Annotated in this window: 55 protein-coding genes (1 of these 55 cut by a window edge); 18 read left to right on the plus strand and 37 right to left on the minus strand. The window is 67.1% G+C overall.

Annotation, left to right across the window (positions count from 1 at the left end):
* Positions 1-407, minus strand: partial view of a hypothetical protein gene (locus FBX97_RS06375; protein WP_141829628.1) — the 5' portion only. Its footprint begins 22 nt before the window's first position; only the first 407 of its 429 coding nucleotides appear in the window; the start codon lies at positions 405-407; its stop codon lies beyond the left edge, outside the window.
* Between the two features lie 107 nt (positions 408-514).
* Between FBX97_RS06375 and FBX97_RS06380 the strand changes: the two genes are divergently transcribed.
* From FBX97_RS06380 to FBX97_RS06390, 3 genes are all read left to right on the plus strand, one after another.
* Entirely contained in the window at positions 515-1,447 is a 933-nt protein-coding gene (locus FBX97_RS06380) for a LysR family transcriptional regulator (RefSeq protein ID WP_141829630.1), read from the plus strand.
* A gap of 64 nt (positions 1,448-1,511) precedes the next feature.
* Complete coding sequence (locus FBX97_RS06385) at positions 1,512-2,438, plus strand: bile acid:sodium symporter family protein (protein ID WP_141829632.1); 927 nt, start codon at positions 1,512-1,514, stop codon at positions 2,436-2,438.
* 105 nt (positions 2,439-2,543) lie between these two features.
* Complete coding sequence (locus tag FBX97_RS06390) at positions 2,544-5,003, plus strand: glycosyl hydrolase 115 family protein (protein WP_141829634.1); 2,460 nt, start codon at positions 2,544-2,546, stop codon at positions 5,001-5,003.
* A gap of 10 nt (positions 5,004-5,013) precedes the next feature.
* On the opposite strand, the gene FBX97_RS06395 is transcribed toward FBX97_RS06390, so the two are convergent.
* The 3 genes from FBX97_RS06395 to FBX97_RS06405 all read right to left on the minus strand — a co-directional run bounded on the left by FBX97_RS06395 (position 5,014) and on the right by FBX97_RS06405 (position 8,614).
* A complete protein-coding gene (locus FBX97_RS06395) occupies positions 5,014-6,144 on the minus strand; it encodes a DUF1624 domain-containing protein (RefSeq protein WP_141829636.1) in 1,131 nt (376 codons plus the stop codon).
* Positions 6,145-6,154: 10 nt separating this feature from the next.
* A complete protein-coding gene (locus FBX97_RS06400; RefSeq protein ID WP_141829637.1) occupies positions 6,155-8,248 on the minus strand; it encodes a TonB-dependent siderophore receptor in 2,094 nt (697 codons plus the stop codon).
* A gap of 105 nt (positions 8,249-8,353) precedes the next feature.
* On the minus strand, positions 8,354-8,614 hold the full coding sequence (locus FBX97_RS06405; RefSeq protein WP_185748491.1) for a hypothetical protein: 261 nt from the start codon (positions 8,612-8,614) through the stop codon (positions 8,354-8,356).
* Between the two features lie 271 nt (positions 8,615-8,885).
* On the opposite strand from FBX97_RS06405, the gene FBX97_RS06410 reads away from it, so the two are divergent.
* Complete coding sequence (locus FBX97_RS06410) at positions 8,886-9,074, plus strand: hypothetical protein (protein ID WP_141829641.1); 189 nt, start codon at positions 8,886-8,888, stop codon at positions 9,072-9,074.
* Here FBX97_RS06410 and FBX97_RS06415 read toward each other — a convergent pair.
* The 23 genes from FBX97_RS06415 to FBX97_RS06525 form a co-directional block, all read right to left on the minus strand.
* A complete protein-coding gene (locus FBX97_RS06415; RefSeq protein ID WP_141829642.1) occupies positions 9,067-10,179 on the minus strand; it encodes an ABC transporter substrate-binding protein in 1,113 nt (370 codons plus the stop codon). The two genes, FBX97_RS06410 and FBX97_RS06415, sit on opposite strands and share 8 nt — an antisense overlap.
* Positions 10,176-11,420 carry an MFS transporter gene (locus tag FBX97_RS06420; RefSeq protein WP_141829644.1) on the minus strand — a complete coding sequence of 415 codons (1,245 nt, stop codon included), beginning with the start codon at positions 11,418-11,420 and terminating at the stop codon, positions 10,176-10,178. Before FBX97_RS06420 ends, FBX97_RS06415 begins: the two co-directional genes overlap by 4 nt.
* A gap of 1 nt (position 11,421) precedes the next feature.
* A complete protein-coding gene (locus FBX97_RS06425) occupies positions 11,422-12,255 on the minus strand; it encodes an NADPH-dependent oxidoreductase (RefSeq protein ID WP_141829646.1) in 834 nt (277 codons plus the stop codon).
* Positions 12,256-12,277: 22 nt separating this feature from the next.
* Positions 12,278-13,096: an ABC transporter ATP-binding protein gene (locus tag FBX97_RS06430; protein ID WP_141829648.1), complete on the minus strand. Its 819-nt coding sequence runs from the start codon at positions 13,094-13,096 to the stop codon at positions 12,278-12,280.
* Positions 13,097-13,124: 28 nt separating this feature from the next.
* A complete protein-coding gene (locus FBX97_RS06435) occupies positions 13,125-13,916 on the minus strand; it encodes an ABC transporter permease (RefSeq protein WP_255517323.1) in 792 nt (263 codons plus the stop codon).
* A gap of 14 nt (positions 13,917-13,930) precedes the next feature.
* Complete coding sequence (locus FBX97_RS06440) at positions 13,931-14,773, minus strand: ABC transporter permease (protein WP_141829651.1); 843 nt, start codon at positions 14,771-14,773, stop codon at positions 13,931-13,933.
* A gap of 11 nt (positions 14,774-14,784) precedes the next feature.
* Positions 14,785-15,576 carry an ABC transporter permease gene (locus FBX97_RS06445; protein WP_141829653.1) on the minus strand — a complete coding sequence of 264 codons (792 nt, stop codon included), beginning with the start codon at positions 15,574-15,576 and terminating at the stop codon, positions 14,785-14,787.
* Positions 15,577-15,586: 10 nt separating this feature from the next.
* The gene (locus tag FBX97_RS06450; RefSeq protein ID WP_141829655.1) at positions 15,587-16,438 is read right to left on the minus strand and encodes an ABC transporter permease; all 852 of its coding nucleotides are present in this window, start codon (positions 16,436-16,438) and stop codon (positions 15,587-15,589) included.
* Positions 16,439-16,459: 21 nt separating this feature from the next.
* The gene (locus tag FBX97_RS06455; RefSeq protein ID WP_221631750.1) at positions 16,460-17,548 is read right to left on the minus strand and encodes an ABC transporter substrate-binding protein; all 1,089 of its coding nucleotides are present in this window, start codon (positions 17,546-17,548) and stop codon (positions 16,460-16,462) included.
* Positions 17,549-17,586: 38 nt separating this feature from the next.
* Positions 17,587-19,056: a DUF3138 domain-containing protein gene (locus FBX97_RS06460; RefSeq protein ID WP_141829656.1), complete on the minus strand. Its 1,470-nt coding sequence runs from the start codon at positions 19,054-19,056 to the stop codon at positions 17,587-17,589.
* Positions 19,057-19,217: 161 nt separating this feature from the next.
* Positions 19,218-20,573 carry an LLM class flavin-dependent oxidoreductase gene (locus tag FBX97_RS06465; RefSeq protein WP_141829658.1) on the minus strand — a complete coding sequence of 452 codons (1,356 nt, stop codon included), beginning with the start codon at positions 20,571-20,573 and terminating at the stop codon, positions 19,218-19,220.
* A gap of 31 nt (positions 20,574-20,604) precedes the next feature.
* Positions 20,605-22,134 carry an amidohydrolase family protein gene (locus FBX97_RS06470; protein ID WP_141829660.1) on the minus strand — a complete coding sequence of 510 codons (1,530 nt, stop codon included), beginning with the start codon at positions 22,132-22,134 and terminating at the stop codon, positions 20,605-20,607.
* A 211-nt stretch (positions 22,135-22,345) separates the two neighbouring features.
* Positions 22,346-22,678: an aldo/keto reductase gene (locus FBX97_RS06475; protein ID WP_141829662.1), complete on the minus strand. Its 333-nt coding sequence runs from the start codon at positions 22,676-22,678 to the stop codon at positions 22,346-22,348.
* Between the two features lie 16 nt (positions 22,679-22,694).
* Complete coding sequence (locus tag FBX97_RS06480; protein ID WP_141829664.1) at positions 22,695-23,636, minus strand: TauD/TfdA family dioxygenase; 942 nt, start codon at positions 23,634-23,636, stop codon at positions 22,695-22,697.
* A gap of 145 nt (positions 23,637-23,781) precedes the next feature.
* On the minus strand, positions 23,782-24,930 hold the full coding sequence (locus FBX97_RS06485) for a sigma-54-dependent Fis family transcriptional regulator (RefSeq protein ID WP_255517324.1): 1,149 nt from the start codon (positions 24,928-24,930) through the stop codon (positions 23,782-23,784).
* A gap of 33 nt (positions 24,931-24,963) precedes the next feature.
* Positions 24,964-25,179, minus strand: a complete 216-nt coding sequence (locus FBX97_RS06490) for a molybdopterin-binding protein (protein WP_141829666.1) — start codon at positions 25,177-25,179, stop codon at positions 24,964-24,966.
* A gap of 140 nt (positions 25,180-25,319) precedes the next feature.
* Entirely contained in the window at positions 25,320-25,817 is a 498-nt protein-coding gene (locus FBX97_RS06495) for a MarR family winged helix-turn-helix transcriptional regulator (protein WP_141829668.1), read from the minus strand.
* Positions 25,818-25,892: 75 nt separating this feature from the next.
* Positions 25,893-26,081, minus strand: coding sequence for a hypothetical protein (locus FBX97_RS06500; protein WP_141829669.1), 189 nt, complete (start codon positions 26,079-26,081; stop codon positions 25,893-25,895).
* 299 nt (positions 26,082-26,380) lie between these two features.
* Complete coding sequence (locus FBX97_RS06505; RefSeq protein WP_141829671.1) at positions 26,381-28,102, minus strand: tannase/feruloyl esterase family alpha/beta hydrolase; 1,722 nt, start codon at positions 28,100-28,102, stop codon at positions 26,381-26,383.
* Between the two features lie 119 nt (positions 28,103-28,221).
* The gene (locus FBX97_RS06510; protein WP_141829673.1) at positions 28,222-29,388 is read right to left on the minus strand and encodes an ABC transporter substrate-binding protein; all 1,167 of its coding nucleotides are present in this window, start codon (positions 29,386-29,388) and stop codon (positions 28,222-28,224) included.
* 40 nt (positions 29,389-29,428) lie between these two features.
* Positions 29,429-31,300, minus strand: coding sequence for a feruloyl-CoA synthase (locus FBX97_RS06515; RefSeq protein WP_141829675.1), 1,872 nt, complete (start codon positions 31,298-31,300; stop codon positions 29,429-29,431).
* A gap of 12 nt (positions 31,301-31,312) precedes the next feature.
* Positions 31,313-32,758 carry an aldehyde dehydrogenase gene (locus FBX97_RS06520; protein WP_141829677.1) on the minus strand — a complete coding sequence of 482 codons (1,446 nt, stop codon included), beginning with the start codon at positions 32,756-32,758 and terminating at the stop codon, positions 31,313-31,315.
* A 94-nt stretch (positions 32,759-32,852) separates the two neighbouring features.
* Positions 32,853-33,686: a p-hydroxycinnamoyl CoA hydratase/lyase gene (locus FBX97_RS06525; protein WP_141829679.1), complete on the minus strand. Its 834-nt coding sequence runs from the start codon at positions 33,684-33,686 to the stop codon at positions 32,853-32,855.
* Positions 33,687-33,775: 89 nt separating this feature from the next.
* Between FBX97_RS06525 and FBX97_RS06530 the strand changes: the two genes are divergently transcribed.
* Positions 33,776-34,243: a MarR family winged helix-turn-helix transcriptional regulator gene (locus tag FBX97_RS06530; RefSeq protein ID WP_141829680.1), complete on the plus strand. Its 468-nt coding sequence runs from the start codon at positions 33,776-33,778 to the stop codon at positions 34,241-34,243.
* A gap of 54 nt (positions 34,244-34,297) precedes the next feature.
* On the opposite strand, the gene FBX97_RS06535 is transcribed toward FBX97_RS06530, so the two are convergent.
* Positions 34,298-34,666, minus strand: coding sequence for a glyoxalase (locus FBX97_RS06535; protein ID WP_141829682.1), 369 nt, complete (start codon positions 34,664-34,666; stop codon positions 34,298-34,300).
* A 358-nt stretch (positions 34,667-35,024) separates the two neighbouring features.
* On the opposite strand from FBX97_RS06535, the gene FBX97_RS06540 reads away from it, so the two are divergent.
* Entirely contained in the window at positions 35,025-36,230 is a 1,206-nt protein-coding gene (locus FBX97_RS06540; protein ID WP_255517325.1) for a hypothetical protein, read from the plus strand.
* Here the strand turns inward: FBX97_RS06540 and FBX97_RS06545 are convergent, their stop codons facing one another.
* The 3 genes from FBX97_RS06545 to FBX97_RS06555 form a co-directional block, all read right to left on the minus strand.
* Positions 36,231-36,935 carry a hypothetical protein gene (locus FBX97_RS06545; RefSeq protein WP_141829683.1) on the minus strand — a complete coding sequence of 235 codons (705 nt, stop codon included), beginning with the start codon at positions 36,933-36,935 and terminating at the stop codon, positions 36,231-36,233.
* A gap of 188 nt (positions 36,936-37,123) precedes the next feature.
* Positions 37,124-37,531 carry a hypothetical protein gene (locus FBX97_RS06550; protein WP_141829685.1) on the minus strand — a complete coding sequence of 136 codons (408 nt, stop codon included), beginning with the start codon at positions 37,529-37,531 and terminating at the stop codon, positions 37,124-37,126.
* A 213-nt stretch (positions 37,532-37,744) separates the two neighbouring features.
* On the minus strand, positions 37,745-38,914 hold the full coding sequence (locus FBX97_RS06555) for an ABC transporter substrate-binding protein (protein ID WP_141829686.1): 1,170 nt from the start codon (positions 38,912-38,914) through the stop codon (positions 37,745-37,747).
* 162 nt (positions 38,915-39,076) lie between these two features.
* Here FBX97_RS06555 and FBX97_RS06560 point away from each other — a divergent pair, with 162 nt between their 5' ends.
* Positions 39,077-40,183 carry a porin gene (locus FBX97_RS06560; RefSeq protein WP_141829688.1) on the plus strand — a complete coding sequence of 369 codons (1,107 nt, stop codon included), beginning with the start codon at positions 39,077-39,079 and terminating at the stop codon, positions 40,181-40,183.
* A gap of 16 nt (positions 40,184-40,199) precedes the next feature.
* On the opposite strand, the gene FBX97_RS06565 is transcribed toward FBX97_RS06560, so the two are convergent.
* Positions 40,200-41,045, minus strand: coding sequence for an IclR family transcriptional regulator C-terminal domain-containing protein (locus FBX97_RS06565; protein ID WP_141829689.1), 846 nt, complete (start codon positions 41,043-41,045; stop codon positions 40,200-40,202).
* A 174-nt stretch (positions 41,046-41,219) separates the two neighbouring features.
* Here FBX97_RS06565 and FBX97_RS06570 point away from each other — a divergent pair, with 174 nt between their 5' ends.
* From FBX97_RS06570 to FBX97_RS06605, 8 genes are all read left to right on the plus strand, one after another.
* Positions 41,220-41,885, plus strand: coding sequence for a 3-oxoacid CoA-transferase subunit A (locus FBX97_RS06570; RefSeq protein WP_141829691.1), 666 nt, complete (start codon positions 41,220-41,222; stop codon positions 41,883-41,885).
* Positions 41,882-42,532: a CoA transferase subunit B gene (locus tag FBX97_RS06575; RefSeq protein ID WP_141829693.1), complete on the plus strand. Its 651-nt coding sequence runs from the start codon at positions 41,882-41,884 to the stop codon at positions 42,530-42,532. The genes FBX97_RS06570 and FBX97_RS06575 overlap by 4 nt, the downstream gene beginning before the upstream one ends.
* 9 nt (positions 42,533-42,541) lie before the next feature.
* A complete protein-coding gene (gene pcaF / locus FBX97_RS06580; protein ID WP_141829694.1) occupies positions 42,542-43,747 on the plus strand; it encodes a 3-oxoadipyl-CoA thiolase in 1,206 nt (401 codons plus the stop codon).
* Between the two features lie 85 nt (positions 43,748-43,832).
* Entirely contained in the window at positions 43,833-44,699 is an 867-nt protein-coding gene (locus FBX97_RS06585) for a branched-chain amino acid ABC transporter permease (protein ID WP_141829696.1), read from the plus strand.
* The gene (locus tag FBX97_RS06590) at positions 44,696-45,733 is read left to right on the plus strand and encodes a branched-chain amino acid ABC transporter permease (RefSeq protein WP_141829698.1); all 1,038 of its coding nucleotides are present in this window, start codon (positions 44,696-44,698) and stop codon (positions 45,731-45,733) included. The genes FBX97_RS06585 and FBX97_RS06590 overlap by 4 nt, the downstream gene beginning before the upstream one ends.
* Positions 45,730-46,491: an ABC transporter ATP-binding protein gene (locus tag FBX97_RS06595; RefSeq protein ID WP_141829700.1), complete on the plus strand. Its 762-nt coding sequence runs from the start codon at positions 45,730-45,732 to the stop codon at positions 46,489-46,491. The genes FBX97_RS06590 and FBX97_RS06595 overlap by 4 nt, the downstream gene beginning before the upstream one ends.
* Positions 46,484-47,185 carry an ABC transporter ATP-binding protein gene (locus FBX97_RS06600; protein ID WP_141829701.1) on the plus strand — a complete coding sequence of 234 codons (702 nt, stop codon included), beginning with the start codon at positions 46,484-46,486 and terminating at the stop codon, positions 47,183-47,185. Before FBX97_RS06595 ends, FBX97_RS06600 begins: the two co-directional genes overlap by 8 nt.
* Before the next feature lie 29 nt (positions 47,186-47,214).
* The gene (locus FBX97_RS06605; RefSeq protein ID WP_141829703.1) at positions 47,215-48,402 is read left to right on the plus strand and encodes an ABC transporter substrate-binding protein; all 1,188 of its coding nucleotides are present in this window, start codon (positions 47,215-47,217) and stop codon (positions 48,400-48,402) included.
* Positions 48,403-48,417: 15 nt separating this feature from the next.
* Here the strand turns inward: FBX97_RS06605 and FBX97_RS06610 are convergent, their stop codons facing one another.
* Positions 48,418-48,909: a MarR family winged helix-turn-helix transcriptional regulator gene (locus FBX97_RS06610; RefSeq protein WP_255517326.1), complete on the minus strand. Its 492-nt coding sequence runs from the start codon at positions 48,907-48,909 to the stop codon at positions 48,418-48,420.
* 137 nt (positions 48,910-49,046) lie between these two features.
* Between FBX97_RS06610 and FBX97_RS06615 the strand changes: the two genes are divergently transcribed.
* Positions 49,047-50,144 carry an aromatic ring-hydroxylating dioxygenase subunit alpha gene (locus FBX97_RS06615; protein ID WP_141829704.1) on the plus strand — a complete coding sequence of 366 codons (1,098 nt, stop codon included), beginning with the start codon at positions 49,047-49,049 and terminating at the stop codon, positions 50,142-50,144.
* On the plus strand, positions 50,141-51,097 hold the full coding sequence (locus FBX97_RS06620) for a PDR/VanB family oxidoreductase (protein WP_141829706.1): 957 nt from the start codon (positions 50,141-50,143) through the stop codon (positions 51,095-51,097). The genes FBX97_RS06615 and FBX97_RS06620 overlap by 4 nt, the downstream gene beginning before the upstream one ends.
* 71 nt (positions 51,098-51,168) lie before the next feature.
* Here the strand turns inward: FBX97_RS06620 and pcaD are convergent, their stop codons facing one another.
* The 4 genes from pcaD to pcaH are packed head-to-tail and all read right to left on the minus strand — an operon-like array spanning position 51,169 to position 55,089.
* On the minus strand, positions 51,169-52,431 hold the full coding sequence (gene pcaD, locus FBX97_RS06625; protein WP_141829708.1) for a 3-oxoadipate enol-lactonase: 1,263 nt from the start codon (positions 52,429-52,431) through the stop codon (positions 51,169-51,171).
* A gap of 8 nt (positions 52,432-52,439) precedes the next feature.
* Positions 52,440-53,834 carry a lyase family protein gene (locus FBX97_RS06630; RefSeq protein ID WP_141829710.1) on the minus strand — a complete coding sequence of 465 codons (1,395 nt, stop codon included), beginning with the start codon at positions 53,832-53,834 and terminating at the stop codon, positions 52,440-52,442.
* Between the two features lie 30 nt (positions 53,835-53,864).
* Complete coding sequence (locus FBX97_RS06635) at positions 53,865-54,383, minus strand: protocatechuate 3,4-dioxygenase (RefSeq protein ID WP_141829711.1); 519 nt, start codon at positions 54,381-54,383, stop codon at positions 53,865-53,867.
* 10 nt (positions 54,384-54,393) lie between these two features.
* On the minus strand, positions 54,394-55,089 hold the full coding sequence (gene pcaH, locus FBX97_RS06640; RefSeq protein WP_141829712.1) for a protocatechuate 3,4-dioxygenase subunit beta: 696 nt from the start codon (positions 55,087-55,089) through the stop codon (positions 54,394-54,396).
* Between the two features lie 144 nt (positions 55,090-55,233).
* On the opposite strand from pcaH, the gene FBX97_RS06645 reads away from it, so the two are divergent.
* Positions 55,234-56,010, plus strand: coding sequence for an IclR family transcriptional regulator C-terminal domain-containing protein (locus FBX97_RS06645; RefSeq protein ID WP_255517327.1), 777 nt, complete (start codon positions 55,234-55,236; stop codon positions 56,008-56,010).
* Positions 56,011-56,019 lie beyond the last annotated feature (9 nt).

Below are 56,019 nucleotides of genomic sequence, written 5' to 3' on the forward strand. Positions count from 1 at the left end.
ACGATGGTGCGGGTCTTGCGGCGGGTGACGCGCACCGCCTTGCGTTCGGCCTGCACGCCGATGCGGGCGGTGCGCGCGGCGGCGATCGCATGCGGCGAGGCGGTCACGGCCAGCGCGTCGTCGGGTGGCACGCCCATCTGGTCGAGCACGACGGAATAGGGGGACTTGGGGCCGCGGGTCTTGAAGTCGGCGCCGGTCAGCACCACGGAAAAGATATGGTGGGCGGTGTCGCCGAAGCGGCGGCGCAGCTGCTGCTCCGCCTGCGGATAGGGCAGTTCGGAGATCAGGGCGCAGGGCAGGCCGTGTTCGACCGCTTCGTCGAGCAGGCGCTCGGCATCCAGGCCGGCAGGCGCGGTATCCGTGCCGGGGAAAGCGGATAAGTCGAAGATAAGCGCTTGTGCCGTCATGATGAACTCCTTTTCTGAACTATTGACGCTGAATGGTGTTCACTATACGGCTGAGCAGGCTAAAATAAAAATAAATAATTTTCGAAATCTAATAAGTAAAAGCTTATATGTATCCAGCCAGCTTCAAACAACTGCAAGCCATCGTGCACGTGGCGCGCCACCAGAGCGTCTCGCGCGCGGCCGAGGCGATGCACGTGACCCAGCCTGCCGTCTCCCTGCACCTGAAACTCCTCGAGGAGGCGGCCGGCGTGCCGCTGACGCGGCGCCAGGGCCGCACCATCCAGCTGACCTCGGCCGGCGAACTGCTGGTGGGCTACGCCGAACGCATCCTCGGCCTGTGGGAAGAGGCGGGCGACGAGATCGCCGCGCTGAAGGGCGTCACCACCGGTACCCTGCGCATCGGCGCCGTGATGACCGCCGAACACCTGCTGCCGCCGATGCTGGTGCGCTTCACCACCGGCCGGCCGCACGTGCGCATCAAGCTGCAGGTCGGCTCGCGGCCCGAGGTGCTCGGCATGCTGAGCCGCGACGAGATCGACCTCGCCATCATGGGCACGCCGCCGCGCGAATTCCCGACCCACGCCAGCCGCTTCGCGCGCCATCCGATGGCGTTCTTCGTGGCGCCCGGGCATCCGCTGCTGGCCAAGGCCACGGTGACGCTGGCCGACATCGCCGACCACAACCTGCTGGTGCGCGAGCGCGGCTCGGGTACGCGCGCCGCCATCGACCGGGTGTACGAGGACGAGGGCGTGCCGCTGGCGATCGGGTCCGAGTTGTCGAGCAACGAGGCGATCAAGCAGATGACGGCCGCCGGGCTGGGCGTGGCGTTCCTGTCGGTGCACGCCTGTACGCTGGAAGTGCGCAACCGCCTGCTGAATGTGTTGAGCGTCCCCGGCGTTCACGTGCAGGGCGAGTGGCATGTGATGCACAAGGCGGCGCGGGCGATTCCGACTGTAGCGGCCTCGTTCGAGGAGTTCATGGTCGAGCATGGGCAGCAGGTCATTTCGGATGAGCTGGAAAACCTGGCGTGGGAGCGCTGACGCATCGGTCCAGCCCGATTCGATACAATGCCTGCCAGCCGCATGACCCAGGGAGAAACCGCGCGTGAACGCACTTGAAAAAACCAGCAACTTCGTAGCAAAAACCTTTCCGCTCTGGGTCGTCCTGTTCGCCTGCTGCGGCTTCTTCGCCCCGCAGCTGTTCGTCGGCTACAAGTCCTGGATCGCGCCGCTGCTCGGCATCGTCATGTTCGGCATGGGCCTGACGCTGTCGGCCGACGATTTCCGCGAAGTCTTCCGCCGTCCGCGCGACGTGGTGATCGGCGTGGTCGGCCACTACCTGATCATGCCCGGCATCGCCTACGTGCTGGCGATCGTGCTGCGCCTGCCGCCCGAGATTGCCGTCGGCGTGATCCTGGTCGGCTGCTGCCCGAGCGGCACCGCCTCCAACGTCATGACCTTCCTGGCCAGGGGCGACGTCGCGCTCGGCGTCTCGATCGCGCTGGTGTCGACGCTGATCGCGCCGCTGGCCACGCCGGCGCTGGTGTCGCTGCTGGCCGGCAAGTGGATGGCCATCAATACGCAGTCGCTGTTCCTGGACATCGTGCAGGTGGTCATCGTGCCGATCGCGCTCGGCCTGATCGTCAAGGCACTATTCCGCAAGGGCGCCGCGGCCAGCGTCAAGGCGCTGCCGCTGGTGTCCACGCTGACGATCGTCTTCATCATTGCCATCATCGTCGGCCTGAACCGCTCGAAGATCGCCTCGAACGGCTTGACGATCCTGACCGCCGTCATCCTGCACAACCTGCTCGGCTTCGCGCTCGGCTACGGCTTTGCGCGGCTGTTCGGCATGGACCTGGCGAAGCGCAAGGCCGTGATGCTGGAGACCGGCATGCAGAATTCCGGCCTCGGCGCGGCCCTGGCGGCGGCCCATTTCAGTCCGCTGGCGGCCGTGCCGAGCGCGCTGTTCAGCGTGTGGCACAACCTGTCCGGATCGGCGCTGGCGACCTGGTTTGCGCGCAAGCCGAATTAGCCGCTTCCGAATGGGACGGTACCAGTCAAGTTATTGATCGTTCATGGCGGCCGCGGCCCAAGCCACCCAACTGTCGATACACTGCGGCGAACAGTTGGAGACACGATGCTACGCTGGATCATTCTGCTTGCCGCGCTGCTCGCCAGCCCGGCCATATGGGCACAGGGCTGGGTGCAATCGGCCGGCACCGCCGCCGACTTCGCACTGGCTGGCCCGAAGGGCGCCGCCCGCATCGTGCTTGCGCCGACGGACGCGAAAGTCGTCGAGCACGCGGTGCGCGACCTGGCCGCCGACATCGCGCGTGTCAGCGGCCGCAAGCCGGAACTGGTCACCGCGAAGGAGGCCGCCGCCGGCGCATCCGCGGTGCTGGTCGGGACTCTCGGCAAAAGCCCGATCGCCGATGCGCTGGCCGCCAGCGGCAAGCTCGATCTGTCCTTTCTCCTCGGCAAGTGGGAAAGCTTCGTCATCGCCACGGTCGAGCAGCCGATGCCGGGCGTGCCACGCGCGCTGGTGATCATCGGCAGTGACCCGCGCGGCACTGCGTTCGGCATCTACGAGCTGTCGCAGGCGATCGGCGTGTCGCCCTGGACCTGGTGGGCCGACGTCGTCCCGGCGCGACGCGACGCCCTGTACGTGAAGGCCGGCCTGCGCCGTTTCGGACCGCCCTCGGTCAAGTACCGCGGCATCTTCATCAACGACGAGGACTGGGGCCTGCGCCAGTGGGCCGCGAGAACCTACGAGCCGGAACACGGGAACATTGGCCCCAGGACCTATACCCGCATCTTCGAACTGCTGCTGCGCCTGAAGGCAAACACGCTGTGGCCGGCCATGCATCCGGGGACCCGGCCGTTCAACAGCTTTCCTGAAAACGCCGCGCTGGCCAGCGAATACGGCATCGTGATGGGTTCGTCCCACGCCGAGCCGATGCTGCGCAATAACGTCGGCGAATGGACCGACGCGCCCGACAGGTACAACTACGCGACCAATGCCGGGGGCATGCGCACCTACTGGGAAGCGCGCGTGGCCGCCAACGGCCGCTACGAGAACATCTACACGATCGGCACGCGCGGCATCCACGACGGCGCCATGCAGGGGCCGAAGGCGGTGCCGGAGCGGGTCGCGCTGCTGCAGCAGATCTTCGCCGACCAGCGCGCGCTGCTGGCCAGGCACGTGAACCCGCAGGTCGACAAGGTGCCGCAGCTGTTCGTGCCCTACAAGGAAGTGCTGGCGCAGTACCAGGCCGGCATGCAGGTGCCGGACGACGTTACGCTGATGTGGACCGACGATAACTTCGGCTACGTGCGCAGTTTTACGACGCTGGCCGAGCGCAGGCGTGCGGGCGGCTTCGGCGTCTACTATCACGTCTCTTACCTGGGCGCGCCGCTGTCCTACCTGTGGCTGAACACGACACCGCCGGCGCTGATCTGGGAAGAGATGAAGCGCTCGTACGACGCCGGCGCCGATCGCGTCTGGATCCTGAACGTGGGCGATCTCAAGCCGGCCGAAATCGGCACCGAATTCTTCCTGCAGATGGCCTGGGACATCGGGCGCTGGCGCCCGGACAACTTGCCGGACTTCCTCAAAACCTGGGCGGCGCGCGAATTCGGACCGGCCAGGGCGGACGACATCGCGGCGATCATGAACGACTACTACCGCCTGAATTTCCAGCGCCGTCCCGAACACCTGCAATGGTGGCTGCCGAAGGAGCAGCCGCGCCGCAGTTCCATGACGCCGGCGCAGGCGGATGCGCGCCGGCGCGCGTTCGCCGGCCTGCGCCGGCGCGTCGATGCGCTCACGCCCGTAATCCCGGCGGCCAGCCGCGACGCCTGGTTCGAGCTGGTCGCCTATCCGGTGCAGGCATCGGCGCTGGCCAACGAGCGCTTCCTGGAGGGCGAGCGCGGCCATCGCGATGCGGCCGAAGCGGCCGACGCGGCGCTTCAAAAGCTGACCGCCCACTGGGACGGCGGCCTGGCGGGCGGCAAGTGGAAACACATCATGGCCGAGAACCTGCCGGCCGGGGAGTGGCCCTCGTTCCGCACCGCCCAATGGACCATGCCGGCGTATCCGTTCGGGCCGCCGGCCACGCCGACGGCCACAGCGGAGACCGTGCTCGAAGCCGAGCATTTCGACGGCCAGCGCAACGCCGGCGCGGCTTCATGGCAGGCAGTGCCCGGCCTCGGCACCAGCGGCAGCGGCGCCGTGGTGCTGGTGGCGCCCGACGGCGCCGGCATCGCGCCCGAACGCGCCGCCGACGCGCCGCGCCTCGACTACGACCTGCATCTCGCCCAAGGCGGCGTGCTGACGGTGCGCGCCAAGCTGTTGCCGACCCATCCCGGCGCCGGCAAGCTGCGCTTCGCGCTGGCGCTCGACACCGGCGCGCCGCAAATCGTCGAGATGGCGAACCGCGACAGCGGCGCCGAATGGGCCGAGGGTGTGCTGAACAATGCGCGCACGGTCACTGCCAGCCTGGGACCGGCGGCGGCGGGCAGGCACGTGCTGCGCCTGTACGCGATCGATCCGGGTGTGGTGGTCGATACGCTGGCGGTCGGCACCGCCGGACCGTGAAACGGTACGATCAGAAATACCTGACCCAAGCCTTGCCGCTCTCGCGCTTGTAGCGGCCGAAGCGCCTGGCCGGCCAGTACAGCAGCACCGGCAGCAGCACCGCGATCGCCCACACCTGCCAGACCTGGCCCACGTCTGCCCGCGGCACGCCGAGCACGGCGGCGGTCAGTTTCTGCAGGGCGAGCAGGGCGTACAGATGCAGCAGGTAATAGAACAGCGGCGCGCCCCCGAACACGGCCAGCACCCTGGTGGCCAGCGTGTCGCTGCGTTCGATCCAGGCCAGCGCCAGCAGGCCGCAGCCAAGCGTCAGCAGGATGAAGTCGAGCGAGGGTGGATACTTGGTGAAGTTCAGGAAGGCCATCGCCGTATGCAGCGCGTCGGCCTGCGCGGTCCAGGGCACCGGCTCGCCGTACAGGTTCACGCTGCGCAGCGCGACCAGCAACGCCAGCCCGGCCGTACCGGCCAGCACCAGCCAGCGCCGGCGCCAGGCCGGGGCGGCGCTGCGCGCGTACAACGGACCGCAGGCATGGCCGAGCAGGATCACGCCGATCCAGGCCAGCACCGGGTAACTGGCCTTGATGCGTACCGGATCGGTCATCAGGAAACCGCGCTGCTCGAGCACGGTCCAGGCGAGCGATGCCGCGCTGCCCGGCTCGAACGCGACGCTGGCGAGCGCATTGTGGCCGGCCACGATCGTTCCGCCCACTAGCGCCAGGGCAGGCAGCGGCAAGCGGTGCAGCAATGCCAGGACCAGCATCGACAGGCCGATTGCCCAGATCACCTGCAGGTAGACGATCGAGGGCACGAGGGTGCCGGTCCAGGCAAAGTTGACGGCCGTGATCTCGAGCGCGACCAGCAGCAGGCCGCGCTTGACCAGGAAGCCGGTGGCGTGGCGTGCGCCCGATGGCGGGTGCGCGTACAGCCAGGCCGAGAGGCCGGTGAGGAAGACGAACATCGGCGCGCAGAAGTGGGCCGCCAGGCGCGTGAAGAACAGGCCGGGATCGGTCGCCGCCGGGTCCATCGGATCGCTGACCTGGTGCTGCATGAAGAAGGTTTCGCGTACGTGGTCGACCGTCATCAAGAGCATCACCAGGCCGCGCATGACGTCGATCGATGCGATTCGTTTGCTGGGGTTGTTCATACGGGCGCTTTCAATAACGGTAGGACAGGGTGGCGCTGGCGCTGCGGGTGCTGCCGGGAGCCACCCACAGCTGGCTGTAGGCGCTGGCAAAGTAGCGCCGGTCGAACAGGTTGTCCACGTTCAAGGCCAGGCGCCAGTGCTTGTCCGGCGCATATGCCGCGAGCAGCCGCGCCGTGGTGTAGGCCGGCAAGCGGAAGTCGCTGGAGGCGGCGACGTCGCCGAAGCGTTGGCCGACGTAAGTGAGGCCTGCGCCGAGCGATGCGCCGTCGTCGCCGGCGACCAGCAGCAGGTTGCCACTGTGGCGCGGTACGTTCGGGAAGCGGCTGCCGCTGCGGATCGTGTTGTCGCCATGGGTCACGCGCGCGTCGGTGTAGGCATAGGCTGCCGAGAGCCGCAGGCCGCGCCGCAGCCGGCCCGCGAGGTCGAGCTCCAGGCCCTTGCTCGCCACTTCGCCCGCCGGCAGCGAAAAGTCGGTGTTGACCGGATTCGGGGTCAGCACGTTGTTCTTGTCGATGCGGTACAGGGCCAGGGTGGCGGCGATGCCGCCCGGCGTCTCGATCTTGGCGCCGATCTCGTGCGCGCGGCTGGCCTCGGCCGGGAAGGCGGCGTTGTCGATGCCGATGCCGCTGTTCGGGCGGAAGCCGCGCGCACTCGATGCGTACAGTGACGTCGTCGCGGTCGGCTGGTAGACCAGGCCCGCACGCGGACTGGTGGCGTGCAGCCGCTGGCGGTTGACGGCGGCAGTGCGATGGTTGATCACGGTCTGGCGATAACGGTCGAAGCGTACGCCGACCAGCGCCTTCCAGCGCGGCGCCAGCGTCAACTGGTCCTGCGCGTACAGCGCCTGCGCGCGCTGGTGCTCGACGGTGTCGATCGACAGCGCCAGCGGGGCGGCGGCGGCGCCGTACACCGGGGCCTGGATGTCGATCGCATACGGGTTCGCCGCGGACGGGTTGCGCCGCATCTGCACCCGGGTATCGTCGAAGCGGTAGCCATCGGCGCCGAACAGCAGGCCGTGGCCCACGCCCCAGGTGGTGGCGCTGCCGAGCAGCTCGACGCGCGCCGAGCGGTCGGTGGCCGAGAAATCGCGGTGGCGGCGCTGGCGCCGCAGCGTGCGGCCATCGGCCAGCAGGTCGTTGGCTTCGCTCGAATAGCCTTGCAACGCGCTGTCGCGGTACGCTGCGCCGCCTTGCAGCAACCAGCCTTCGCCCAGCCCGTGCTGGACGAACAGCTGGTGCCCCAGCGACTTCACCGTCATCGGCCCGTCGGCCGGCTCGCCCAGGAAGCGCGAGACCGGCAACGCACCGGGCCCGTCGAGCCGTCCGCCGATGGCCGGGATGCCGCGGTCGAACGGCGTGCGCTGGCGCGTGGCCTCGATCTCGTACGAGACCGTGGTGTCGTCGCCCGCATGCCACAGGAAGGAGGGCGCCGCGTAGGTGCGCTCGGTGTGCAGCAGGTCGCGGAAGCTGTCGCCGTCCTGGTGCGCCAGGTTGAGCCGGTAGGCGACCGTGCTCGAGAGCGGGCCGGTGAGGTCGGCCGCGATCCGGCGCGTGCGGAAGCTGGCCAGTGACAGGTCGACGCCGTATTGCGGGGCGAAACGCGGTTTCCTGGTCAGGATGTTGACGGTGCCGCCGGGTTCGCCGCGGCCGTACAGCGCCGACGCTGGGCCTTTCAGGATTTCGATCGACTGCGTGCCGGCGGCGTCGCGCATGCCGTTATAGCCGCGGCTGGCGCTGAAGCCGTTGACCAGGTAGTCGGCGCCGAAATTCGGGTCGCCGGTGAAGCCGCGCATCGCGTAGCTGTCCCACAGACCGCCCAGGTCGCTCTGGCGCGCGATGCCGCTGGCCAGGTCGAGCGCGCCGGACAGGGTCGTCACGCCGGCATCCTGCAGCAGGTCGGCGCCGAGGGTGCGCACGCTTTGCGGCAGGTCGAGCGGCAGGGCGTCGGTCTTGGTTGCGCCGGCCACGGCCAGGCTGCGGTAGGCGCCGCGCTGGCCGGTGACGACGACGCTGTCGGCGACGGCGTCGCTGACGGGTTGCGCCGGCGCAGGGCAAGGGAGGGTACCGGCGAGCAGCGCCAGGCACCCGATCGGGGTGGTTCTCATGATGTGGTTTCCTTCAGCGGCGAGCGGGATCACCGGCCGCGTACAGTCGTAATGTGGCCCGGCGTGCGCGCACGGCCAGGTCGCGCCCTGGGGCGCCGGATGTGACTACGTCTGGAGGAAAGCGGGCGGGCCTTGTGCGGGCGGCAGCAGGAAGGGCGCCGCCGCGGGCGCCGGCCCGGTGGCCTGCGCATGGACCAGCGCGTGCACCAGCGACCAACCGGAAGCGACCGGCGCCAGCGTGGTCGGCGGCGGGGCCGCATGCGGCTGCGCGTGCAGCGTGCACGAGACGCAATGCGGCGTCTTCGCATGCAGCTCGTGGTGGTGTTCGGCAGTGCCGAGGATCTGCAGCAGGAAGACGATCGCCATCAGCCATGGCAGCATCCTGCCGCAGCGGCGTGCTGCGGCGGGTCGGCAAAGGCGGGTCAGGGCGTCGATCATGTCGTGCGTTGCTGCTGGGGACCGGCGATTGTACTGCAAGTCAATGCGCCTGCCCAAAGATCATGAACACTGCAGCACGATGCGGTCGACGACGGCATGTGCCGGATGGCCCGCACGACCGTGCGAATACCTGTTTGCAGACAGCCCGATCCAGGCGTATGCTGTCCCTACACAAAGCCAAAAATGCATGGAGACAAACATGAACATTCGGCACGCCCCCTCCCATCTTGCAACCCGTTTTCACCAGCCGCTGCGTTTCGGCCGCGTCTGGCGCGGCCACGAACTGTTGTTGCGTGTGATCCAGATCGCGCTGCTCCTCACCTTCGCGGTGCTGGGTGCGCAGTGGGTCGCGCGTGGCGTGCGGATGCTGGTCGAACAGTTCACCTGATCGCGTCCAGGCCTGAGCGCGCCACGCCGACCGGATTGGCCGGCCAGTAGCTGTCCAGCTTGAGCTCCTTCAAGCTGGCGTTCAGGAAGCTGCGGTCGATCCAGCTGTCGATGTCGAAGCGGTTCCGGATCAGCCGGAACTGGTAGGCATGCTCGACCGCGTCCTTGTAGCGCGCGGTCAGGAAAGGGTCGAACAACGGGCTCAGGCGCACCCGCAGCGGCTGGCTGGCATAGTCTTCCTTCCAGTGCTCGATTTTTGCCGTGCCCGTTCGCGCCCACAGCTGGAAGACTTCTTCGCGGTTGGCCTCGTCCGAACCCCAGCGCGCCGACTTCAGCACGGCCTTGACCAGGCGCCGCGTATGCTCGGGATAGCGGGCCGCAAAGTCGTCGGTCACCAGCACGTGGCTCTGGCGCGTGAACACCGGCGAATCGCCGTTGCTGGTGTAGACGATGCGCGCCGCGCCCTTGTCGCGCAGCTTGAGCAGGTCGTAGGCGCCGAATGCGGCGTCGATGTCCTTCGTGGTCAGCGCCGCCTGGGCCGTCGCGGTGTCGAGGTTGATCGCTTTCAGGTCGCGTTCCGTCATGCCGTTGGCCGCCAGCAGGCGGTCGATCGGCAGCTGGCCGTTGGTGCCCTTGAAGATGGCCACGCGCTTGCCACGCAAATCCTTCACCGAACGGATCGGCGAATCGGGCGGCACCGCCAGGTAGATGTTGCCACGCACGCCGGTGGCGAGGATCAGGCGCGTCTTCAGCCCGGCGGCCTTGCCGATGATCGACGGCAGGTCGCCCTGGTAGGCGAAATCGAGCTGGCGGTTGCTGAGTGCCTCGTTCACCGCCGGGCCGGCGCCCTTGAAGAAATACCATTCCACCTTGATGCCGTCCGCCTTGAATTCCTGTTCGATGGCGCCGGTAGCCTGGGCGATGGCGAGCGAGGAGCCGGCGATCAGCGGCGGGTTGCCGTAGGCCGGCTGGGCAACGCCGATGCGGATCACCGCCGGCTTGGCGGCGGCTGCGGCAGCGGCCGCCAGGGCGGGCGCGCCGGCCAGCGCCATGCCGGCGGCGAGTTGGAGCGAGCCTGCCAGGATGCTGCGTCTTGCGTGATTCATGGTCTGCCTTTGTCGATGTGAAAATAAGAGCCGGTGCCGGCGCACGCGCAGGTGTGCAGGCCGCGCCGCCATTCCCAGCCCAGCTGCAGCAGGAACAGCAGCGCCAGCAGCCCGAAGCCGGCCGGCGTGCCCAGCTGCTGGCTGAGCAGGCCGCCGAGTACTGCGCCGACCAGGCCGCCGCTCGGTCCGGCCAGAGAAAACATGCCGCCGGTGCGGCCGCGCCCGAGTTCCTGCGCCAGCCGGGCAAAGCGCGCCACGCTGGTCAGGTGCTGCAGGCCCAGCCCGAGACCGAGCAGCAGCGCACCGGCCCACAGCATGGCCGGCACCAGCGGATTGGCGAGCAGCAGTTCGGCGCCGAGGAGCAGGGCGAAGGCGCTGCAGTAGCGCCGGCCCTCGGGCCAACGCGCGACCAGGGTGCCGCCCGCGAGCAGGGTCAGCAGGAAGGCGGCGCCCTGCAGCGTCACCAGCCCGGCAGCCTGCTGCGGCGGCATGCCGAAGCGGCGCATCGCCAGCAGGATCACGAACACGGTGAAGTAGGACATCGCGACCTGGCCCAGGAATTCGATCAGCATGGTGCGGCGCAGGTCGGCGCGGCTGCCGATCACGCGGAACTGGTCGAGCAGGCGGCCAATAAAGGGCGTGGCATCGCCGCCGCGTCCCGGCGGTGCCGCCGACAGCACCCGCTCGCCGATCAGCAGCGTGACGCACAGGCCGGCCGCCACCAGCATGAAGGTGTGCGCATAGCCGGCCAGGCCGAGCAGCCAGGCGCCCAGCAGCGGGCCGACGAAGAACATGCCGGCGCTCTGCGCGGCGCGCTGCCAGCCGGCGCGGGCCGCGCCGATGCGTGGCAGCAGGTGCAGGAATTCGGTCTGCGTGCTCACCATCCGGAACGGATTGAGCAGCCCGAACACCACCACGCAGGCCACCAGTTGCCACGGCGTGGATGCCTGGCTGAACCCGGCCAGGAACAGCAGCACGCCGCCGCCGCAGCCGATGCGGAACAGCAGGCGGCTGCCGTGGCGGTCGATCAGGGCGCCCAGCGGCAGCGACAGCAGCAGCATGCCGGCGAACTGCAGGCCACCGACCAGCCCGATCTGCCACGGCGTGGCGTGCAGCGCTGCCGCGTACAGCGGCAGCACCACCTTGGCCACGCCGTTGGAGGCGCCGGCCAGCACGCCCAGCAGCATGAAGCCGGCCAGGTAGCGCTCGCCCGGTGCCGGCACCTCGGTTGCGCCGCCCATGTCAGCGCAGCGCGAAGCCGAGGCCGGCCAGTGCTTCCTGCAGCCGGTCCCGCCCCTTCAGGTCGGCCGCGCTGCGCAGGCGCGCCAGCGAATGCTCGCTCCACGACGTCGGCGGCAAGCCCTGGGACGCATAGAACGCGTGCATCGCCGCGTCGTAGCTGGCGACTTCCTGTTCGACCGGCGCCGGCGCGTACTGTTCGCGGTACAGCACCGAGGATTGCGGCAGGCGTGGCTTGATGCTGCTCGGGCGCGCCGGGTCCGGGCGGCCGACGCACAGGCCGAACACCGGGTACACGCCGTCGCCGGCAGCGATGCCGAGTTCCGCCGCCACCGCTTCCGGCTGGTTGCGCAGGGCGCCGATATAGACCGTGCCCAGGCCGAGCGACTCGGCGGCGTTGACCGCGTTCTGGGCCGCCAGCGCGGCATCGATCACGCCCATCAGGAAGGTATCGAGGTAGTCGGCGCCGTCGAGCTGGCGCCCACGCTGCGCGGCCAGGCGCTTCAGGCGCGACAGGTCGACCAGCCAGGCCAGGAACAGCGGTGCTTCGCGCACCTGCTTCTGGCCGCCGACCAGCTCGGCCAGGCGCCCCTTGCGGGCGTCGTCCTGCACCGCCACCGCGCTCCAGACCTGCAGGTTGGACGAACTGGGTGCCGATTGCGCGGCCGCCACCAGCAGGTCGAGGGTAGCGGGCGGCAGCGCTTCCGGCAGGAAGGCGCGCACCGAGCGGTGCGCAAACAGGGTTTCCAGCACCGGGTTGAGGGCGCCGGCGGCAATCGCCGGGGCATCCTGGCCGGTGCCGTAGCGGGCTTGCAACAGATCGAATGGATTGGACATGAGACCTATATTTATATGAGGGTTACCAGGAAAACTGCCAGTCGGCGAAGCCGGACGGCGGCGCCGGCTGCACCAGGCGCGCCGGCGGCTGGTCGGAAAACTCGGCCAGCACGTCGTCCTTGATCCCGGCAAAGGCGAAGCTGCCGCGGTCGCGCGGCCGCGGCAGGTCCACGTCGACGATCCGCTTGATGCGGCCCGGACGCGGTTCCATGATCACCACGCGGTCGCCCAGGTACACGGCTTCGTCGACGTCGTGGGTGACCAGGATCGCGGTGATGCCTTCCTGTTCCCAGATGCGCTGCAATTCCTGCTGCAGGTGGTTGCGGGTCAGGGCGTCGAGCGCGCCGAATGGTTCGTCCAGCAGCAGCACTTCCGGGCGGTTGACCAGCGCGCGTGCAATCGCCACCCGCTGCGACATGCCGCCGGACAGCTGGTAGGGGTAGGCGCTTTCGAAGCCCTTCAGGCCCACCAGCTCGATATGCTCCTGCACCGATCTGGCCTTGGCCGCTTCGGGCAGGCCGGCGTTCAGCAGGCCAAGGCTGACGTTCTGCGCCACGGTGAGCCAGGGGAACAGCCGGTGTTCCTGGAACACGATCCCACGTTCCAGGCTGGTGCCGACGATGCGTTTGCCGTCCAGCAGGATCTCGCCCTGGTATTCGTTTTCCAGGCCGATGACGAGGCGCAGCAGCGTCGACTTGCCGCAGCCGCTGGAGCCGACGATGCTGATGAATTCGCCGGGCCGTATCGACAGCGAGATGTTGTCGAGGACCGGCAGCGTGCTGCCCTTGACCCGGTATTGCTTGCTGAGCTGGCGGATTTCCAGCGTGCCTGCGTGTGCCATCTTTTCTCCTGAAATAAAACGGTATCGATCAGTACTGGCCGGCCGACGGACCGCGCCAGCGCAGCAGCCGCCGCTCGAGCGCGCCCGCGACAAGGTTGAGGGTAAAGCCGACCAGCCCGACCACGGCCACGCCGAGCAGCACCTGGTCCATCCACAGGTGTTCGCGGCCGTCGGTCAGCAGGTTGCCGATGCCGATGCCCGAGGTCAGCAGGTATTCGGCGCCGAGCGTGGCCAGCCAGGCGTAGATCAGGGCCAGGTGGACACCGGTGAAGATCGAGGGCAGGGCGGCCGGCAGTACCACCCGGCGCAGCATCTGGGTGCGCGTGAAGGCAAAGGTGCGCGCCACCTCGACCAGTTCGCGCGGCACGCCGCGGATACCTTCGAAGGTATTCAGCAGCACCGGGAAAAAGGCCGCCAGCGACAGGAACACCACTTTCGCGGTGTCGCCCAGGCCGAACCACACCGAGATCAGCGGGATCCAGGCGAACAGCGAGATCTGCTTGACCGTGTGCAGGGTCGGGCCGACCAGGTTTTCCAGCAGGCGCGACAGCCCCAGCGCGGTGCCGGCCGCGAGCCCGGCCAGGCTGCCCAGGGTGAAGCCGGCCAGGTCGCGCGCCAGCGAGGCGCCCAGCGACAGCCACAGCTGGCCGCTGCCGGACATGCGCACGGCGGTCTCCCAGACCTTGTCGATCGGGACGAACATCACCGTATCGGTCCAGTGGAAGTGGAACATCGCCCACCACCAGGCCAGCAGCAGGGCCGGCAGCGTGGCGCCACGGACCAGGCGCCGGCGCTCGTCTGCATTCATGAAAATCGTCATGCGTGTCTCCTCCATCAAAAAGCGTCGCGGCGCCAGCGCAGCAGGCGCGTCTCGATCAAGGCCAGCAGCTTGTCGAGCGCGTAGCCGAAGGCGCCGACCACCACCACCGCCGCCATCACGACGTCGAGCTGGTACAGCTGGCGGCCGTAGACGATCAGGAAGCCGAGGCCTTCGGACGAGGCCAGCAGCTCGACCGCGACCAACGCCAGCCAGGCGTGGGTCAGTCCGTAGCGGATGCCGTTCCAGATCTGCGGCAGCGCCGCCGGCAGCACCACCCGCCGCAGCAGTTGCCAGCGCGTGAATCCATACACGCGCGCCACCTCGATGAAACGGGTCGGCACGCCCTCCAGCCCTTTGTAGGTGTTCAGCGCGATCGGCATCCCGGCCGCCTTGGCGATCAGGATGATCTTCAGCGCCTCGCCGATCCCGACCAGCATCATCAGGAGCGGCAGCCAGCCGACCGACGGCACCTGCGCGACCAGGCGGAAGCTCGGGTACAGGTAGTCGCGCACGCGCGGCGACAGCCCCATGGCGATGCCGAGCACCAGCCCGGCCGCTGCGCCGATCGCGAAGCCGACCAGCACGCGCCACAGGCTGATCCACAGGTTGTCGGCCAGCTCGCCGCTGCGGACCAGGTCGAGGAAAGTCGCCAGGACCATGCTTGGGGGCGGCAGGATCTGCGGCGGCAGCCATTCGAATTCGGCGGCCAGGGTCCAGAGCAGCAGCAGGGCCAGCGGGAAGGGCCAGGACAGCGCGAAGCGGGTCAGTGCCTGGCGGTTCCAGCGCAGGCGGCGGGTGGGACGCGTTTGTCCCTGCGCCTGTTCCTGTGCCGGCAGTGCAGCAGCGTGTGTATTCATGCGCATCTCCCTCAGTGTCCCGACCCATGTTCCGGCCCGCGCCAGTGCAGCACGCGGGCTTCGAGCGACGCCGCAGCACGGTTCAGCGCCATCCCGACCACGCCGATCAGCAGCATGCCGACGATGATCAGCTCGACGTGGAAGCCGGCCTTGCCGCGGATGACGACGCTGCCGATGCCGTGCGCCGCGCTGCCCAGCAGGTATTCGGCGCCGATGGTGGCGAGCCAGGCGTACAGCAGGGCCAGGTGCAGGCCGGTGGCGATCTGCGGCGCGGCGGCCGGCAGCACCAGGCGCCAGCTGCGCTGCCAGCGCGTGAAACCGAGCACGCGCGCCACCTCGAACTGGGCGCGCCCGACGCTGCGCACGCCTTCGAAGGTGCCCAGCGCCACCGGATAGAAGGCGGACAGCGCGACGAACAGGATCTTGGCGGCTTCGCCGGTGCCGAGCCAGGTCGACAGCAGCGGCAGCCAGGCGAACAGGGAGATCTGCTTGAGCGTGTGGAAGGTCGGGCCCACCAGCCGCTCGGCCCAGCGCGACACGCCCAGCAACAGGCCGAGCAGGATGCCGGCCGCACTGCCGGCGGCAAAGCCGGCCAGGTCGCGCAGCAGGCTGGCCTGGAGCCCGGCCAGCAGTTCGCCGCCGGTGATCACTTTCGAGGCGGTGGCGAGGACGGCGCCGGGCGGCACGATCAGCCTGGTGTTCACCAGCTGCAGCGCGGTCAGGGCATACCACAGCGCCAGCAGGGCCAGCGGCAGCACCAGGCCGCGCAGGTCGGCTTGGCGTAGTTTGTATACGAGATTCATGACAGGTTCCTCAGTAGGCGCGCCGCTGCCAGCCCTGCACGCGCGCTTCGCCCCAGGCCAGCAGGCGGTCGAGCACGATGCCGACGGTGCCGACGGCCAGCATGCCGACTACCACGATGTCGAGCTGCAGCAATTGGCGGCCCCACACCATCAGGTAGCCGATGCCTTCGCTCGACGCCAGCAGTTCGACGAACACCAGCGCCAGCCAGCCCTGCATCACGCCCTGGCGCAAGCCGCTGAAGATGCCGCCGGCGGCCGCCGGCAGCACCAGGCGCCGGATCGTCTGCGCAAGGCTGAAGCGGTAGACCGCGGCCACTTCCAGCAGCGCGCGCGGGATGTTGCGGATGCCCTGGTAGGTGTTGACGGCCACCGGCACCACCACCGCGATCGAGATCGCCGACACCTTGAGCGCCTCGCCGATGCCGGCGAAGATGATCAGCAGCGGCACCCAGCCGATCACCGGGAATTGCGCCGCCAGCTGGAAGCTCGGGTACAGGTAGGCCCTGGCGGCGGGCGAGATCCCCATCACCGTGCCGAGCAGCAGGCCGCCGCCGCCGCCGAACAGCAGGCTCCAGCCAAGGCGCTTCAGGCTGATCGCCAGGTTCAGGGTCAGGTCGCCGTTCTGCCACAGCTCGACCAGCGAGTCGCGCACCAGCGCCGGTGGCGGCAGGATCTGCTCGGCGAGCCAGTGGCGCTCGACCGCGTATTGCCACAGGCCGAGCAGCAGCAGCGGCAGCACCAGGCCGGCGGCCAGTGCCAGGAGGCGCGCGCCCAGCGCCGGCGCCAGGGTGCGCCAGGGCGCTGGCGGCGCGCTTGCCGCGGCAGGCGCCGTGTAGGGAGCGGAGGTGGAAGCCGTGTTCATGTCGTCACCGGGTCCAGGTAGTTACTTCTGCGCGACCTTGGGCTTGCCGGCCGCATTGAACTCCGGCCAGTAGCCTTCCAGCTTGAGTTCCTTGAGCGCCGTGTTCAGGTATTGCGGCGCCAGCCAGCCGTTGAGGTCGACGTCGCGCCGGATCAGCTTGAACTCCTTGGCCTGCACGATCGATTTCTTCAGGTTGTCGACGAAGTAGTCGTCGAGCAGCGGCGACAGGCGCCACTTGAGCGGGGTGTCGGCGAAGGTCTTCTGGTATTCGTAATAGCTGGTGCCGGAGTTGGCCCACAGCTTGTACTGCGCCTCGCGGTTCTTTTCGTCCGAGCTCCAGGCCGCGACCTTGATCAGGGCCGTGACCACGCGCTGCACGATGTCCGGGTACTTGCGCTCGAACTCTTCCGACACCCAGAACACGCCCTGCGAGGTCAGGTCCGGGTCCGGTCCGGTTTCGTAGATCAGCTTGCCCACGCCGCGCGCCGCCAGGTCAAAGGGTGCGATGAAGCCGGCCTCGACGTCCTTGGTGGCGATGGCCGCGCGCAGCGTGTCGCCGTCCATGCTGACCGTCTTGAAGTCGCGCTCGGTCAGGCCGTGCTTTTTCAGGATGCGGCCGAGGGCCAGCTGGCTGGCGGTGCCCTTGAACACGGCCAGGCGCTTGCCCTTCAGGTCTTCCAGCGACTTGGCCTGCGAGTCGATCGGACCGGTGATGTAGGACGAGCCGAAGCGCGTGTACGAGAACAGGATTTTCGTGCGCAGTCCGGTCGAGCGGCCGATGATGATCGGCAGGTCGCCATGGTGGGCGAAGTCGGCCAGGCCGTTTGCCAGCTGTTCGTTGGTGGCCGGGCCGGCGCCGGGGTTGAAGGTCCACTGGATCTTGATGCCGTCCTTGGCGAATTCCTTTTCGAGCACGCCCTGCTGGTGGGCGGTCGAGATGATGGTGCCGCCGGTGATCGGGCGGCCGCCGGTGCCGGCGCCCGAATACGAGATGCGGATGATTTTCGGCTTGTCCTGGGCCTGGGCCGCCGTCGGCAGCGCAAGGGCCAGGCTGCCGGCCGCGATGAGGCCCAGCAGTGCGGCGAAGGGTTTGAAGCGTGCGAGAGTCATGTGGTTTCCGATGTGATTGAGGCGGATGCGGTGCGTGCTCAGAAGCCGAACTGGAACTGCGCCAGCAGCTCTTTCGAATTGCGTACGGCCGGGTTCTCGTACTGGTAATAGTTCAGGTTGAGCTGGAACTTGGTGGTCTCGGCGAAGAACAGGTTGAAGCCGGCGGTCGAGATCTTGCTCTTGTCGCGCACGGCGGCCAGGTTCGGGTCCCAGATGTCGTAGCGCGCGAACAGCTGGTAGGACTTGGGCCAGTAATCGTCGTACTTGGCCTGGGCCCGCGAACTGGCCACCCATTGTTCGCCCCAGGTGTAGAAGGCGGTCAGGTACTGGCCGCGCGACTTGATGTCGGGACCGTTGGCGGCAACGCCGTCGCGGCCTTCCGCGTATTCGTAGGTAATGCCGAAGGGCGCGTGGTTGTAATAGATGTCGGCGCCGTAGCGGTCGCGTCGGCCCTGGCCGCTGACCGTGGTCGAATTACCGGTGACCAGGTTCTTCTTGCCTTTGTAGGCCGAGAGGCCGAACTTCAGCTCCCGGAACAGGCTGTAGTAATCGACCGGCAGCGTGAACGCGACGCGCCCGATCCAGTCCTTGCCGTTGTTGTCGTCCGACTTGTTCGGACCGCTGCCGTTGACCACGCCGAGCGCGTACTCGAGCAGCGGCGCGCGGTAGTTGAAGCCGTAGTCGACGTAGGGGTCGTAGTCGCCGCGCACGATCAGGCCGATCTGGCGCGTGCCGACGCCCAGGCCGCCCAGGAACTGGGCGTTGTTGATCACCGGGCGCAGTTCCTCGCCGATCTGGGCTTCCAGGCCGAACGGGATCTGCTGCTGGCCGAAGCTCAGGGTCAGGCGCGGGTCTTCCAGCCCGGTCAGGGTCGGGAAGGGACTGTAGCGCACGTAGGCGTCGGTCACGTTCAGCTGGCTGCCGTCGGTGGCCGGGCTGTTCCTGGCGTAGGCGAAGGCAAGCCGGTAATCGAGGTTGCGGCCTTCCGAATAGTCGCGGTACAGGCTGCCCGCAAAGTTGAGCGTGGCCTGCGGGATGTCGAAGCTCGAATTGCGGTTGGTGGCGACGCTCGAGGTGCCCGTGCGAACCGACGGGGTCTGGGCGCTGGCGCGTGCCTGCACGCTGCCACCGATGGTGGTGCCGCGCGTGGTGAGCGCGGTCTTGGTCTCGCGGCTGCGCTTCTGTTCGTACTTGTAGTTTTCGAGGTCGGTGCGCAGGCCGTCGATGTCGTTCTTGGTCGCGATGTCGACTTTTTCGCCGGCGCTGCCGATGGTTTCCGAGGTGATGGTCTGGGTGCCGCTGGCCTGGTCCTGCACGGCGCCAACCGCGGCCTGGCCCGGTACCGCCTGCGCCTGGCCGGCCTGCACCTGCTTCTGCAGGGCGCTGACCACGGCCTTGAGTTCCTCGATCTGGCGCTGCAATTCCTCGTTGCTCTGGCCTGCTGCCTGGGTGGCGCCGGCGATGGTCAACAGACCTGCGCCGATTATTTTTTTAGGTAGATGCTTCAAACACTGCTCCTGTCGTCTTGGTGCCTGCTCTTTGTTTTGCAGGATTCATGCCATCCGGATGGCGTGTTTTTTCGGGTTTTTCAGGGCACGGCTGTCGCCGCCCCAGCAGCCGGCCAACAGTTGCGGGCCCGGCGCCGGCGCGGCTGCTGCAAAGCCAACAGTCAGGCGGCCTTGGCCTGCTGCACGCTGAACAGGTTCTGCGGCTTGTCCAGCCCGAGGTTTTCGCGCAGCGTCGTGCCTTCGTACGCGGTGCGGAACAGGCCGCGCCGCTGCAATTCGGGAATCACCAGTTCGACGAAGTCGTCCAGCGAGGCCGGCAGCACCGGCGGCATCACGTTGAAGCCGTCGGCGGCGCCGTTCTCGAACCAGCGCTGCATCTCGTCGGCGATCTTTTGCGGCGTGCCGACCACGACCCAGTGTCCGCGCGCGCCGGCCAGGTATTCGTACAGCTGGCGCACCGTGAACTGTTCGCGCCGCGCCAGCTCGATCACCACGTGGTGGCGGCTGTTGCGGCCCGCTGCCGGCGTCGGGTAGTAGGGCGGCGGCGCATCGAGATCCCAGGACGCGATGTCCTCGCCCGGCCAGAAGCGCGCGATGGTGGCCAGGCCGACCGACGGGTGGATCAGCGCCTGCAGCTCGGCCCATTTGGCATCGGCTTCTTCCTGGGTGCGGCCCACCACCGGCGAGATCCCGGGCAGTACCAGCAGCTGCTCGGGGCGGCGTCCATATTTCGCCAGCCGCCCCTTGACGTCGCGGTAAAAGGCCTGCGCCTCTTCCAAACTGGTCCAGGCGGTGAAGATCGCTTCGGCGGTGGCGGCGGCCAGCTCGCGGCCCGGTTCCGACGACCCGGCCTGCACGATCACCGGCTGGCCCTGCGGCGAGCGCTCGAGGTTGAGCGGTCCGGACACCTTCAGGTATTTGCCGACGTGGTTCAGGGCGTGCAGCTTGTCCGGGTCGAAGTAGATGCCGCTTTCCTGGTCGCGGATGAAGGCGTCGTCTTCGAAGCTGTCCCACAGGCCCTTCACGACGTCGAGGAATTCATGCGCCTTTTCGTAGCGGACTTCCGGGTCCGGATGCTTGTCCAGGCCGAAGTTGCCGTACACGTTTTCGGAGCCGGTGGTCACCACGTTCCACGCCGCGCGGCCCTTGCTGATGTGGTCGAGCGAAGCGAACTTGCGCGCCAGCAGGAAGGGGTCTTCATAGGTGGTCGATGCGGTGGCGACGAAGCCGATGTGCTTCGTCACCGCCGACAGCGCCGCCCACAGCGTCACCGGTTCGAAATACGAGATCCGGCCCTGGCGGCTGAAGGCCTCCACGCTGTCCTGCTGTTGCTGCACGCCCGGGCTGTCGGCCACGAACACCTGGTCGAACAGGCCGCGCTCGGCGGTCTGGGCGAGGCGGATATAGTGGTCGATGTTGACGCCGGCGTCGGCCTGCGAGCCGGGGTGGCGCCATGCGGCGATGTGGTGGCCGGTGGCCATGATGAAGGCGCCGAGGCGCATCTTGCGCTGAGCCATAAAGGGTTCTCCCTGTTATAAGTGATGGATGTCAGGTGCGCGCCGGTGCCGCCGCAGCCAGCTTGGCCTCGACCGCGGTGCCCTTGAAGAAGTCGGGATTGGCCTCGGTGTACAGCCGGTACGGGTTGGCGAACACGTAGGCCTTGAAGTCGGCTTCGCCGATGACCCCGTGTTCGACCAGGCCCCACGCTTCGGCCAGCGCATCGGTCAGGTCGGGCACGTCCCAGTGGCCGACGTCGGACGAATAGATGGCGTTGATCTTGGTGCCGAGCGGGTTGGCCTTGTCGTTGAAGGCGGTGGCGATGGTGCGGTCGTCGGATTCGGAGCCGAAGAAGAAGCTGTCGACCCATTGCTTCTTGATGTCCTCGGCGCCCTGGATGCCGGCGGCGGCGAAGTCTTCGAGTTCGTCGGCCTGCGGCTGGCGCGCGCCTTTCGTGTAGTGGGCGCCGAGCGTGTCGCGGATCAGGTCTTCGCCCTCGATCGGGCGGCCCTTGGTAAGGTCCTGGCCGTAGCGCGCGAACAGCTCGGTCAGCAGGGCACGGTCGGTGGCGGCCGGGTCGTAGTTCTTCAGGCCTTCGAGGCTGCGCTTTTCCCAGCGGTCGACCAGGTGGGTGAACACGCGCGCCCCCCAGTCGGCGCCGCCTTCGAGCAGGCCCACGCGCAGCTGCGGGAAGCGGCGCGTCACGCCGCCGAAGAACAGGGCCTTGGCAAAGGCTTCGGAGCCGTCGGCGAAGTGGCCGATGTGGTTGTGCATGTAATTGCTGATCGAGCTGCGCCCGGTCCAGCCCTGGCTGCCGTAGTGGGTCAGGATCGGCACGCCCAGTTCCACCGCCTTGGCCCAGAACGGGTCGTAGTCGTATTCGCTGTCGATGCCGTAGAAGTCCTGGTAGGAGATGTACTTCTGCAGTTCCGGATGCTGGTCGGCCGGGTACTTGTCGGCCAGCGCGCGGATCGGGCGGCGCACGCTGCCGGCGATGTTGACGGCCTTCAGGCCCAGGGTCTTGACCGCGAATTCGAGTTCGGCGATGCCTTCTTCCGGCGTGTTCAGGGCGATGCCCGCCACCGGCGTCAGGCGGTCGCTGTACTTGCGGTACAGGTCGGCATGGTAGTGGTTGACGGCGCGCTGCAGCGCGGTGCGGTGGTCCTTGTCGCGCACGCCGAGCGGCGCCAGCACGTTGTTCGGGAACAGGATCGAATAATCTGAACCCTGTTCTTCCTGGCGCTCGTACAGCAGTTCCGGCAGGTGGTAGGTGGCGACGTCCAGCGTGTTCCTGGTCACGCGCGCCCACCACGGCGCGCGGATGGTGCGGTAGTACTGCCGTTCTTCCGGCGTCTGTTCGTACCAGCTCTTGCCGTTGCCGATGCCGCCGCGGCCGATGCGCGCGGCGGAGGCCTTGCGCAGCGCGTCGACCAGGTGCACGCCGCCGTAGTTGGCGACATAGTCTTCGAGGTCGGGGGTGTAGTCGTTGGTATGGACGTCGGTGTCGATGACCGGGTAATCCAGTCTCTGCTTGACGGCGACGGAGGGCGAGGCGTTGAGGCGGCTGAGGCGATCGTTCACGGGTGGTCTCCAATCGGGTTGAGGGCTGCACACCACTGCATTGCAGCATTCGTGCCATGTCAAAACCGCTTGGAATGGCGCCCGATTGGCGGAAAGCGAGGTAAAAACTGTTGGCTGCTGCACAGCCGATGTTGGCTGGCGGTCAGCCGTGCAGCAGATGCGAAGGCTTGCGGCGCTCAGCGCGTCGCGTCGCCACGACGGTACTCGGCGCTCAGCTCGTCGAGCTGTGCCTTGAAAGCCGGATCGAGCCGCACCTCGGCTGCGCGCAGCGTGTCGCCCAGCTGTTCCGGGCGGCTGGCGCCGATGATGGCCTCGCGGCGGCCTGCAGCCAGCGTCCGACGATCTCCTCGGTGCGGCCGACGATACCGGTATCCCCGCCGAGCGGGTACACGTCCGCGGTGTCGATGAAGTTGATGCCCGCTTTGGCGGCACGGTCGAGGATCGCGCGCGCGCGCGCTTCATCCGTTTGCAGGCCGAAGGTCATGGTGCCGAGGCACAGGCACGAGACTTGGAGCCCGGTGTTGCCCAGTCTTCTGGTTTGCATGGGGGTCTCCCCCGGCTCAGCCGATGACGTCGAACAGTTCGCCCTCGAGCGGCTGCGAACGGAAGCCGTCCGGTCCCACCGCCAGGTCGCCGGCCACCGTGATGCGCCGTACCACGCGCGGCAGATCGAAGTGGGCGTAGTCGATCGGACCGGCGTGGGCGGTGGCCTGGTTGTCCCACATCGCGATCGCGTGCGGACTCCAGCGGAAGCGCACCGTGTATTCGGGGCGGCTGACCTCGTCGAACAGCAGCTCGAGCAGCGCCTGGCTTTCCCTTTCCTTGAGGCCGACGATATGGCTGGTGGTGCCCGGATTCACGAACAGCACCTTCTCGCCGGTGTCCGGATGGACCCGCACCAGCGGATGCAGGGCGACGAAGGGGCCGGCCTTACGTCCATCCAGACGCGGCTTCGCACCTGTGCCGTCATAGCCGGCGATCCGGTGCACGGCCTGCAGGCCGTCGATCAGCTGGCGGATCTGCGGCGACAGGCCGGCGTAGGCCAGCGCCAGGTTGCTCCACAGGGTGTCGCCGCCGTAGGCCGGGATCTCGACGCCGCGCAGGATCGAATACTTGTTGGGGTTGGCCATGAAGGTGATGTCGATGTGCCAGCCCTTGTAGTCGCGCGGCGGACGGGCGCTCGGCATCGTCAGGTCGCCGCGGTAGCGCTCCTTGTATTCGGCGGCCTTGCGCTCCCAGATCTCGGGATGGCGCGCCAGGCCTTCGGCGATCGGGTGCGCGGGCGTGAGCGGCCCGAAGGCGCGGCCGAAGGCGAGCTGCTGCTCGTCGCTGATCGGCTGGTCGCGGAAGAACAGCACTTTCCACTTGTGCAGTGCCGCCTTCAGTGCGGCGACGGTGTCGGGCGACAAGGGCCGGCCCAGGTCGATGCCGGCGACTTCGGCGCCGATGACGGGGGTGACCGGATGGATCTCGAGGGCGGTCTCGGTATGGATGATGGACATGGATTTCCTGTGGATGGTTGGCTTGCATCCTCGTGGTTTGCAAGTCCCATGCCATCGAATCGGCGGGTGTGCCGATGGAAATCCGTCCAGGTCTGCTGGCGCTGCAACAGCAGGCGCCGGCAAGGTGTTGAAAACCGTGCAGCGCCTACAGGGCTGCGTGGCCGGCACCGCCCAGCGCCAGGCCGGCGCCGACGTCCAGCTGCCCGCCGCCGATCAGGCCGAAGCGCTTCAGGTGGGTGCGCAGCACGTTGCGGCTGATGCCGAGCGCCTTCGCGGTCTGCACCTGGTTCTGCTCGAAGACGCTGTAGGCGGTGCGGATCAGGCGCTCTTCGACGCCGTCGAACAGTCCGGGTTCGCCGGATTCGACCAGGTCGGCCAGCAGCGTCTCGAGCCTGTCGAGGGCGCTGGCCGGGGCCACCGGCGCGGCCGGGATCACCGGCGGCGCGGCCGGCACGGCCGGGGGGATGCTGCGCGGCGCCGCTGCGCGGTGGCCGCTGCCGCCCATGCGCAGGTCGTCGGGCTGGATGCAGCCGCCGCGGCACACGATGAGGGCGTAGTGGACCACGTTTTCCAGCTCGCGGATGTTGCCGGGCCAGTCGTAGCCCAGCAGCGCCGCCTCGGCCGCCGGCGCCAGGCCGGCATCGTCCAGGCCCAGCTTGGCGCCGTACAGGCGGATGAAGTGGCGCGCCAGCGGCAGGATGTCGCCGGGCCGCGCATGCAGCGGCGGCAGGTGGACCGTGGCGACGCTCAGGCGGTAGTAGAGGTCGGAGCGGAAGCGGTCGGCGGCGACCGCCTTGTACAGGTCGACGTTGGTGGCGGCCACCAGGCGCACGTCGAGCGGGACCGCGCGGCGCGAGCCGAGGCGCACCACCTGGCGTTCCTGCAGCACGCGCAGCAGCTTGACCTGCAGCGCCATCGACAGGTCGCCGATCTCGTCGAGGAACAGGGTGCCGCCGTTGGCCGCTTCGAACCAGCCGCTACGGGCCTGGCTGGCACCCGTAAAGGCGCCGGCTTCGTGGCCGAACAGTTCGGCGTCGATCAGCGATTCGCTAAAGGCGCCGCAGTTCACTGCGATGAAAGGACCGGCGCGCCCGCTCTGCGCGTGGATGTGGCGCGCGATCAGCTCCTTGCCGGTGCCGGTCTCGCCGATCACCAGCACGGTGGCGTCGCTGCGCGCGATGCGTTCGACCTGCTCCAGCAGCGCCAGCGACTGCGGGTCGTGGAACAGCAGCGCCTTGGCGCGGATCGACAGCGCCATGCCGAGCGAATCGGGGAATGTCAGGACCTTGTTCACGTTGGCCGATCGTCGGGAATCAAGGGAACCCGATCAGAGCTTGGCGATCGAGACTTCGGTCGCCTTGACCAGGGCCACGACTTCGACGCCCGGCGCCAGTCCGAGGTCGCGCACCGAGCGCGAGGTGATGACCGAGGTGACGATGCCGGCCGGGGTCTCGATGTCGACTTCCGAGACGACCGGACCGTCGATGATTTCCTTGACCTTGCCGCGGAACTGGTTGCGTACGTTGATTGCCTGGATGGTCATGCTTTCTCCTGTAATGGGTTCCGGAGGTGGAACCCGTCAGGAGAGAGTAAATAAATGCACTGGAATTACGAACGAATCGTTTTGCCGATGTTTATTCGTTAATGTCATAAGTGCACTGCCAGGACGGCAGGCGGCGCGGTTCAGCCTTCGCCGTCGAGATTGCGCAGCACGCGCCGGGTGAGGCTGGCCAGCTGTTCCAGTTCGGCCGGGCTCAGGCCCGCATACGCCGAGGTCACCTCGTTCGACACTTCCGGCAGGATGCGCGCGATCAGCGCCCGTCCGGCGTCGGTCAGGGCGATCATCACGGCGCGGCGGTCACCGGGCTTGGGGCGGCGCTCGACCAGGCCCTTGGCCGCCAGCTCGTCGCAGACGCGGGTCAGGTTGGCCGGCTTTTCGTTGCAGGCTTCGCTCACTTCGGTGGCCGTCGAGGTCTCGTCGGCACTGCCGTACAGGATCGCCAGTACGTGGTAATGGGTGTCGCCCAGCTCGTGCTTCCTGAGCGCGGCGTTGCTCTTGTCGCGCAGGGTCTTGTGAAGGTGATGGGTCATCCGGACCAGCAGCATGGCGTCGACGGGAAAACCGGGCGCGCGCGCCTCGATGCGTCGCAGTCGTTTCTCGGTCGGGCCAAAATCGCTCATCGCCATTCCTTGCAGGATCTGAAAGACCAGATTGTAATCGCTGGTGCCGGGCAGCGGCCAGCTGCCGCTGCCGGTTCAGCGGACCTGGTGGACGGCAGCCATTTTCGGATAGACGAATTGCCCTTCGGTCAGCGGGAAGCTGCCTTCGGCGCGGGCTTGTTCGATGTCGGCCAGGGCCTTGGCGCAGACCGGGTCGGTCGGGGTGGCGGCGCAGCCGGACAGGGCGGCGACGAGGAGGGCGGGGATCAGGAATTTCGGGTTCATGGAGTTCACCTTGGTAATCGGAGATAACGGCAGCGCCGATCGTTCAGCGCTGTACATATTTTAGTACTGAATACTTCATTTGTGAAGTAAATTTTGGGGATTGTGCACGTACGGCAACGCGGCAGGGAGGACAGGTGTAGGAGATGTGTGAAGCTACGCGCGCCGCATGGTGCTGACAAGCGGCGCGCACCTTGCGGCGGATGGGGGCTGGCTGTAAACGACGCCGGCCCGCCTCGGGAGCGAGGCAGGCCGGTTATGCCCTGTCGGCAGCGCTTATCGGGAGCGCTTGCCGGCAGTATTTACTGGCAGCTGAAGCTGGCAGCGTCCTCGATGCTGCCGCTGCCCTTGTAGCGCGCCACCTTCGGGTACGCGCACAGCGGGCGCGTGCGCGCCGCCGACCACCCGGCCGGCAGGTCGGCATTGGCGCCGCCGGCGTTGCCGCTGCCGCGGGCGGCGGCGGTCACGCTGTCCGGCGCCTGGCCCTTCTCGACCCAGGCGACCAGCGGCGTCAGCATGTCGAACTGGTCGGTGGCCGGGCCGTCCGAGCAGTGGTTCATGCCCGGCACCCGGAAGAAGCGCGCGAAGTTGGATGCATCGCCGCTGTTCGCCGCGCGCAGCGCGTCGTACCAGGTGGTGGTGTCGTCGCTCGAGAAGATCGGGTCGCTGGTGCCGTGGTAGACCAGCATCTTGGCGCCGCGGTTCTTCAGCATGCCGAGGCTGGCCGCGTTCGGCGGCGTCATGAAGGAGATCGCGGACTCGGTGTAGATGCCGCCAGTGGCATTGACCTTGGCCAGCATGCTGTCCAGGTTACCGTTCGCCACGAAGGCGGGGCCGTTGAAGGTCGCGGCATTTTCCGGCGGCACCTGGAAGATCAGGCCGACCGCGCCCGAATCGAGCACCAGCGGCGAGTTGAACTTCCAGAACCCCCAGCCGCCGGTCGCCAGGCCGCTGTCGTAGGGGAAGCTGGCATAGATCGCCTTGCCGGTCTCGGTCTTGGCGCCGGCGAACAGACCGGCGATGCCGGTCTTCTGGGCCGTGCTCAGGCAGGTGCCGTCGCGCGCGCCGCTGCAGGTCGGCACGTCGCGGTTCAGGTCGAAGGCGGCCTGGCAGGCCTTGGTATCCTGCACCAGGCCATCGGCGCTGCCGTCGAGCGCGTCGCACTTGCCCAGCACCGCGTTCGACACCAGCTTGCGCTCGGCCTGGGTGAAACCGGCGCCGAGGTCGCCCGGCGTGGTCGCCAGCGCGGCATAGGTCTTGCCGCCGGCAATGTTGGCGATCGCCGCCAATGGCAGGCGGAAGCCCGGATCGCCCACCAGGTAGCCGTCGTACTGGTCGGCGTAGCGCGCCGCCGCCACCATCGTGTGGCGGCCGCCGTTCGAACAGCCGCCGATGTAGGAACGGTCGGGCGCCTTGCCGTAGGCGATGCGGATCAGGGCCTTGGCCATCGGCGTCAGCTTGCCGACCGCCTGGTAGCCGTAGTCGAGGCGCGCCTGCGGATCGATGCCGAAGAAGGGCGTCTGCGCGCCGTGGCCGGCGTCCGAGCTGATCACGGCGAAGCCCTGGTTCAATGCATTGTCGAGCGGGCCGCCACCGCCCACGGACCCCAGCGCCGTGACCACGCTGCCGTCGACGCCGCCGTTGGCCTGGTAGAAGAAGCGGCCGTTCCAGTCGAGCGGCAGGCGCATTTCGAAGCCGATCGCGTAGCTCTGGCCGTCGACGCTGCTGGTGCGCTGCGCCATCTTGCCCAGCACCTGGCAGTGGGCCGCGACCGGCTTGCCGCCGACCATGACGGTGCCGGCGGCGATCGGATTGACCGCGCTGATGGTGGTGTCGGTGAAGCTGAGTTTTGCGGCCAGGTCGGCGCAGCTGGCCAGCCTGGCGCCGGTGGCTGCCGCCAGCTGGGGCAGGGCCTGGACCGGCGTGCCGCCGCTGCCGTCGTTGTCGTCGTTGTCGCCGCAGGCGGCCAGGCTCGATGCCGCGAGCGCCGCTGCCACGATGGCGTGGAGGTGTCGGATGTTCATTACGTGTGTCTCCCCTGTGAGCTACAGTCTGGATATGGAACGCTGGAACGAACTGACCCGCGCGGCGCGTCCGGTGAGCGGACGCCGCGTCGGGTACTGCAAGGAATGGAGGAAACGCCTTAGTCGGGCATCACGTCCTTGAGGGTGCCGATCGGTGCGTTGACCAGCTTGCCGTTCACCTTTTTGACCTCGCGGATGTACATGTTCTGCACGATGTCGCGCGTCTTCGGATCGATGCTGATCGGTCCGCGCGGGCTGTTCCACTTCATCCCGGACAGGGTCTTGACGGCCTGTTCGCCCGTCACCTTGCCGTTCAGCTTGCGGATCGTCTCGTAGATCATGCCCATGGTGTCGTAGGCGGCCACGGTGACGAAGGTCGGCGCCGGCCGGTTCGGATTGGCGGCGGCGTAGGCCTTGAGGAAGCTTTTGTTGGCGTCGTTGTCGAGCGCGGTCGAGTAGTTCAGCACCGTGACGGCACCCAGGGCGCGGTCGCCCAGCGCTTCCAGGGTCGGGCTGTCGCTGGTCATGTCGCCGACACCGAGGAACTTGATGCCGGCCTTGTCGAGGCCCTTGTCGCTGTAGGCCTTGAGCACGCTGGTACCGTCCTCGACGCCCGGCGCAAAGAAGAATACGGCGTCCGGCTTCTGGTCCTTGATGCGCTGGACGAACGGCGAATAGTCCGGGTTCGCCAGCGGTACCCGCGCCGAGCCGACGATCTTGCCGCCGCCGGCCGTCAAGCCCTTGGTGAAGCGCGCCTCGGCATCCAGGCCGGTGCTGTAATCGGTGACCAGCGAGTACACCTTGCCGATCTTGTTCTTCGCGGTCCAGTCGCCGAACGGCTCGGTCATCTGCTGCATGCTCATCGAGGTGCGCAGCATGTAGGGCGACTTGGCCGTGATGCCGGTGGTGACCGCGTTCATGACGATCATCGGCACCTTGCCCTGGGTCGCCACCGGCGCCACCGCCAGCGCGCTCGGCGTCAGCGAAAAGCCGATCAGGAAGCTGACCTTCTCGCGCCCGATCAGTTCCTGCGCCGCGCGCTTGGACAGCTCGACGTTGCTGCCGCCGTCGTCGCGGTACAGGATCTCGATCTTCTTGCCGGCCACCTTGTCGCCGTACTGCTGCATATAGGTCTTGATGCCGTCCTCGAAGGGCTTGCCGATGTTGACGAAGGGGCCGGTGAGGGCCGCGATCACGCCGATGCGGATGGTGTCGCCTTCCTGCGCGTGGGCGGCGGCGAGGGGAAGGAAGGCCAGTCCGATGCAGGCCAGTGCTTTCAGTTTCATGCTGTCTCCTGTAATTGTCGTTGTGAGTGCTTCAGAAACTTCAGTCGGCTAGGATGGTCTGCGCCTCCGTGCCGTCATACATGGCGTCCACCAGCGCGGCGCGGCGCTGCAGCACCACGGCCTGGTTGATCGAGCCCTTGTCGGTCTGTTCGCGCGCGTCGATCGAAGGCGGCTCGGCCAGCAGCAGCAGGCGGTCGACCCGCTTCGAGGACCCGCCGCAGTCGTGGTTCAGCTTGTTCAGCAAGTCCTTGAAGAAGGCGCGCACCGGCGCGCTGGCCAGCATCTCCGCCGCCGCAGTGCCCGCCGGGAGGCCCGACAAGGCGAGGCAGTGGTCCATGCGCGGGAACACCAGCAGCCCGGTGAACGGCCGGTTGATGCCGGTAACCACCGCATCCTGCACGTAGGGCGCCCCCATGCTCACCACGCGTGCGCGCAGCGGCCCGACGCTGACGAACACGCCGGAGCTGAGCTTGAAGTCCTCGGCGATGCGGCCGTCGAACATGAAGCCGAGCGCCGGCCGGGTCTCGTCGACGAAGCGCAGGGCGTCGCCGGTACAGTAGTAGCCGTCGGCGTCGAAGGCCTCGGCGGTCAGGTGCGGCGCGCGCCAGTAGCCGGGCGTCACGTGCGGCCCGTGGAAGCGCGCTTCCAGCTTGCCGCCGATCGGCACCAGCTTGACCTTGCAGCCCGGCGCCGGCACGCCGACATAGCCGGCCTTGACGATCGGGCCGGTGCCGAAGGTGCACGAGGGCGAGGTCTCGGTCATGCCGAGCCCGGTCATGATGCGGATCGACTCGCCGCAGCAGTCGATCGCGACCTGGTCGAGGCGCTCCCAGGCCGATTGCGACAGGCCGGCGCCGGCGCAGAAGAACAGTTTGACGCGCGAGAAGAAGTTGTCGGCCAGGGCGGTATCCGTGCGCAGCGCCTCGGTCAGCATCTCCCAGCCGGCCGGGATGTTGAAATACACCGTGGGCGCGATCTCGCGCAGGTTGCGCAGCGTGGCGCCGAAGTCGCGCGGCGTCGGCCGGCCGTCGTCGATGTACAGGGTGCCGCCGTTGTACAGCACGATGCCGACGTTGTGGCTGCCGCCGAAGGTATGGTTCCAGGGCAGCCAGTCGAGCAGCACCGGCGGCGCCTCGGCGAAGAAGGGGAAGGTCTGCAGCAGCATCTGCTGGTTGCTGCACAACATGCCGTGGGTCGTGATCACCGCCTTCGGCTTCTTGGTCGAGCCGGAGGTGAACAGGAACTTGGCGATGGTGTCGGCGCCCACTTGCGCGTTGCGCGCGTCGACCGTGGTCGGTTCGGTCGCCAGCAGCTCGGAAAAACGCGTGGCGGCCTGGCCCGGCACTTCGCCGTCGCACAGGATCAGTTCCGCGTCCGCCGGCAGCACGGCCTGGATCGCCCGCGCGAAGGTGGTGCCGTTGCAGGCGAAGACCGCGCCCGGCGTCAGCTGGGCGATCAGGTCGGCCAGCTTGGACGGGTCGGTCGCCACCAGCGAATAGGCGGGCGACAGCGGCGAGAACGGGATGCCGGCATACATGGCGCCGAGTGCGAGCTGGAAGTGCTCCAGGTCGTTGCCCGACAGGATGGCCAGCGGCCGTTCGGCACTCAGGCCGCGGTCGAGCAGGGCCTGGCCGATGCGGCGCGCGCGCTGCAGCACATCGGCATAGGACAGGCGGATCCACTCGCCGTCCGCGCCGCGCCGCGCCACCAGGGTGCGCTCGGGGTGCTGCTGCGCGCCCTCGACCAGGCGGTCGGTGAAGCGCGCCGGGAAGGGGCCCAGCGGCGTGACGGCATCGACGTGCCAGGTGCCATCCACCTGGAACGCCGCGACCTCGGGGTTGCCGAGATCGACCTGCCGCCGTTTCGCCTGCTGCTGCACCGCCTCGCCGGACTCAATCGTCGATTGGGTCATGGCGGCCTCCGCTCAGATCGGGTAGTGGCGCGATCCGGTCTGCACCGTGATCCAGCGCAGGTCGGTGAATTCGGCGATCGCCGCCTTGCCGCCGAAGCGGCCATAGCCGCTGCCCTTGACGCCGCCGAACGGCATCTGCGCTTCGTCGTGCACGGTCGGGCCGTTGATGTGGCAGATGCCGGATTCGATGCGCTGGGCTACCGCCATGGCGCGCCCGATGTCGCGCGAGAACACGCTCGACGACAGGCCGTATTCGCTGTCGTTGGCCAGCCGGATCGCTTCCTCGTCGCTGTCGAAGCGCAGCACCGAGACGATCGGGCCGAACGATTCTTCCTGGTACACGCGCATCTCGGGCGTGACGGCATCGACGATGGCCGGCTGCATGATGTTGCCGTCGACCCCGCCCTGGGACTGGATCACGGTGGCGCCGCGGGTACGCGCATCCTGCAGCATGGCGTCGACGCGGGTGGCCGCGGCCGGGTCGATCATGCCGGCCAGCGGGGTGTCGCCGCGCGAGGCGGTCAGCGTGGCGGTCTTGGCGCCGAGCTTCTCGATGAACTGGTCGGCGATCTTGCGGTCGACCAGGATGCGGTCGGCCGACATGCAGATCTGGCCCTGGTTGAAGAAGGCGCTGAAGGCGGCCGCTTCGACGGCGGCGTCGAGGTCGGCGTCTTCCAGCACCACGACCGGGTTCTTGCCGCCCAGTTCCAGCAGCACCGGTTTCAGGTGCCTGGCCGCCTGCTCGGCGATGATGCGGCCGACGCGGGTGGAACCGGTGAAGTTGATGCGGCGTACCGCCGGGTGCGCGATCAGGCGCTCGACCACCTGGGCCGCATCCTGGGGCGCATTGCTGATCAGGTTGACCACGCCTGCCGGGAAGCCGGCGTCGACGAACACCTGGGCGATCAGGCGGTGCAGCAGCGGGCACAGTTCCGACGATTTCATGACCACGGTATTGCCGCAGGCGAGCGGCATCGCCAGCGCGCGGGTGCCGAGGATGATCGGTGCGTTCCACGGCGCGATGCCGACCACCACGCCGCACGGCTGGCGCACGCCCATCGCGAGCGAGCCTGGCACGTCCGACGGAATCACTTCGCCGCTGATCTGGGTGGTCATGGCGGCGGCTTCGCGCAGCATGTTGGCGGCCAGGGTCACGTTGAAGTGGTACCAGCCGGGCGCGCCGCCGCATTCCTCGACGGCGGTTTCGACGAAGCGGCCGCGCATGGTTTCCATGCCGTCGGCAGCTTTCAGCAGCAGGGCGCGGCGTGCGCCCGGCAGCATCGCGGCCCAGGCCGGGAACGCGGCGCGGGCGGCGTCGCAGGCGGCGTCGACGTCATCCAGGGTGGCGGCAGCGGCGCGGGTGGCGACGGCGGCGGTGGCGGGGTTGTGGCGCTCGAAGGTGGCGCCGTTCGATGCGGCGCGGGCTTCGCCGCCGCACAGCAGGTCTGATTGCAGCATGAGGGTCTCCTCGTGAGATTGGAAAGCGGCAGTCCGGGCGCGGGCCCGGCTGCCGTTGTTGTTTTTCTTCTCTTGGTTATGTCGGCGCGATCGCTCAGCCGCGCTTGTAGCTCTGCAGGCCCGGCTTGATCGTCTTATCGTCCAGGAACTGCTTCAGGCCTTCCTTGCGGCCCTTTTCCGGGTCGCGGTGGTTGGACTGGTCGGTCTTCGCGTACAGGTAATCCTCGCCCTGTTCCCAGGTCAGTTCGCGGCAGCGCTTGAAGCCGACTTTGGCGTAACGCAGCACCACCGGGTTCTTTTCCAGCAGCTTGTTCGCCAGTTCGATCACGGCCTCGCGCAGCTGTTCTTTCGGCACGCTCTTGTTGATCAGGCCCATCGCAGCCGCTTCCTTGCCGGTGAAGGTGTCGCCGGTCATGATGTAGTGCAGCGCCTGGCGGTGGCCCATGGTGTCGGCCACGGCCTTGCTGACCAGGTTGCCCGGCGGGATGCCCCAGTTGACTTCGGACAGGCCGAACACCGCTTCGTCGGCGGCGATGGCCAGGTCGCAGGCCACCAGCGGCGAGAAGGCACCGCCGAAGCACCAGCCGTTGACCATGGCGATGGTCGCCTTGCTGTACATGCGCAGCAGCTTCCACTGCCATTGCGAGCAGTCGCGGCGCATCCGTTCCTGCATGATTTCCGGCTTGCCGTCGGTCTCGCGGAAGTACTCCTTCAGGTCCATGCCCGCGGTCCAGGCGTCGCCGGCGCCGGTCAGCACCACGACCTGTGCCTCGTCGTCGAGCTCGAGTGTCTCGAGCACGTCGATCATTTCGCGGTTCAGGGTCGGGCTCATGGCGTTGCGCTTTTCCGGACGGTTCAGGGTGATCCAGCCGATGCCGTTTTCGACGTCGACCTTGACCGTTTGCCAGCGCGCTTCGTATTTGGACATAATGTCTCCTTCTTGGTAGGTTTATTATCAGGCTACCTGATATGCAACTTATACTATACGCAGCGGTTTCCCCTGACAAGCATCTTTTTATGGCTAGCGAAAAAAAATCCGATTCCACCTACACTGCTGTCAAGCCGATGGGCCTGGCCTACCTGGTCGGGCGCCTCGACCACATCCTCAGCCAGCGCCTGCGCGAAAGCCTGGCCCCGGTCGGCCTGACGGTGCCGCAGTACACGGCGCTGTCGGTATTCCGCGCGCATGGCTCGCTCTCGAACGCCCAGCTCGCCACGCGCACGATGATGGCGCCGCAATCGGCCAACGAGATGGTCAAGCAGATGGAGGCCCGCGACTGGATCGAGCGCCGTCCGGACCCGGCGCACGGCCGCATCATCCAGATCAGCCTGACGGCCGCCGGCGAAGCGGTGCTGCGCGACTGCGACCTGCGGGTGGCGGAAGTGGAAAACCTGATGTTCGCCGAGCTGGGCAAGGAAGAGCGCGTGCAGCTGCAGGGGCAGCTGCGCGCCGCCGTGCGTGCGCTGAGCACGCAGCGCGTGTGAGGCGGGGCTGACTTCGTTCAGTCAGCTACATGGTGCTTCACTGATTGGACGCGTTCACCCTTCGCGCACATGCCACAACACGCCGGCGGGATCGCAGAACTGCATCATGATCCCACCTTCCTGCGCATGCGGAGGGGAGAGGACCTTGGCGACGCCGCCGTAGCGCTGGAGCAGATCGAGGCTGTCCAGGTGCCGGGCCCAGGCCTGAATGTCTTCCACATACAGGCATAACATGGTGTTTGCCGCCCATTCCTCCACGTAGTAATCCTGCAGCCAGAAGCCGTAATCCCCCAGCAGGAATTGAACCGCCTCGTCGGTGGCGATAGTTTTGGTGAAGCCGATATCTTCGTAGAACCTGCTGCTTGACTGGAAATCCGTGGACGGAAGAAACGCCATCACGTTCTTGATGCGGAGTTGATTCATCGTTGGTATCCCGTTGAGTTGCTTCTCGGCGAAAATGAAACCTGCTTGTCAAAACTTTAGCAGCGATCGAACAAAACGGATGAGATTTCTATCCGCTGCCCGTCCGCTATGCACACATGGTAACCGTGCTGCGCTGTTACAAGTCCGACATGTGCATTTGTACAAATCAGCTCAGTTAGTTACAATGCGCCCCCGAGGTCAAGCCGCGCTCGCCGCGGCCTGCGCAAACGCGCGCCTGCCACCCTCTACCCACGCACATCGTGCACCGGCCGCGCCGGTCGCAGTGGCGATCTGTACACATGCCCGTACGCCCCCTGTTGCGTCCGGCGCAGTCGATCTGGAATTTCACAACAGCGTTATGCCTATCGTTACCAAGAGAATCATTGCCGCTGCGTTTGCCGCAGGCGGCCTGTTTGCCCATCCGGCCGATGCCGCGGAACCGGCCGCTTCCGCGCTGACTGTCGGTGGCGCGATCCGCTTCAACTACGTCCACAAGAGCTGGCAGGACGACTACCCGGGCGGCTTTGTCGGCCTGGATACCGCGCGCCTGGATCTGAACTATGACGACGGCACGGTGATCGGCTCGGCCCAGTACCGTTACAACCGTTTTCCGAAAGGGCAGGGCGGCTACTGGCAGCACTTCCTGCACCATGGCTGGGCCGGCATCCGCCTGGCCGACAAGAGCGAATTGCATGTGGGGCTGGACCGCAATCCTTTCGGCCTGCAGCCACTGGCGTCGAATAATTTTTACGAATCGATCGCCTTTTACGCCGGCCTGGAAGACAAGTACGACCTCGGCGTGACCTACCTGAGCGATCCCGGCCCGTTCGAGTGGCAACTCGCCTTTTATCCGCGCGATGGCGGCTCTTACGGTGGCGGCAGCAACACGGCCGCCGCGTCGAACCGCTACTCGTACAACATCGTTCCGGACGATGACGCACAGGGATATGGCACCGGCCAGCGCGACCGCGAGCGCGATACGCTGGTGGGGCGCATGGCGTGGCACGTCGGACCCGGCGCCAACTACGAGATCGGCGTGTCCGGCCTGACGGGCGCGATCGACAACGGCCGCGGCACCCGGACGCGGCGCCATGCCGTGGCGGTGCATGCCCAAGGGGCCGTTGGTCCGGTCAAGGTCATGCTGGAGGCGCTGCGCTATCGCTACGGCACCGCCCATGGACCGACGCAGACCTATGCCGGCCTCGATCCGAACAGCTTCGTCATGCTGGGCGCCTTCGGCTACCCGTTTCCGGTGGCATCGAAAGGCGACATCTATCTCGTCAATGTCAGTCACGACATCCCCGGCAGGCTCGGTCCGCTCGGCGGATTCCGGGTGTACAACGACTACAGCGTGCTGCGCAAGCGCAGTGGCGCGTACAAGGACTCGGTGCAGAACGTGACCGGCATGAGCTTTTCGTCGGGGAAGTGGACCTTTTATGCCGACTTCATGCTCGGCAAGCACCATCCCTACCTGTCGCCGGACGGCGGCGGACTGGCAGCGGCGTCCGCCGCGCATGATGGCTTTACCCGCCGGATCAATCTGCAGGCGGGTTATTACTTTTAATTAAAGATTTTGCAGCGTGGCCGAATCTTGGGCAGGGGTGGAACGACGCCGACGCGTGGCGGCCATGAGCAGCAATGCTGTGGCCGCCATTGCCGGCGCGGACGGTTCCGGTACCGGTGTGTCAAACGCTGCAGTGCTGATGCGGGCACTAACGAACAGACGGTCTCCGGTGGGCACGTCTACTAGCGAAAACTCAGCGAATCCGTAGCTGAAATCTGACGCGTCGAACTCGGCAGGTAGAGAAAAATCGTTGAGCGCCTTGCCGGTCTCATCATCGAAATACACGCTGGCGGTGGTAAAGCCAGGGCCGAACTCGGTGAAAGTAATCCCATCGTAATTGTGGAGATTGTCGGAGACGGCTATCAATCCGGAATTGAAGCCGATATCGCGGGTCGAAAAATGCGCGGACGGAACGTTCAGAACAATCGACTGCAGTGCGTTCGTGTATATGAGTATTGAATCACTGGTGCCGTTGGAATCGCTCATGCTGCTTCCCGGACCATAGGCAACCTGTCCGTCAAGGCGATCGCCGAGAGCGAAGTGCAAGCCGTGAAAATCATAGTCGTCAAGTAGCGTCGTTTGTCCGGCTACGGTTACGCCAAGTTGTGTGATGGCTGCATCGAGATGGAACACCGAAGGGGCTGCAATCGCGCCGCCCGATAAAATAGAAAAGGCTGTGACGATTAGGAAGCGGGCGACGTTCAAAGTGATCCTCCGTTGTCAATTTCTATCGAAAGGTGTTCCCACAGTAAGCTAACCATGATTACATGTCGTTGTAATTATTGCAAATAAACGTTCTTTATGGTGAACGTGCCGGCTTTGGTGCAAACGACTCCATGGTGTGCGGTCCAGGCGGACGCTGTACTCAGCGATGGCAGGCAGCGTCCTTTCGGTCATCGGTTGCAGGCAAGGACAAATACTCTTTTTCCTTTTCCGGCATTGAATCGGTCGACGTCCCGCCAGTTCAGGCAAACGTTCGCTCCCAGCGGCGTCTTGATACGAATTACTTTGTCCGAGCCGTCGAGTGCCGTTGTCACGTCCTCCGCCGGCGCCGAGTGCGCTTTTGCGTAAGCAGCATCGATGTCACGCGCAAGCTGGGTCTTTGGCACCGCCTGGAAAGCGGCATCTTCGACATGTTCGCTCTTCGGCCGCAACTCCGGCTGTAACGCTTCCGGGAGCGTTCTGCTTGATGACACTGGGGGTGTTTTCGCATCTTGCAGTGGACCCGGTTCAGCCCGAATATCAAGCATCACTAAAAGAGACAGGATGGATACCGAGTAACTGACCACGGAATTCAGCATTCTTTACCCTCGACTAACTGCCGGATTAAAGAGACCGTCGCGAACAGTTGACGATCATGGCGCTCTGCAGGCCTTACTTTACAGGAGTCGACCGGTTCAATTTACGCAGAATTCCACGCTCGGCAATCAGGTCTCGCTGACCGCACGACCCATGCTTGCTACGCGAACTTCATCGGCGCGCCGCGAAAGGTGGCGGCGCGCCCTCTGGCTGAATTACTTGCCCGGATCCTTCTGGTTCGCGAACTGGTCGAACTCGACGTTGTACGGCTGCCCGCCCACGTTCTCGACCTTGCGCACGTACACGGTCTGCACCACGTCGCGGGTGGCCGGGTCGATCGTGAGCGGGCCGCGCGGGCTGTCCAGCCTCAGGCCCTTGAGCACGGCCATCGCCTTGTCGCCGTCGATGCGGCCGCCCAGTTTCTGGCTGACCTGGTAGATCGCGTTCATGCCGTCGTAGGCAGCGACCGCCATGAAGTTGGGACGTCCGCCGCCCGGGTTGGCGGCGGCGAAGCTTTTCAAAAAGGCGTCGTTGGCGGGCGACTTGTGCGCCGCCGAATAATGGAAGGTGGTGATCACGCCCAGCGTGGCGTCGCCCATGGTGGGCAGCACGTGGTCGTCGGTGAGGTCGCCGGTGGCGATCACGCGGATGCCGGCGTCCTGCAGGCCGCGCTCGCGGTAACCCTTCATGAAGGCGATGCTTTGCTCGCCGGCCGGCACGAACACGAACACCGCATCCGGCCTGGCGTCCTTGATGCGCTGGATGAAGGGCGCGAATTCCGGGTTGCGCAGCGGCACCCGGATCGCCTCGACCACCTTGCCGCCGTTCTTCTGCAGCCGCTCGCTGAAGGCCTTCTCGGCATCGATCCCGGGACCGTAGTCGGCCACCAGCGTCACCACCCGGTTCACCTTGTTCTTGACCGCCCAGTCGCCCATCGGCGCCGAGACCTGCGGCAGCGTCATCGACACCCGCGCGATGTAGTCGGACTTGGTCGTGATCACCGACGTCGCCGCATTCATGACGATCATCGGCTTCTTCGCCTGCTGGGCCAGCGGCGCCACCGCCAGCGCTTCCGGCGTCAGGCCGAAGCCGGCCAGGAAGTCGACCTTGTCGCGCACCACCAGTTCCTGCGCCAGGCGCTTGGCGATGTCGGGGGAGGGGCCGGTGGTGTCCTTGTAGATCACCTCGATCTTCCTGCCGGCGATGCGGTCGCCGTGGCTGGCCATCCAGGCCTTGATCCCGCCCTGCATCTGCTTGCCGTAGTCGGCAAAGGGACCGGAGAAGGGGGCAATGACACCCACCTTGATCGTGTCCTGGGCCCACGCCGGCAGGGCGGCAAGTGCCGCACCCGCGGCCAACGCCGCTGTAATCGTCCTGCGCTTCATGCTGTGTCTCCTGGTTGTGGTGTTCTGTCGACAAGCGATTATCAGGCGAACTGACAATGATGTTGACAACGCTTGTATAAGAACAATAGTATTTATTCAGCGTTCGGTAAGCAACTACTTGTTCGATTACCGAACGCCATATAAATATACTCAGGAGACAACATGAAGAACCCCCTCTGCAGCGCGCAGGTGCCGCTGATTGCGCTGTCGCTCGGCCTGGCCACCTTCGGCCTCGCCGCCCAGGCCCAGACCAGCGTCCAGATCTATGGCATCGTCGACAGCGGCCTCGCCCACGTCACCAACGTCGATGCCGCCGGCCACTCGGTCACCAAGGTGCCGACGCTGACCGGCTCCTTCCCCTCGCGCATCGGCTTTCGCGGCACCGAGGACCTCGGCAACGGCCTGCAGGCCTTCTTCATCCTGGAAAACGGCTTGCAGCTGGATACCGGCGTTACCGGCCAGGGCAACCGTCTGTTCGGCCGCCAGGCCTTGGTCGGCCTGAAGGGCGCCTGGGGCGCGCTGAGCGTCGGGCGCCAGCTGAACATGACCTATCTGTCCACCATCAAGAGCGACGTGCTGGGGCCGAACCTGTTCGCCATCGGCAGCATCGATCCTTACCTGCCGAATGCGCGCAGCGACAATTCGATCGCCTACTACGGCAACTTCAACGGCATCGTGGTCGGCGCCACCTGGAGCACCGGGCGCGACGCATCGAACGCCGGCGGCCCGCCCGCGACCAACTGCCCTGGCGAAGTGCCCGGCAATGCCAAGGCCTGCCGCCAGTACACCGGCCTGTTCGGCTACGAGTCCAAGGATTATGGCCTGAACGTGTCCTACGACCGCCTGTACGGCAACACCGGCGCCGCCGGCGGCCTCACCAGCAGCAACAACACCGACGTGCGCAAGACCATCAACGGTTACTTCATGGTAGGCCCGGCCAAGATCGGCGCCGGCGTGGTCGACCGCGACACCAACGCCGCCACCGGCGAGACCAAATCCGATTTGTATTACCTCGGCGTCAGCTATCCGATCGGCCTGTACACGATCGACGTCCAGGGGGCACGGCGCGACACCAAGAACTCGCCGTCCGACGTGAACATGCTGGTCGGCCGTGTGAGCTACAACTTTTCCAAGCGCACCGCCGTGTATGGCGCAGTCGGCCGCATGGCCAACAAGGGCAACTCGGCGGTGGCGCTGGATGCCGGCGGCACGGTCGGCACCGGCATGGGGCAGAACGGCGTCATGCTCGGCCTGCGCCACAACTTCTGACGCAGCGGGCCCGAGCTCAGGGCAGCAGCACCGACAGCTCCTGGGCCCCGCGCAGCAGCACCGGCAGGAATTCCTGGCGCATGCGGTCGGCGCTGACGCGGGCGGCCTGGGCGCCGACGTTGAGGGCGGCCACGATCTGGCCCGAGGCGCCGCGCACCGGCACCGCGATCGAGCGCAGGCCGAGTTCCAGTTCCTCGTCGATGACGGCGTAGCCGTCGCGCCGCACGCCGGCCAGGATCTCGCGCAGGCGCTTCTGGCTGACCACGGTGTGTTCGGTCATCGCGCGCAGTTTCACGCGCGCGAAGTAGGCGTCCAGTTCGTCGGGCGCCAGATGGGCCAGCATCACCCGGCCCAGCGAGGTGCAGTAGGCGGGCAGGCGGCTGCCGGTGTTCAGGGCGACCGACATCACGCGCGAGGCGGCCGAGCGGGCGACGTACAGCACCTCGCCTTCGTCCAGCACCGCCAGCGAGCTCGACTCGCCGAGTTCGCGGCTGATGTTATTGAGGTAGGGCTGGCTGGAGACGGTCAGCGGGGTCGACGACAGGTAGGAATAGCCGAGCGTGAGCACCTTGGGGCGCAGCGAAAAATTGTTCAGCTCGGCGTCGACGTAGCCGAGCTGCTGCAGCGTGTACAGGCAGCGCCGCACCGCCGCGCGCGGAATGCCGGTCTTCTGGCTGATCTGGGCGATGGTCTGCGGCTTGCGCGAATCGCTGAAGGCGCGCACCACGGCCAGGCCGCGCGCCAGCGAGGTCATGAAGCTGGGGTCGGTCAGGGCATCGATCTGTTCGGCGATGGTCGGTTCGCGCTCTTCCGGCGTGGCGCCGGCGTCGATGCTGTCGGTCTTGCGGGTCGATGAGGTCATGGTCGGATGCTGGACTGGATCGGTTTGCGTAGTTTGCGTTCGGCGCGAGTAAGCGCTACACTAAATGTACGGTAATCGAATATTTGTGCGATTATCGAACAATGTAATTATCTGGGATTGTTAACGAGATTTCAAGGGGCGCGGTTCCCGCCGCGCTCCGGACAAGGCGGAAACATGATTGACAAGACTTACGAATCGCTCGAGAGCGCGGTCGCCGACATCCACGACGGCGCCACCGTGATGATCGGCGGCTTCGGCAATGCCGGCATGCCGGCGGCACTGATCGACGCGCTGATCGCCCATGGCGCACGCGACCTCACCATCGTGAACAACAACGCCGGCAACGGCGACACCGGCCTGGCGGCCCTGCTGGCCGCCAAGCGCGTGCGCAAGATCATCTGCTCGTTCCCGCGCCAGTCCGATTCCTGGCACTTCGACGCGCTCTACCGCGCCGGCGAGATCGAGCTCGAACTCACGCCGCAGGGCAACCTGGCCGAGCGCATCCGCGCTGCCGGCGCCGGCATCGGCGGCTTCTTCACCCCGACCGGCTACGGCACCCTGCTGGCCGAAGGCAAGGAAACCCGCCTGATCGACGGCAAGCACTACGTGCTGGAATCGCCGATCCACGCCGATTTTGCGCTGATCAAGGCGTTGCGCGGCGACCGCTGGGGCAACCTGGTGTACCGCAAGACCGCGCGCAACTTCGGCCCGATCATGGCGATGGCCGCCAAGACCACCATCGCCCAGGTGAGCGAGATCGTGGCGCTCGGCGAGCTCGATCCGGAAAACATCGTCACCCCGGGCATCTTCGTCCAGCGCGTCGTGAAGGAGGCCGCATGAGCACCAACAAATACACGCGCGACCAGATCGCCGCCCGCGTCGCCCAGGACATCCACGAAGGCGCCTACGTCAACCTCGGCATCGGCCTGCCGACCAAGGTCGCCAACTACCTGCCGGCCGACCGTGAAGTCTTCCTGCACAGCGAGAACGGCGTGCTGGGCATGGGACCGGCGCCGGCACCCGGCGAGGAAGACGAAGACCTGATCAACGCCGGCAAGCAGCCGGTGACGCTGCTCACCGGCGGCGCCTACTTCCACCATGCCGACTCGTTCGCGATGATGCGCGGCGGCCACCTCGACATCTGCGTGCTGGGCGCCTTCCAGGTCTCGGAAAAGGGCGACCTGGCCAACTGGCACACCGGCGCGCCGGACGCGATTCCCGCCGTCGGCGGCGCCATGGACCTGGCGATCGGCGCCAAGCAGGTGTTCGTGATGATGGACCATCAAACGAAGACCGGCGAAAGCAAGATCGTGCGCGAGTGCAGCTACCCGCTGACGGGCGTCGGCTGTGTCAACCGCATCTATACCGACCTGGCCGTGCTCGACGTCACGCCGCAGGGCTTGAAGGTCCGCGAAATGGCGCCGGGCCTGACTTTCGACGAACTGCAGGCCGCCACCGGCGCCACGCTGCTCCCCATCACCGAATAAGGAACGACCATGACTACCGAAGCTTATATCTGTGACGCCATCCGCACCCCGATCGGCCGCTACGGCGGTGCGCTGAAGGACGTCCGCGCCGACGACCTCGGCGCCATCCCGCTACGCGAACTCATGAAGCGCAATCCGGGTGTCGACTGGACCCAGGTCGACGACGTCATCTTCGGCTGCGCCAACCAGGCCGGCGAAGACAACCGCAACGTCGCCCACATGTCCTCGCTGCTGGCCGGCCTGCCGGCCGACGTGCCGGGCACCACCGTCAACCGCCTGTGCGGCTCCGGCATGGACGCCATCGGCATCGCCGCACGCGCGATCAAGGCCGGCGAAACCCGCCTGATGATCGCGGGCGGCGTCGAGTCGATGACGCGCGCGCCGTTCGTGATGGGCAAGGCGGAAACCGCGTTCTCGCGCAACGCCCAGATCTACGACACCACCATCGGCTGGCGCTTCCCGAACAAGCTGATGAAGCACCAGTACGGCACCGATTCGATGCCGGAAACCGCCGAGAACGTCGCCGTCGACTACCAGGTCTCGCGCGAAGACCAGGACCGCTTTGCGCTGGCCAGCCAGGAAAAGACCGCGCGCGCCCAGCAGGAAGGCCTGTACGCGGACGAGATCGTGCCTGTCGAGATCCCGCAGAAGAAAGGCGATCACATCCTGTTCAGCCAGGACGAGCATCCGCGCGCGACCAGCCTGGAAGCGCTGGCCAAGCTGAAGGGCGTGGTGCATCCGGGCGGCAGCGTCACCGCCGGCAACGCCTCCGGCGTGAACGACGGCGCCTGCGCAGTCTTGATCGCGAACGAGGAAGCCGCGCAAGCCTACGGCCTGACCAGGCGTGCCCGCATCGTCGGCATGGCCACCGCCGGCGTGCCGCCGCGCGTGATGGGCATCGGCCCGGCACCGGCCACGAAAAAGCTGATGAAGCAGCTCGGCATGACGCTCGACCAGATGGACATCATCGAGCTGAACGAAGCCTTCGCTTCGCAGGCGCTGGCCGTGCTGCGCGAACTCGGCATCGCCGACGACGATCCGCGCGTGAACCCGTATGGCGGCGGCATCGCCCTCGGCCACCCGCTCGGCATGAGCGGCGCACGCCTGGTGACCACCGCCATGTACCAGCTGCACCGCACCGGCGGACGCTACGCGCTGTGCACCATGTGCATCGGGGTTGGGCAGGGGATTGCGATGGTCATCGAGCGGGTGTAACCGACCGCTTGTTCCTGCCGTTTCACAGAAAAGAATAGTAGGAGACAAGGATGGACAAGCGGTATAAACAAAAACGGAGGCGCGCATGATCGGGAACATGATCGGTGTGCTGTTCGACGGGATTGCCTACGGCAGCCTGTTGTTCCTGATTAGCGTCGGCCTGTCGGTGACGATGGGCATGATGAACTTCATTAACCTGGCCCATGGCGCCTTCGCTATGGTCGGCGGCTACGTCTGCGTGACGTTGCTGTCGAAGCTCGGGCTGCCTTTCCTGGCCACGCTGCCGCTCGCCTTCATCGTGGCGGCGCTGGTCGGTCTGGTACTCGAGCGCACGCTGTACCGCCGGCTGTACCGTGCGCCGCACCTGGACCAGGTGCTGTTCTCGATCGGCCTGACCTTCATGGCGGTGGCCGGCGCCACCTGGCTGTTCGGCCCGACCCAGCAGCCGGTCAACCTGCCGGACTGGCTGCGTGGCCAGGTGCACGTGCTGGGCCTCGACCTCGGCACCTACCGCCTGTTCCTGATCGGCGTGGTGGTGCTGGTGACGGCGGCCCTGGTGCTGCTGATCGAGCGCACCCGCTTCGGCGCCCGCATCCGCGCCGCGGTCGACAACCAGACCGCGGCCGAAGGCCTGGGCATCAATGTCAGCCAGGTGTTCAGCCTGACCTTCGCCCTCGGTTCCGGCCTGGCCGGCCTGGGCGGCGGCCTCGGCATCGACGTGCTCGGCCTCGATCCCAGCTTCCCGGTCAAGTACATGGTCTACTTCCTGCTGGTGGTGGCCGTCGGCGGCGCCGGTTCGATCAAGGGGCCGCTGATCGCCGCCCTGATCCTCGGCGTGTTCGACGTCGCCGGCAAGTACTATGTGCCGGAAGTCGGCGCCTTTGTCATCTACACGCTGATGGTGGTGCTGCTGATCCTGTTCCCCTTCGGCCTGGTCAGGAGGCAAGCATGACGTCCCCCCTCGATTCCACCGTGGCACCGGCGCGCCTGCCGCAGTCCGCTGCCGGCCTGGCGCCGCGCCTGCCGAACGACCGCTGGAAGCCGCTCGAAATCGCGTTCTGGCTGCTGCCGGTCGCGGCCTGGTTCCTGTTCCCCAACCACCTGGTGCTGGTCAGCCAGATCATGATCGTCGGCCTGTTCGCGCTGTCGCTCGACCTGATCCTCGGCTACGCCGGCATCGTCTCGCTCGGCCACGCCGCCTTCTTCGGACTCGGGGCCTACAGCGCCGGCCTGCTGTCGGCGCATGGCTGGGGCGAGCCGCTGTCCGGCCTGGTGGTGGCGGCGCTGGTGGCCGGCGCGTTCGGCTTCATCGTCAGCTTCCTGGTGGTGCGCGGCCAGGACCTGGCTCGCCTGATGGTCACCCTCGGCATCGGCCTGATGCTGTTCGAGGCGGCCAACAAGGCGGCCTTCATCACCGGCGGCGTCGACGGCCTGTCCGGCATGGCCACCGCGCCGCTGTTCGGCACCTTCGAGTTCGACCTGTACGGCAAGACCGCGTTCTGGTACAGCCTGGGCGTGCTGTTCCTGCTGTTCGTGCTGCTGCGCCGCCTGGTGAATTCGCCGTTCGGCATGTCGCTGCGCGGCATCCGGGAAGGCGGCAAGCGCATGCCGGCGATCGGCGCCAACGTCGACCGCCGCCTGCGCGCAGCCTTCACGGTCGGCGCGGCAGTCGCCGGCGTGGCCGGGGCGCTGCTGGCCCAGACTACCCAGTTCGTCGGCCTCGACTCGCTCGGCTTCCCGCGCTCGGCCGAACTCTTGATCATGCTGGTGCTGGGCGGGACCGGGCGCCTGTACGGCGCGCTGGTCGGCGCCGCCGTGTTCATGGTGGCCCAGGACTACATTTCCGGCCTCGATCCGGCCTACTGGCAGTTCTATATCGGCCTGCTGCTGGTGCTGATCGTGCTGTTCGCCCGCGGCGGCATCCTGGGCGGGCTGGAGAGAGTGGTACAGCGTCTGAAACCTGCTGCCCGCAAGGAGGTCGCATGACGACATCGAACCTGAGCCTGCGCACCGTCGGGCTGTCCAAGCAGTGGGGCGCGTTCAAGGCGAACACTGATATCTCGCTGGCGTTCGAGCCCGGCGCGCGCCACGCGCTGATCGGCCCCAACGGCGCCGGCAAGACCACCTTCATCAACCTGCTGACCGGGGCCCTGGCGCCGACCAGCGGCGAGGTGTGGGTGGGCGAGCGCAACATCACGCACCTGCCGCAGCACGAGCGCGTCAAGCTCGGCATGACCCGTACCTTCCAGATCAACACCCTGTTTGCCGGCATGACCGTGCTCGAATCGGTGGCGCTGGCCATCTGCGAGCGGCGTGGCCTGCAGCGCGTGTGGTGGAAGACGGTCGAGAAGCATGCCGACGTGGTCGACGAAGCGATGGCGTTGCTGGCCACGCTGAAGCTGACCAGGGAGGCCAACAGCATCACCCGCAGCATGGCCTACGGCAAGCAGCGCCTGGTGGAGATCGCGCTGGCGCTGGCGACCCGGCCCGGCATCCTGCTGCTGGACGAACCGGCGGCCGGCATCCCGCAAGCCGAGAGCCGCGAACTGTTCGAAGTGATCGCCGGGTTGCCGCGCGACGTGACGATCCTGTTCATCGAGCACGACATGGGGCTGGTGTTCCGCTTCGCCGAACGCATCACGGTGCTGGTGGGCGGCAAGGTGCTGACCGAAGGGACGCCGGCGCAGATCGCGGCGGACCCGCGCGTGAAGGAAGTCTATCTGGGGGAGGCCGAACATGCCTGAACTGCTCGCATTCGACAGGGTGAGCGCCGGCTACGGCGAATCGGTGGTGCTGGAAGACGTCTCGTTTTCCGTGGAAGAGGGCGGCAGCCTGGCCCTGCTGGGCCGCAATGGCGTCGGCAAGACCAGCCTGCTGGTCACGCTGATGGGCCTGACCCGGCTGCACAAGGGGGCGGTGCGCTTCCAGGGCCGCGACATCGGCCGCATGCAGACCTGGAAGCGCTCGCGCGCGGGCCTGGGCTGGGTGCCGCAGGAGCGCCACATGTTCCCGTCGCTGAGCGTCGAGGAGCACCTGACCGTGGTCGAGAGACCGGGGCCATGGAACCTGGCCAAGGTGTACGAACTGTTCCCGCGCCTGCACGAGCGCCGCGCCAACATGGGCAACCAGCTCTCCGGCGGCGAACAGCAGATGGTGGCCATCGCGCGTGCCCTGATGACCAATCCGCGCATCCTGCTGCTGGACGAGCCGATGGAAGGCCTGGCCCCGATCATCGTGCAGGAACTGGTGCGCGCGATCCGGCGCCTGGTGGCGGACGAGGGCATGTCGGTGATCGTGGTCGAGCAGCATGCGCGCCTGGCGCTGTCGCTGACCGAGCGCGCCATCGTGCTCGACCGCGGCCGCATCGTGCACGATTCCGACAGCGCCAGCCTGCTGGCCGACGGCGAAAAGCTGGACCGGCTGGTGGCCGTAGCTTGATATCCAACTAATATAAAAGGAGACATGCCTTGAGCAATCCAACGAACCCGAACCGCCGCGCCATCCTGGCCGGCGCCGCACTCCTTGCCAGCGGACTGGCCGCCATCCCGGCCGGCGCCGCCGAACCGATCAAGGTCGGCCTGATCGTGCCGATGTCCGGTCCGTTCGCCTCGACCGGGCGCCAGGTCGACGCCGCCGTCAAGCTGTTCATGCAGCAGAACGGCGCCAGCGTCGCCGGACGCGAAGTGCAGATCATCCTGAAGGACGACGGCGGGGTCTCGCCGGACGTCACCAAGCGCCTGGCCCAGGAACTGGTGGCGCGCGACAAGGTGCAGGTGCTGGCCGGCTTCGGCCTGACCCCGCTGGCCTTTGCCGCCGCGCCGATCGCGACCCAGGCCAAGGTGCCGATGATCGTGATGAACGCGGCCACCTCCAGCATTCCGCAGCGCTCGCCCTACATCGTGCGCACCGGCTTCACGCTGCCGCAGGTGACCGCGCCGCTGGCCCAGTGGGCGGCGAAGAACAAGATCAAGTCGGTGGTGACCTTCGTGTCGGACTACGGCCCCGGCATCGATGCCGAAAAGGTGTTCGTGCGGGACTTCGGCAAGGCCGGCGGCAAGGTCGTGGCCTCGCTGCGCGCGCCGCTGCGCAATCCGGACTACGCCCCGTTCCTGGCGCGGGTGAAGGATGCCAAGCCGGATGCGGTATTCGTGTTCGTGCCTTCGGGCGAGGGCGCCGCCGTGCTCAAGCAGTTCACCGACCGCGGCCTGGCCGCCGCCGGCATCCGCCTGATCGCCACCGGCGACGTGCTCGACGACGACCTGATGCCCTCGATCGGCAAGGCAGCGCTGGGCGTGATCAGCAGCCACAATTACTCGGCCGCGCACCCGTCGCCGGAAAACAAGGCCTTCGTGGCGGCCTTTACCAAGGCGAATCCGACCATGCGGCCGAACTTCCATGCGGTCGGCGCTTATGACGGCATGCAGCTGCTGTACGCGGCGCTGAAGAAGACCGGCGGCGTCAGCGACGGGCCGAAGCTGCTGGCAGCGATGAAGGGCATGTCCTGGACCAGCGTGCGCGGCCCGGTCACCCTCGACCCGACCACGCGCGACATGGTGCAGAACGTCTACATCCGCAAGGCCGAGCAGGTCGGCGACGGCGTCTACAACGTGGAATTCGACCAGGTCGCCAATTTCAAGGACCCGGGCGTCGAATAAGGCAGCGCGCGGCTGCTACGCGGCAGGCCGGGCCAGCGGTGCCCGGCTCTGGTCGTTGTTTTCGTTGACCAGCTTGGCCAGCAGGGCCATGAACTGGGCCTGTTCTTCGGGGTTCAAGGGATCCAGCAGGCGCTGGCGCAGGCGCTGGGCGCCCGGCACCAGCGTGTCGAGCAGGCGCGTGCCGGCGGTCGTGATGGTCAGCGCGCGCTGGCGCCGGTTGTGCGGAATCACCTTGCGCTCCAATAAACCCTTTTCTTCGAGGCGGGCGCACACCGTGGCGCCGGTCGAGGTGTCGATCGCGGCCAGGCCCGCCAGCGACACCTGGTCGATGCCCGGATGGGCCGCCAGCCGGGTCAGGATCGCATACTGCACGGGCGTCAGCTCGCTTCCCATTTCGTCGTAGAAGATCGACACCGAGATCTGCTGGGCGCGCCGCAGCAGGTGGCCCGGGTGTTCGTAGAGGTCGTGCATGCCGCCCTGGCTGTCTTGTGCGCGCTCGGTTGCCATCGTTCCTGAATAAGTGTCGGGATGGTGCGGCGCACCATCGAAATAATCGAATCGCTAGTTTACTTTGTCGCGCAAAAGGTGAATACTTTTTTCAACATTCAGTGTACTGAAGATTAAACCCCACCGAGGAGACAAACATGTTCCCAAAGAACGCCTGGTACGTGGCCTGTACGCCCGACGAGATCGAAGGTAAACCCTTGGGCCGCCAGATCTGCGGCGAAAAAATCGTGTTTTATCGCGGCAAGGAAGGCAAGGTCGCCGCGGTCGAGGACTTCTGCCCGCACCGCGGCGCGCCGCTGTCGCTGGGCTTCGTGCGCGACGGCAACCTGGTGTGCGGCTACCATGGCCTGGAAATGGGTTGCGAAGGCAAGGCGATCAGCATGCCGGGCCAGCGCGTGCGCGGCTTCCCCTGCATCCGCAGCTACGCGGTCGAAGAGCGCTACGGCTTCATCTGGGTCTGGCCTGGCGACAAGGCGCTGGCCGATCCGGCCACCATCCACCACCTGGAGTGGGCCGAGAATCCGGAGTGGGCCTACGGCGGCGGCCTGTACCACATCAACTGCGACTACCGCCTGATGGTCGACAACCTGATGGACCTGACCCACGAGACCTACGTGCATGCGTCCAGCATCGGCCAGAAGGAGATCGACGAAGCGCCGGTGACGACCAAGGTCGAGGGCGAGGAAGTGATCACCAGCCGCTTCATGGAAAACATCATGGCGCCGCCGTTCTGGCAGGCCGCGCTGCGCGGCAACGGCCTGGCCGACGACGTGCCGGTCGACCGCTGGCAGATCTGCCGCTTCAACGCCCCCAGCCACGTGATGATCGAGGTGGGCGTGGCGCATGCGGGCAAGGGCGGCTACCACGCCGATCCGGCGCACAAGGCGTCCAGCATCGTGGTCGACTTCATCACCCCGGAAACCGAGACCTCGCACTGGTATTTCTGGGGCATGGCGCGTAACTTCAAGCCGCAGGACCCCGCGCTGACCGACACCATCCGCGAAGGCCAGGGCAAGATCTTCGGCGAAGACCGCGAGATGCTCGAGCTGCAGCAGCAGAACATCCTGCGCCACCCGGAGCGCAAGCTGCTGATGCTGAACATCGACGCCGGCGGCGTGCAGTCGCGCCGTATCATCGACAAGTGGCTGGAGCGCGAGCAGGCCCAGGCGGCGGCACCGGCATCGGCGCCGGCAACCGCGGCAGCGCCGGCAGCGGCAGGGCAGGTGGCAGCATGAGCACGATAGAAGTCCGCGTGACCGGCAAGGCCAACGAGGCCGACGGCATCTGCAGCTACGAGCTGGTGACGCTGGACGGCGCGCCGCTGCCGCCGTTCGAGGCCGGCGCGCACATCGACGTGCATGTGTCCGACCACCTGGTGCGCCAGTATTCGCTGTGCAACCCGCCCGGCGAAACCCACCGCTACCAGATCGGCGTGCTGCGCGACGCCAATTCGCGCGGCGGCTCGCAGGCCATGCACGACCACATCGACACCGGCTCGGTCCTGCACATCAGCGCGCCGAAGAACCACTTCCCGCTGGTCGAAGCCGCGCGCACCCTGCTGTTCGCGGGCGGCATCGGCGTGACGCCGATCCTGGCGATGGCGGAGACGCTGGCCGCGCGCGGCGCCGCCTTCGAGCTGCACTACAGCGTGCGCTCGCCGGAGCGCGCCGCCTTCCGCGAGCGCATCGCCGCCTCGCGCTTCGCCGACCGCGTACACTTCCATTACGACAGCGGTGACGCCGCCCAGAAGCTCGACCTGGCGGCGCTGCTGGCCGCGCCGGCGCCGGACACGCATCTCTACGTGTGCGGCCCGCAGGGCTACATCGAGCACGTGCTGGGCACGGCCAAGGCGATGGGCTGGCCGCAAGCGCAGCTGCACGTCGAGTACTTCGGTGCGGCCGCGATCGATACCGGCGGCGACCAGCCTTTCGAGGTCAAGCTGGCATCCAGCGGGAAGATCGTGATGGTGCCGGCCGGGACCACCGTGATCAAGGCGCTGCAGGAGCAGGGCGTGGATATCCCGTATTCGTGCGAGGAAGGCGTGTGCGGGACTTGCCTGACGCGGGTGCTGGAAGGGGTACCGGATCACCGCGACATGTACCTGACCGAGGAGGAGCAGGCGGCTAACGACCAGTTCACGCCGTGTTGTTCGCGGTCTAAATCGCCGGTGCTGGTGCTGGATCTTTAAGAGTTAGCGATAGCGTATAACGACGTCGCCCCTGCCTTCGCAGGGGCGACGTGCTTACGCGGCGGGCCGAATCAGACGGTATCGATAAACCCCATCACCGCCGCCTTGAACGCCTCCGGCTGCTCCACCGCACTCAAATGCGAAGCCTCCTTCAATACCACCAGCGACGCATTCGGGATCCCGTCTGCCAGTGTCTGCGCCATGCTCACCGGCGTACCCTGGTCCAGCTCCCCGGCAATCACCAGGGCCGGCACGCCGATCTGGCCAAGGCGGGTCGTCGTGTCGACGTGCCCGACCGCGCTGCAGCAGCCGACATAACCATCCGCATCGGTACTGACCACGCGCCGGCGGAAGCGTGACACGGTGCCCGCCTTCTCGGCGCGGAAGGCCTCGGTGAAGTAGCGCGCCATGACCGCATCGGCGATCGCCTCGATCCCTTCCGCATTCACGGTGGCAATGCGTTGCTCCCACACGGCGCGCGCCGCTTCCGGATAGGCGCTGGTGGTATTTGCCAGCACCAGCGCGCGCACCAGCGACGGGTGGCGCAGCGCCAGTTCCTGGCCGACCATGCCGCCCATCGACAGGCCGACCCAGACCACCGGTCCGGTATCCAGCTCGCGCAGCAGGCGGGCGGCGTCGTCGGCCAGTTCCGCCATCGTGTACGGACCGGTTGGCGCCTCGGAAGCGCCATGGCCGCGGTGGTCGTAGGCGATCACGCGGTTCTCGAGCGAGAGCGCGTTGGCCAGGCTGTCCCACATGGTCAGGTCGCAGCCGAGCGCATGGCTGAGGACCACCGTGTGGCGCGGCGCCTTGCCGTTGCGCGCTTCGCGCACGCTGTAGTGCAGCGACGGCGTGCTGGCGCTGCTGCCTTCGCGGCCGCTGCCGGCGTGGGCTGCTGTGCCCGGTGCGCTTGGCGCCAGTTCGTAGCCGATCTGGCCGGCCACTTCGCGCAGGATCGCCAGCGCGTGGGTGAAGCCGGTATTCGCGGCCGGCACGCCGGCGTAGATGGCCGACTGCATCAGGATTTCCTTGATCTCGTCCGGCGTGAGGCGGCTGCCTTCCTGGCCCAGCAGGGCGGCGCGCACGTGCAGGTCGAACTCTTCCCAGCGGCCCAGCGCCACCGTGATCGACAGCACGATCGCGCGGCGGGTCTTGTGGTCCAGGCCCGGACGGCCCCAGATCTCGTGCCAGGCAAAGCGGGTGATCAGGTTCTGGAAGTCGGCGTTGAAGCTGTTGGCGTTGTTCAGCGAACGGTCGACCCAGGCGTCGCCGAGGACGTCGCGGCGGTTCTGCAGGCCGCGTTCGAAATCGTGGTCAAGCGGATCGAAACTCATAATGTGATTCACTCATGAAAAGGGTGGTTGGCATCCAGCTTGCCGATGCTCAGGCGCAGCGCATGCAACTGGGACTCGGCCAGGCGCCGCGCCGGTTCCGCAGCCAGCACCGGATCGAACAGGGCGGCGATCCGCTCCAGGTCGACGTGGGCGCGCAGCTCGGGATCGTGCTCGACGGCGTCGCGCACCAGGCCTTCGAGGCCGCGCGTATCAGTCGAGGCGCGTTTGCTGAGGTCTTCCAGCAGCGCATGCGCCTTGGGACGGCCGATGGCGCCGGCCAGGTAGCTGGACACGGCTTCGGCAAACACCAGGCCGTGCAGGGAGCGGATGTTGTGCAGCATGCGCTCGCGGTCCACCGACAGGCCGGCAAAGGCTTCGTTCAGCGCCTGCAGGGCGCCGTGGGCGGACAGGAACAATTGCGGCCATTCGGCCAGTTCGGCCTGCCAGTTGCCGAGGCCGCGTTCGTGCTGCTGGTCCATGCAGGCCAGCAGCGCCGCCGCATGCTGGGGCGTGCGCCGCGCCGCGGCCAGCGCGATCATGGTCGACACCGGGTTGCGCTTGTGCGGCATGGCCGAGGAGCCGCCGCGGCCATTGCCGGACGGTTCGGCCAGCTCGCCAACCTCGCCCTGGGCCATCAGCCCGAGGTCGGTGGCCAGCTTGCCCAGGCTGCCGCCCAGCACCGCGACTTCCAGCCCCAGGCGCACCCACTCGTCGCGCTGGGTGTGCCAGGCGCTATCGGCCACGCGCAGGCGCAGCTCGCCGGCCACGCGCGCAGATACCGCGGCGCCATGCTCTCCCATCACCGCCAGCGTGCCGACCGCGCCGCCCAGCTGCAGCTGGAGGGCACGCGCGGCCGCCGCGCGCAACTGGGCGCGCGCACGGACCAGCGGCGCCAGCCAGCCGGCCGCCTTGAAGCCCAGGCTCGTTACCTGGGCCGGCTGCATCAGCGTGCGCGCCAGCACCGGCGTCGACAGGTTGGCTTCGAGGAGACGCAGCAGGTGGCCGGTGAGTTCCTGCAGGCCGTCGTCGAGCAGGCGCAGCGCTTCGCGCGTGACCAGCACCATCGCCGTGTCGATCACGTCCTGGCTGGTGCTGCCCCAGTGGACGTGGCGCGCCGCCTCGGCGTCGTACAGCGCCACGGTTTTCTGCAGCTCCTTTACCAGCGGGATGGCGAGCGCACCGGCCTTGCGGCCGGCCCGCACCAGCGCCGGGATGTCGTACAGCTGGGCCTTGCAGACGGCGCCGATGGCGCTGGCCGCGGACGGCGGAATCAGGCCCTCGGCCGCCTGGGCCCGTGCCAGCGCCGCCTCGAAGGCCAGCATGCCCTGCACCACGGCTTCATCGTCGAAGGCGGCGATCATGTCGGGCGTGGTCAGGAAACTGTCGAAGATCGATGCGCTCATGGCCGGCCCCCTGCGTTCATCAGGCAGCCATCATACATAATCGAAGAAGGGCGTCTCGTTCTCGCCCTGCATGCGGATGTCCCAGCGGTATGCGCCGTCGCCGCTGCGGCGCGCCACCAGCAGTGCGCGGCGTGCTTCCGGCACCTGGTTCAGGATGGTCGACTGGGCCAGGCCGGCGTCGTCTTCCAGGAACACGGCGGTGAACTGGTGCTTGACCAGGCCGCGCGCGAACACGGTGATGTAGGCCAGCGGCTCGCCGCGGCCCGCCTGCGGCGCCGGGACGCGCATGCTGAATTCGCCGCCGTCGCCGCTCGGCATGCGGCGCAGGCCCGGGATCAGCTGCTCGGTCTCAAGGCCGGCGCCTTCCGGGGTCCAGGCTTCGATCTGGGCATCGTTGATCGGATTGCCGTCGCCGTCGTAGATGCAGCCGCTCAGTTGGATGCTGTTTTCGGCAGTCTTCAGGTTGCCCGGCAGGCCGGTGTCGACGAGCCATTGCCAGGCTTCGTGCGAGAACGGGCCGATGGTTTGCGAGGTCGTGATTTTGCTCATGCGGTTCTCCTTACAGGCCCATCGGGGTAGCGTCGCGTCCGCGCAGGACGATATCGAATTCGTAGCCCAGCATCTCGGCGCCGACCGTGTGCTCGAGGCTGAACTTCGAGATCAGGCGCTGGCGTGCGGCTTCGTCGGGCACGCTCTGGAAGATCGGGTCGTAGTCGAACAGCGGGTCGTTCGGGAAATACATCTGGGTGACCAGGCGCTGCGCATACACGTTGCCGAACAGCGAGAAGTGGATGTGGGCCGGGCGCCAGGCCTTGTCGTGGTTGCCCCAGGGGTAGGGACCGGGCTTGATCGAGATGAAGCGGTAGCGGCCGTCGTCGTCGGTCAGCATCTTGCCGAGACCATAGAAATTCGGGTCGAGCGGCGCGGCGTGCTGGTCGCGGCTGTGCCAGTAGCGGCCGGCGGAATTGGCTTGCCAGACTTCGACCAGCGAGTTGCGCACCGGCTTGCCGTCTTCGTCGGTCACGCGGCCGGTGACGACGATCTTCTCGCCGAGCGGCTCGCCACCCTTGCCGTGCAGGGTCAGGTCGGTATCGTTGGGCAGCAGGATGTGCGGGCCGGCCTGGATGTTGCGGCTGGCAGGGATCGGCGCCTCGATGCGCAGGTTGGGCTGCAGCGGGCCGCGCTTGACGGTCGATTTATAGGCGGGATAGACGAGTTCGGGCCAGACGCCCGGTTCGACGGGATCGAATTTCACAGCATGTCTCCTTCGTGAAGTGTTATTGAAGCGCTAGAGGATGGTAGAAAAAGCTTGTGCCGCCGACAAGCCGTCCATGTCGGGTAGCGTTCACTCTGCGAACACTTTGTGCGATAATCGCACAAAACGGGAGGAAATTTGCAAGTGAGCGAAGATGACGGCGACACGCCGCTGGCGCGCGACCTGGTCGGCGGGCTGGAAAAAGGATTGAAAGTCATCGAAGCCTTCGACCAGGAGCGCTCGCGCCTGAGCATCGCCGAAGTGGCGCAGGCAACCGGGCTGACGCGGGCGGCGGCGCGGCGCTACCTGATCACGCTGACCCACCTCGGCTACATGCGCCACGAAAACAAGCTGTTTTCGCTGACGCCGGCCGTGCTGCGCCTGGGCCAGTCCTACCTGCATTCGGCGCGCCTGCCACGCATCGCCCAGCCGGCGCTGTACCGGCTGGCCTATTCGCTCGGCGAAGCGGCCTCGGTCGGGGTGCTCGACCACGACCAGCTGGTGTGTGTAGCGGCGGTCAGCGCCGGCCGGCTGGTGTCGGCGACGCTGCAGCCGGGCACCCGGGTGCCGGCCTATTGCACCGCCAACGGGCGCATGCTGCTGGCCTTCCTGCCGCAGGCCGACATCGAGCGCTTCCTGGCCCAGGCCGTGCCCGAGCAGATCACCCAGCACACCATCGTCGACAAGGAGCGCCTGGCGCTCGAGATCGCGCGCGCGCGGGCGCAGGGCTATGCACTGGTCGACCAGGAGCTGGAATTGGGCTTGCGGACGATCGCGGTCCCGCTGCGCAATTTCCGTGGCGAGGTGGTGGCGTCGATGAACGTGAGCGTGCATGCGGGGCGCTTGCCGGCCGAGCAGTTGGTGGAGCATTGCCTGCCGGCGCTGATCAAGACCCAGGTGGAGCTGGGGGCGATGCTGTAGAACGCCTGA

Source organism: Herbaspirillum sp. SJZ107 (assembly GCF_006715485.1).
In the GTDB taxonomy this organism is placed as follows: Bacteria; Pseudomonadota; Gammaproteobacteria; order Burkholderiales; family Burkholderiaceae_D; genus Telluria.

Coding starts and splice junctions, on each gene's coding strand:
- FBX97_RS06380 (WP_141829630.1), top strand. CDS start 515: ATGTATCCAGCCAGCTTCAAACAACTGCAAGCCATCGTGCACGTGGCG.
- FBX97_RS06390 (WP_141829634.1), top strand. CDS start 2,544: ATGCTACGCTGGATCATTCTGCTTGCCGCGCTGCTCGCCAGCCCGGCC.
- FBX97_RS06395 (WP_141829636.1), bottom strand. CDS start 6,144: ATGAACAACCCCAGCAAACGAATCGCATCGATCGACGTCATGCGCGGC.
- FBX97_RS06400 (WP_141829637.1), bottom strand. CDS start 8,248: ATGAGAACCACCCCGATCGGGTGCCTGGCGCTGCTCGCCGGTACCCTC.
- FBX97_RS06405 (WP_185748491.1), bottom strand. CDS start 8,614: ATGGCGATCGTCTTCCTGCTGCAGATCCTCGGCACTGCCGAACACCAC.
- FBX97_RS06410 (WP_141829641.1), top strand. CDS start 8,886: ATGAACATTCGGCACGCCCCCTCCCATCTTGCAACCCGTTTTCACCAG.
- FBX97_RS06415 (WP_141829642.1), bottom strand. CDS start 10,179: ATGAATCACGCAAGACGCAGCATCCTGGCAGGCTCGCTCCAACTCGCC.
- FBX97_RS06420 (WP_141829644.1), bottom strand. CDS start 11,420: ATGGGCGGCGCAACCGAGGTGCCGGCACCGGGCGAGCGCTACCTGGCC.
- FBX97_RS06425 (WP_141829646.1), bottom strand. CDS start 12,255: ATGTCCAATCCATTCGATCTGTTGCAAGCCCGCTACGGCACCGGCCAG.
- FBX97_RS06430 (WP_141829648.1), bottom strand. CDS start 13,096: ATGGCACACGCAGGCACGCTGGAAATCCGCCAGCTCAGCAAGCAATAC.
- FBX97_RS06435 (WP_255517323.1), bottom strand. CDS start 13,916: ATGACGATTTTCATGAATGCAGACGAGCGCCGGCGCCTGGTCCGTGGC.
- FBX97_RS06440 (WP_141829651.1), bottom strand. CDS start 14,773: ATGAATACACACGCTGCTGCACTGCCGGCACAGGAACAGGCGCAGGGA.
- FBX97_RS06445 (WP_141829653.1), bottom strand. CDS start 15,576: ATGAATCTCGTATACAAACTACGCCAAGCCGACCTGCGCGGCCTGGTG.
- FBX97_RS06450 (WP_141829655.1), bottom strand. CDS start 16,438: ATGAACACGGCTTCCACCTCCGCTCCCTACACGGCGCCTGCCGCGGCA.
- FBX97_RS06455 (WP_221631750.1), bottom strand. CDS start 17,548: ATGACTCTCGCACGCTTCAAACCCTTCGCCGCACTGCTGGGCCTCATC.
- FBX97_RS06465 (WP_141829658.1), bottom strand. CDS start 20,573: ATGGCTCAGCGCAAGATGCGCCTCGGCGCCTTCATCATGGCCACCGGC.
- FBX97_RS06475 (WP_141829662.1), bottom strand. CDS start 22,678: ATGCAAACCAGAAGACTGGGCAACACCGGGCTCCAAGTCTCGTGCCTG.
- FBX97_RS06480 (WP_141829664.1), bottom strand. CDS start 23,636: ATGTCCATCATCCATACCGAGACCGCCCTCGAGATCCATCCGGTCACC.
- FBX97_RS06490 (WP_141829666.1), bottom strand. CDS start 25,179: ATGACCATCCAGGCAATCAACGTACGCAACCAGTTCCGCGGCAAGGTC.
- FBX97_RS06495 (WP_141829668.1), bottom strand. CDS start 25,817: ATGAGCGATTTTGGCCCGACCGAGAAACGACTGCGACGCATCGAGGCG.
- FBX97_RS06500 (WP_141829669.1), bottom strand. CDS start 26,081: ATGAACCCGAAATTCCTGATCCCCGCCCTCCTCGTCGCCGCCCTGTCC.
- FBX97_RS06505 (WP_141829671.1), bottom strand. CDS start 28,102: ATGAACATCCGACACCTCCACGCCATCGTGGCAGCGGCGCTCGCGGCA.
- FBX97_RS06510 (WP_141829673.1), bottom strand. CDS start 29,388: ATGAAACTGAAAGCACTGGCCTGCATCGGACTGGCCTTCCTTCCCCTC.
- FBX97_RS06515 (WP_141829675.1), bottom strand. CDS start 31,300: ATGACCCAATCGACGATTGAGTCCGGCGAGGCGGTGCAGCAGCAGGCG.
- FBX97_RS06520 (WP_141829677.1), bottom strand. CDS start 32,758: ATGCTGCAATCAGACCTGCTGTGCGGCGGCGAAGCCCGCGCCGCATCG.
- FBX97_RS06525 (WP_141829679.1), bottom strand. CDS start 33,686: ATGTCCAAATACGAAGCGCGCTGGCAAACGGTCAAGGTCGACGTCGAA.
- FBX97_RS06530 (WP_141829680.1), top strand. CDS start 33,776: ATGGCTAGCGAAAAAAAATCCGATTCCACCTACACTGCTGTCAAGCCG.
- FBX97_RS06535 (WP_141829682.1), bottom strand. CDS start 34,666: ATGAATCAACTCCGCATCAAGAACGTGATGGCGTTTCTTCCGTCCACG.
- FBX97_RS06540 (WP_255517325.1), top strand. CDS start 35,025: ATGCCTATCGTTACCAAGAGAATCATTGCCGCTGCGTTTGCCGCAGGC.
- FBX97_RS06550 (WP_141829685.1), bottom strand. CDS start 37,531: ATGCTGAATTCCGTGGTCAGTTACTCGGTATCCATCCTGTCTCTTTTA.
- FBX97_RS06555 (WP_141829686.1), bottom strand. CDS start 38,914: ATGAAGCGCAGGACGATTACAGCGGCGTTGGCCGCGGGTGCGGCACTT.
- FBX97_RS06560 (WP_141829688.1), top strand. CDS start 39,077: ATGAAGAACCCCCTCTGCAGCGCGCAGGTGCCGCTGATTGCGCTGTCG.
- FBX97_RS06565 (WP_141829689.1), bottom strand. CDS start 41,045: ATGACCTCATCGACCCGCAAGACCGACAGCATCGACGCCGGCGCCACG.
- FBX97_RS06570 (WP_141829691.1), top strand. CDS start 41,220: ATGATTGACAAGACTTACGAATCGCTCGAGAGCGCGGTCGCCGACATC.
- FBX97_RS06575 (WP_141829693.1), top strand. CDS start 41,882: ATGAGCACCAACAAATACACGCGCGACCAGATCGCCGCCCGCGTCGCC.
- pcaF (WP_141829694.1), top strand. CDS start 42,542: ATGACTACCGAAGCTTATATCTGTGACGCCATCCGCACCCCGATCGGC.
- FBX97_RS06585 (WP_141829696.1), top strand. CDS start 43,833: ATGATCGGGAACATGATCGGTGTGCTGTTCGACGGGATTGCCTACGGC.
- FBX97_RS06590 (WP_141829698.1), top strand. CDS start 44,696: ATGACGTCCCCCCTCGATTCCACCGTGGCACCGGCGCGCCTGCCGCAG.
- FBX97_RS06595 (WP_141829700.1), top strand. CDS start 45,730: ATGACGACATCGAACCTGAGCCTGCGCACCGTCGGGCTGTCCAAGCAG.
- FBX97_RS06600 (WP_141829701.1), top strand. CDS start 46,484: ATGCCTGAACTGCTCGCATTCGACAGGGTGAGCGCCGGCTACGGCGAA.
- FBX97_RS06610 (WP_255517326.1), bottom strand. CDS start 48,909: ATGGCAACCGAGCGCGCACAAGACAGCCAGGGCGGCATGCACGACCTC.
- FBX97_RS06615 (WP_141829704.1), top strand. CDS start 49,047: ATGTTCCCAAAGAACGCCTGGTACGTGGCCTGTACGCCCGACGAGATC.
- FBX97_RS06620 (WP_141829706.1), top strand. CDS start 50,141: ATGAGCACGATAGAAGTCCGCGTGACCGGCAAGGCCAACGAGGCCGAC.
- pcaD (WP_141829708.1), bottom strand. CDS start 52,431: ATGAGTTTCGATCCGCTTGACCACGATTTCGAACGCGGCCTGCAGAAC.
- FBX97_RS06630 (WP_141829710.1), bottom strand. CDS start 53,834: ATGAGCGCATCGATCTTCGACAGTTTCCTGACCACGCCCGACATGATC.
- FBX97_RS06635 (WP_141829711.1), bottom strand. CDS start 54,383: ATGAGCAAAATCACGACCTCGCAAACCATCGGCCCGTTCTCGCACGAA.